Raw genomic sequence first — 41811 nt, 5'->3', positions numbered from 1 at the left:
ATCGATAACCGCTGAAAGCATCTAAGCGGGAAGCGAGCCCTGAGATGAGTCATCCCTGATACTTTAAGTATCCTRAAGGGTTGTTGGAGACTACGACGTAGATAGGCAGGGTGTGTAAGCGCTGTGAGGCGTTGAGCTAACCTGTACTAATTGCCCGTGAGGCTTAACCATACAACACCCAAGGGGTTTTATTACTGAAATCGTTCCAGACGATTATCAGTATTTCCTACATCCATGTAGGTCACGGACTCCACAKACGCTTGAATGTARGCGCGAGAACRACTAGTTAACTTTCCAAGATTGTATCTTCCGTCARCGACGTAAGATAAACGAATTTGCTTGGCGACCATAGCATTATGGACCCACCTGATCCCATGCCGAACTCAGYAGTGAAACGTAATAGCGCCGATGGTAGTGTGGGGTCTCCCCATGTGAGAGTAGGACATCGCCAGGCTTCCAATTTAGATTATCGCAGTGAACGTGCGGTGATTTGAGTGGAGCGGTAGTTCAGTTGGTTAGAATACCGGCCTGTCACGCCGGGGGTCGCGGGTTCGAGTCCCGTCCGCTCCGCCACTTATTAAGAAACCCTGTCGGTAACGGCAGGGTTTTTTTGTTATATATCGCTCCCAAGAGTCCTGCGGCCTCTAGGTCGCGGCACTGGCCGTGCGCGTTGAGTCCCGTCCGCTCCGCCACTTCTACTAAGCCCAAGCAGAAATGCTTGGGCTTTTTTACGTCTTTAAGATATGCTCGCCCATCGGGTGAACGAGTCCCGTTGGATTTTTCCTCTCAATATAAGCAGTCTCCACGACATTATCCTTTACCACCTTGGTACAGCTGGCTCTTCTACCGGGATGAACAAAATACTGTCTATACCGGAAGGAACGTCTTTTAATTTGTTACCAATCGGCGACTTGAGATCGATAAAGCTGTCAGGATATCCGAAACTATAAAGTTGGTGCTCCAATGAGTCATCTGGATGCTTGAAGGCAGTTTTCTCTGGATGCCACTTGGATGTATCTGGAGTGTCTGCTGCGAGGTAACCTGTGTAGCTAAGTTGTAGCACGCTGTAGGTCGAGACATCGGGGTACTTATTATGTGTCGCATCAATTACAGATGAGCCGTAGAAAGGGGTTGCGTGCATATTGTGAGCAAAGACCACGATTTGACCGGGAGTTTTGAACCATTCTTCTTTAAGCCAGCGAAGGTTTTCTGCGGACTGGGCATCGGTAATATCGTATGCAAAATCATGATGAATAAACTGAACGTGGGCCTTTAAGCTCTTGGCTATTTGTAGCCAAAATGACGCGTATTGACGGAACGGACGTGGTTGGTTTGGATTATACGGCGGTATAGTTTCCAGTTGCTTTTGTGCTGCGATCACTTCCTGCAATTCCCCAAGCAATGGGAGCAGGTTGGTGTGATCCTGATTGTTGTATGGGTCGTTCTGGTAGAGCCAAGAGCACATTGCCTTCGGGGCCAGATTTTTAATACTTTCAAAGTCGCTGACATGAAGATTATTGCTACTGAGATAGTGCGCCAACTCGTCAAACATGACACTGCAGCCAGGGTTGCTGTTGATGCGTGCATCGTAGCCTGTGAGGATTAGTGGGTCGCTTCCCAATTGATCGACATCATTCACATAGTCAAATAGGGCAGCCATTTCCAAACTTAGGCGATGTACATACATGTAGTTTGCATCTGGGCCTGTCACAGCATCCAACAGCGTTTGTTTTTTGGTCAGATAATTTTGCCAAGCTGCCAAGCCATCATAGAGACCGGCTTCAACTGCAACCAGATCTAAATTACTTTCCTGGTGCATTGCTTTTATCATTCGCGCCCGCAGGCTGAACGCTTTGGAGCCGGAGTGGCTCATCTCGCCCAACCCTACTATGTCATAACCTTTGGTGGCCGCGACAACCTCGGTTAAGTCAGAGTTGCCATAGTCAATGTTGGTGCTTTCTAGTTGGTGAACACCTAGGTTGTTATTTGAATCTGACGAATTACACCCAACCAGCAGGGGTAATAAAAGCCAACTGAGTTTTTTCATTACACGTAATCCTTAACTCACCCTATTAATGTTTAACTATTTGTATCAAAAGGGAATTAATACTGTTTCGAGAATTGTGAGTGAAGGCGAAAAAATGCGATGAGGTTTGGATTCAAAAGATGAGAAGCAAGGGAGTTTACATAAGCGGTGATATCACCGCTTTCTTTCGTGATAGATAACAGCCACCGTTTAATCATTGAGGGGCTGGACATTGGAGTAAGAGGTGCCTATTTAGGTGTAGGGTGATCGGTAACGATATCCCACAGAGCTTTGATCAGCGGGTTGTCAAGTTGGGTGCGCAGGCAACAAATCCCGAGACAAAGAGGAGCGATTGGCGCTAACCTGAGGCGTTCAACTTTGTCTTTCACTGGGCTATTGTCAATGACCACATCAGGAGCTATACCCACACCACAACCCAGCGCTACCATACTGACTATTGCCTCATGGCCGCCAACCTGGGCATAAATATTTGGTTTTATTTTATTTCGTTTAAACCATTTATCAGCACCTTCCCTCGCCGATCCAGACTCTGGCAGGATGAAAGGGATATGTGCCCAGTCTGGTGTGTCCGAGAGAAGTTTTTGCAAGCCTGATGGAGCGATTAGCGGTGCAATGACAGACAGGCTAACCTTATCAATCTCAATAAAAGTAAGCTTGCCTGGCATTTGCTCTGGAAGGGCTGTAATGGCGATATCTGCTTCATCCTGTAATACTTTATCAACTGCCTGAGCAGGATCGCCTGTGATGAGTTGAATTTCGATTTGTGGATAGAGCTGGCGGAACTCATTGAGAATAGCTGGGAGGTGGCTATAGCTTGCTGTTACAGAGCAAAATAGTTTGAGCTTTCCCTGTAGCTGCTGCTGTTGGTCGCTGAGCTGTGTTTTGAGTTCTAGCCAGCTAGACACAATTTGGGCTGCGACTGGCAATAGTTTTTTTCCGGCAGAGGTTAATTCCACACTGCGGTTGTCACGGATAAATAATGTTTGCCCGGTATCATCTTCCAGTCGCTGGATAATGCGGCTAAGCGCAGACGGGCTTATATGCATAGCCTGCGCGGTCTGACTAAAGCTTTTTGAATCACACAGGTGCAGGAAAAATTGCAGGTTCTTGATGTTCATCGTCCATGTTGCACTTTTTGCAATGAGTTGTTGTGAATATATCACTTTGCGCAACAAAGTACCTGTTCTACTATCAGGTTATTCGACAGGAAGATGTCGACCCAAGGAACAGAATTCACGGAGTTTGTAGTTATGGCTAATTATTTCAATACCCTAAATCTGCGCCAGCAGTTAGATCAGCTAGGCCGTTGTCGTTTTATGGATCGTGCTGAGTTTGCAACAGAAGCCGATTTCCTGAAAGGCAAGAAAGTGGTTATCGTTGGTTGTGGTGCGCAGGGCTTGAACCAAGGTCTGAATATGCGAGATTCAGGTCTGGATGTTGCCTATGCATTACGTCAGGCGGCAATTGATGAGCAGCGCCAGTCGTATAAGAATGCCAAAGAAAACGGTTTTGAAGTCGATAGCTACGAAAAACTGATCCCGCAAGCTGATCTTGTGGTTAATCTAACGCCAGACAAACAGCACTCAAATGTTGTTGAAACAGTTATGCCACTGATGAAGCAAGGTGCGGCGTTGGGTTATTCGCATGGCTTCAACATTGTTGAAGAAGGCATGCAGGTTCGTGATGATCTGACTGTTGTAATGGTTGCTCCTAAATGCCCAGGTACCGAAGTTCGCGAAGAGTACAAGCGTGGCTTTGGTGTTCCGACACTGATTGCTGTTCACCCTGAAAACGATCCGAAAGGTGAGGGCCTGGATATTGCCAAAGCATGGGCTGCGGCAACAGGCGGTCACCGTGCCGGTGTGCTTGAGTCTTCGTTTGTGGCTGAAGTGAAGTCAGATCTAATGGGTGAGCAAACTATTCTTTGCGGTATGTTGCAGGCTGGCTCCATTGTTTGCTACGAGAAGATGATTGCTGAAGGTATTGAGCCTGCTTATGCCGGTAAGTTGCTGCAGTTTGGTTGGGAAACGATTACTGAAGCTCTGAAGTTCGGCGGTGTTACCCATATGATGGATCGCTTGTCTAACCCGGCCAAAGTAAAAGCCTATGAGCTATCTGAAGAACTGAAAGAGCTAATGCGTCCACTGTACAACAAGCATATGGATGACATCATTACCGGTCACTTCTCTAGTACTATGATGGCTGACTGGGCCAATGATGATGCAAACTTACTGGGTTGGCGCGCTGAAACGGCTGAAACGGCCTTTGAAAACTACCCAGACTCGGATCTGCAGATTGCGGAACAGGAGTACTTTGACAACGGTATCCTGATGGTTGCTATGGTTCGTGCCGGTGTTGAGCTTGCCTTTGAGGCGATGACAGCTTCAGGCATTATCGAAGAGTCGGCCTACTATGAATCTCTGCATGAGTTGCCGCTGATTGCGAACACTATCGCACGTAAGCGCCTTTATGAGATGAATGTTGTTATTTCCGATACTGCAGAATACGGTAACTACCTGTTCGCCAATGTTGCCACTCCATTGCTACGCGAGAAGTTCATGCCTTCGGTAGGTACTGATGTGATTGGTAAAGGTCTGGGCGAAACTAGCAACCAGGTTGATAACCAGACACTGATTGATGTGAATGAAGCTGTTCGCAGTCACCCGGTTGAGTGGGTTGGACAGGAACTACGCGGTTACATGACTGACATGAAGCGCATTGCTGTAGGTGGTTAATTCCAGCTAGATAAATATAAAGCCCGGCAAACTTCAAATTGCCGGGCTTTTTGCTACGTGTTCTATACGGGTAGCGGATTAAGCGTCGCTATCTTGCTTGCTGTTAGCCAGCTTCGTTTCCAGCTCGCCCATTTTCTGTTCCAGCTCAGTTAGCTTCTGGCGGGTGCGCAAAAGAACCTGAGTCTGAACATCAAACTCCTCGCGGCTAACAACGTCTAGTTTACCAAGCTGCGCCTGAATCACCTGACGAACTTTCTGTTCTACATCGTTGCCTAGCTCTTTGACTGGCTGAGGCATTGACTCGTGGATCTGCTTGGCAACCTGCTCAAGCTTTTTTGGATCAAACATAGCTGAGTTAACTCCGTAACGGCTTTTAATCTGTTGCGGTTATTTTATTCAAATATGGTCGGGTTGTCGTCGTTCAATCATAAATTAAAAAAGGCCGCATAACGCGGCCTTGTTATTTACCTGATTGGCTTAGCAGTCACGAGCTTTCAAAGCATTGCGTGCTTCGTCTGCCCGCTTCAGCTTTTCCAGATCCTTGTCCTCGACAAAGATTGGTAGCGGCTTGTGAATACTTGCCAGGTAGGTGTAGATCACCGGCAGTACAAACAGGGTAAAGAGCGTACCGATGGCCAGGCCCGATACGATAACAATACCTATACTAAAGCGCTGAGCGGCACCTGCACCCGTTGCATAGAGTAATGGGATCAGACCTGCAATCATCGCAGCTGTTGTCATCAGGATTGGACGCAGACGAACTTTTGCCGCTTCCATCACTGCCGCCATGCGATCTTTCTGGTGATGAAGCTGCTCTTCTTTGGCAACCTCACAGATCAGAATACCGTGCTTGGTGATCAAACCAATCAGGGTGATCAGACCGACCTGTGAATAGATGTTCATCGAGGCAGCGCCCCAGGCCAGAGCAATCAACGCACCACAGATAGCCAGCGGTACCGATACCAGGATAACCAGCGGATCACGCAGTGATTCGAACTGGATTGCCAATACCAGGAAGATAATGGCCAGTGCCAAGGCAAAGGTCATGTACAGGGCATTGCCTTCGGTAACGAACTGACGGGCTTCACCCATGAAGTCATACTGGTAGCCTGACGGAAGCTGGCTGGCCGCATCTGTCTGGAACCAGTCAATCGCCGTACCCATCGCCGTACCTGGCGCAGGAACCGCACCAATGGTTGCCGAGTTCAGCTGATTGAAGTGCGGCAGAGAACGAGGTTCTGCAACGACATCAATGGTGATCAGGCTACCCAGCGGAATGGCATTACCGTCAGCAGCACGTACATAGTAACCTTTAATCGATTCAGGGTTCAGGCGGTACTTACGTTCAACCTGAGGGATCACCTCGTAAGAGCGGCCATTGAGGTCGATACGGTTAACATAACCATCGGCCATCATGGTACTCAGGGTAATACCGATATCCTGCATCGTCACACCGTAAGCGCCGGCTTTATCCTTGTCGATATGGATTTTCATCGTTGCCGAGTCGTAGTTCAGATCGAGATCGGAATAGACGAACATCGGGTTGGTATTCACATCGGCCAAGATATCAGTAGCAACCTGGAACAGGCTTTCGAACTGGTTTGGCGTTGTGATGACGAACTGAATAGGCAGACCAGAGCCCGCACCTGGCAGTTCCGGCATCTGGAATGCCGTGACAGCCATTTCAGGAATGTCCTTAACTAAGTTAGTGACACGATCAACAACTTCTGCCTGGCTTGCCTCACGCTCACTCCAAGGCACCATGGATGCAATACCAAAGGCCTGGTTGGAGCTTGGTACCCCGGAGAATACCTGGGCATAGGCCACTTCAGGCTGCTCAGACAGGAGCTGGTTGACCTTGGCCATGGTGTTGTCGATGTAATCGAGGTTGGCATTGGACGGTGATGTACCCATCATCATCAATACGCCCTTATCTTCCGATGGCGCCAGTTCACTTGGGATGAACTTAAACAACATCGGCAAGGAGCCAAATACGATAACCGCAAAGACAATCACGACAGGACGCATATTCATCACGCCGCCAAGCATTTTCTCGTAGCGGTTGGTCATGCGATCGAGGAAGTTATGCACAGACGTTTCAAATTTGCTCGGCTTCTCATTGGCCTTGAGCATTTTTGAACACATCATCGGCGATAGCGTCAATGCTACAATGCCGGAAACGAATACCGCGCCGGCCAGGGTCAGGGCAAACTCTTTGAACAGTGAGCCAGTGATCCCGCCCATCATCGCGATAGGTGCATATACCGCACCCAGCGTCAGAGTCATGGCGATAACCGGAACGGCAATTTCACGGGTACCGATAATTGCAGCCCTAAACGGTGATTCGCCTAGCTTGAGGTGACGATCGACGTTTTCCAGTACAACGATGGCATCATCAACAACCAGGCCGATGGCCAGTACCATTGCCAGCAGGGTCATCAGGTTCCAGGAGAAACCGAAGCTCTGCATAACCATGGCGACACCAATCAAAGACAATGGAATGGTCACGATCGGAATGATAACGGCACGGAACGACCCTAGGAACAGGGTGATTACCACTAATACGATCAGAGCCGCTTCTGCGATAGTCTTGATAACTTCGTTGATTGACTCATTGATAGCGATGGTGGAGTCGTACATCACGTTCATTGAGATATTTTCAGGCATGTTGCGTTTTAGCTCAGGCAACAGCTCAAGAATATCGGCGGCGATGTTGATTGGGTTGGCACTCGGTGCGGCGTTGATAGCGGCAACGACGGCTTCTTCACCGTTTGCCGATGCACGGTAGACATCATGGCTCTTTTCTAGAGTGACTTTGGCGATGTCACCCAGACGGATCACCTGGCCTTCCTTGGTTGATACCACCAATTTTTCCAGATCGTCGGTATTGGATACCTGGGTGTCTGCCGTACCGTTGTACAGGACAAACTCACCGACAGCCTGACCGGTTGCCGACTGGTAGTTGTTGGCATTCAACACGTTCATCACATCAGTTGCCGTCAGGTTGTATGCCGCCATTTTTGCCGGATCCAGCCAGACACGCAGGGCATATTTCATCCCGCCGTAAAGATCGACTTTAGAAACACCGTTTACCGTGAAGAACTGCGGGTTGATCACGCGCTCCAGGTAGTCGGTGATTTGGCTGGAAGCCAACTCATCACTGGTAAAGCCGATATACATTACCGCCGTCGTCGAACCTGTCGACATGGTTACTGTCGGGTCTTCGGCTTCTTTCGGTAACTGCGAACGCACCGAGTTGGTTTTGGCCAGAATATCCGCCAACGCCGCATTCGGATCGGTATTGAGCTTCATAGTCACCGTAATGGTGGACGAACCCAGCACCGATGATGAGGTCATGAAGTCGATATTGTCAGCCTGTGCAATGGCCTGTTCCAGAGGCTGGGTGATAAAGCCCTGGATCAGATCGGCACTGGCCCCGTAATAGCTGGTTGACACCGTTACCACGGTGTTGGTCATGTCTGGGTATTCTCGCACCTGCATCTTGAAGATGGCTTGCAGGCCGAGCAGGGCGATCAGAAAGCTGATTGATACCGCCAGAACAGGACGTTTAATAAAAACATCAGTAAAACGCATTAATCCTCCGGATTACAGCATTGGTGTTTCTGCTGGCGCTTCGAGTGCATTGCTTTCGACAATACGCACCTTCGCGTCATTACTCAGGCGAACCTGACCGGATGTGACAACAGTGTCACCGGCTTTGACGCCATCAAGGATATGTGCGACCTCGCCTTTGCGTTCACCGACTTTAACCACTGACTGACGGACACGTAGATCGCCCTTGTCATCTTTGCCTACCAAGTAGACGTTGTCACCGTATAGCGTAAAGGTGATGGCTGTCTGTGGCAGCGTGATTTGGTCTTCCAGTGTCGGCAAAATAATGTGGGCACGGGCAAACATACCGCTGCGTAGCTGGCCTTCATTGTTTGGAATATCAGCCTGAACCTGTACCAGGCCGCTCTGATAGTTAACGGCTGGCTCGATTGCACTAATCTTGCCGCTGAATGGTGTTTCAGGATAGGCGTCGACAAAAATCTCGATGTCCTGGCCTAGGTGGATATCCGAGATATCAGTTTGTGGCACAGTAAAGCGCAATTTCATCAGCGTGGTATCTTCCAGGCGGACAATGTCATCACCTGGCTGGATGTACTGGCCAAGGAAAACATTACGCAGGCCGACGACACCATCAAATGGTGCTTTAATCGTGCGGCGGTCAATGGTCGCCTTCAGACTTTCAATGTCAGCTGATAGCGAGAAGTAAGACGCTTCGGCATCATCATAGGCTTCTTTGGAGATTGAGCCTTTTTTGTATAGCCCTTGGTAACGAGCATACTTGGCTTTTGCTGCTGGTAGGCGAGCCTCAGAGCTTTTCAGGTTGGCAATTTCAACATCTGAGTCAAGACTGACCAGAGGCTGGTCTGTTTTGACTGTCGAGCCTGATTCGAAATCAATCTTGTTAATTACGCCCGAGGTTTCAGTCGTAATTGTGACCCCTTGGTTTGGTTCGATGAAGCCGATGGCTTCAATCGCCGGTATCCAGTTGGTTGATTGAGTTTCTACAATGGTTACAGGAAATTCAGGCTCAGGCATGTTAGCCATGTACTCTGCTATCATCTTCTGCTTGTACAGATTGAAACCAATCACACTACCGAACAGCAGAAGTGCGAGAAGTAGCATCACTATCCATTTTTTCATTTTATGGTGTGCTCCGGAATTGCTAATGTTAATGCTGTGTTATGGCATCCCAACACGCTTCGAGTGCAGCATCTCGTGCATCGTCGCTAACGTTGAAAACACCGTTTACATGTTTGCGAGCCAGGCAAGCGCTTGGCTCAAGGCTTAAAACACTTAAAATTTCATTATCGAGTTGCTTAAATTGACCGCAGGCTTTTCCTTCATCAAACAGCTGGTTGACCTTGGCAAAGAGCTTTTGTTCCAACTGATGCTGTTCCTGTCCCTGACGCCTTGGCAGATTTTCAAACTGACCACGGTTTATCAGTGGGGCATCCCCCTGATTAGCCATGTTCCAAATATTCAACCACATGGTACGGAAGCGATTTTTCAGAGGCATTTCATCTGACACGTTCTGAGTAATTTTGTTCGCCACGTGAGTTAAAATATGGTCATGAAGCTGGTGGAGTAAGTCGTCTTTATCCTCGAAGTAGCGATAAATGGTCCCCGCCGCGACACCTGCTTCCTTGGCGACCATCTGCATGGATATACCGTGAAAGCCATATATTGCCAGCAACTTCTCAGTGGCCTGCAATATGCGTGTTTTCTTATCACTCATAAAAGTCACAAATGTAAAAAAAGGTAATGAATGAATGTTCATTCATTATTTTATGGAGCAAAGTTTTTTGTGCAAGTGTTTTCTTAATAGAAGACGGTATCAGCGATGAATATTCGGGGGCGAATAGACATGTGACAGGAACCCGCTACAATGCGCCTGCTGACCTCTAGATGATCAAAAACGACATAGGATACGCTGATGAAACTGAACCCAAGGCAAACCGAAGCAGTAAATTACGTCGCTGGGCCGTGTTTAGTGCTGGCAGGCGCCGGATCAGGCAAAACCCGGGTGATTACCAACAAAATCGCGTACCTAGTCCAGCACTGTGACTATAAGGCCAGAAATATCGCGGCCTTGACGTTCACCAACAAGGCCGCTCGCGAAATGAAAGAGCGTGTCGGGCAGACATTAGGGCGTCAGGAGGCCAAAGGGTTGATGGTTTCTACCTTCCATACCCTTGGTCTTAATATTATTCGCCGTGAATACAAAGTTCTGGGCCTGAAAGCCAGTTTTTCTTTGTTTGACGATCAGGACCAGATGGCGTTGCTCAAAGAACTGACCGAGGCCGAAATTGATGGTGACAAAGACTTGCTCAAGCAGTTGATGTCGACGATTTCTAACTGGAAGAATGACATGCTGTCGCCGGGCGAAGCCATGGCGTATGCGAAATCAGAAAAAGATCAGTTATTTGCTCATTGTTATGACATGTACCAGAAGCAGATGAAGGCCTATAACGCCCTCGATTTCGATGATCTGATCCTGATGCCGGTACTATTGCTGAGGGATAACCAGGACGTTCGTCAGCGTTGGCAGAACCGTATTCGCTACCTGCTGGTGGATGAATACCAAGATACCAATACCAGCCAATACCTGTTTGTGAAACTGCTGGTGGGCGAGCGCTCACGTTTTACCGTTGTCGGTGATGATGATCAGTCGATATATTCCTGGCGCGGCGCTCAGCCGGAAAACCTCGGCTTGCTAAATAAAGATTTTCCGTCACTTCGGGTGATCAAGCTGGAGCAGAACTACCGCTCGACCAGCCGTATCTTGCGCACGGCCAATATTTTGATTGCCAATAATCCTCACTTATTTGAGAAGGCGCTGTTTTCAGAGATCCCCGATGGGGAAATGCTCAAGGTGATCACGGCCAAGAACGAAGAGCACGAGGCAGAGAAGGTGGTGGGAGAGCTGATTGCCCATCGCTTTCTGAATAATACCGGGTACAAAGATTATGCGATTTTGTACCGGGGTAACCATCAGTCACGGTTGTTTGAAAAAGCCCTGATGCAAAACAGGATCCCCTATAAAATTTCCGGGGGGACATCTTTCTTCTCGCGGGCCGAAATCAAAGACATCATGGCGTACCTGCGTTTATTGACCAATCTGGATGATGACAATGCCTTTTTGCGGATTGTTAATACGCCGCGACGTGAAATTGGCCCGGTAACGCTGGAGAAGTTGGGGACCTATGCCAACATGCGAGGGAAAAGCCTGTTTGCTGCCAGCTTTGAGCTGGGATTGGAACAGCATTTAAGTGGCCGGGGGCTGGAATCGTTGCAGCGCTTTACCCGCTGGGTGGTTGAGCTGTCCGATAATGCCGAGCGTGGTGATACCGTTGCGGCAGTCCGCCAGCTGGTTCGTGATATCAACTATGAAGACTGGCTGTATGAGACGTCGGCGAGTCCGAAGGCGGCCGAGATGCGGATGAAGAACGTCTCTGATCTCTATAGCTGGATCACTGCTGATCTGGAAGGCGACAATTACGATCAGGAAGTGAAAACCCTGAAAGAGGTGGTGCAGAGGCTGACCCTGCGCGACATGATGGAGCGCGGCGAAGATGACGATGATGCCGACCAGGTCCAGCTGATGACCTTGCATGCCTCAAAGGGGCTTGAGTTTCCGTATGTTTACCTGATTGGTACTGAAGAAGGAATATTGCCGCACCAGAGCAGTATTGACGAAGACAATGTCGAGGAAGAACGCCGCTTGGCCTATGTCGGTATTACCCGTGCCCAGAAAGAGCTGACCTTTACCTTATGTAAAGAGCGCCGACAATTTGGTGAGTTGCTAAAACCGGAGCCAAGTCGCTTCTTATATGAATTGCCTCAGGATGACTTGGAGTGGGAGGCCGATAAGAAGCCGGTGACTCAGCAAGAGCGGATGCAGAAAGGGCAGGCGCATATTGCCAACATCCGGTCAATGTTCAAGAAATAGTTAATTAATAGATACCTAAAAAAGGGTTGGTGCAATAGCACCAACCCTTTTTGCTCTCTAGCTTCTAGCTTATAGGCCTTCAATCATGTGGTCGATGGCGGCAATGATTTCGTCATCGCTACAATCCATACATGAGCCTTTGGCCGGCATTGCATTGAAGCCGTTGATGGCGTGATCGGCCAGTACATCGTTGCCCTTGGCAAGACGGGCTTCCCAGTCGGCAGCATCACCTTTCTTCGGTGCGCCCATAATGCCGGCACCATGGCAGGCAACACAAAACGTGCCATAAACGGTATCGCCGCTGCGCGGACCGGCTGCAACCGAAGGTCCTGCGGGGGCATCACCTTCAAGATATACTGAGCCAACTGGCTGAATTCGTTCCGCAATAGCTTCGTCTGACATATCAGCTGCCACGGCAGAGCCGGCTAAAGTTATTGCTGCTACTGCGGCTACTATTAGTTGTCGAAGAGATAATTCCATTGAGCTCACCTTACACTTCCAGATTTTTATGTGCGATTGCCACAGTCGTATTGCATGAGTTGTTTTAGTCGTACTGTTGAGACAAGGCAGTGATTATTTACAGATTGTTTAAAATGTAACAACCACGTGATTATATCTCCTAAATTTACAGTGATAAACCGGGTGGCTGTTTTTGTATGATACGAATCAACAGTTATTTGTTTATATTTACAGCGAACGGAAAAAAAATCTTAAAAAAGACTAGACGAGGGGCAGTGTGATCCGTAATATTCACCTCCGCCGATAGGGCAAGGCGCCCGTAGCTCAGCTGGATAGAGCGTTGGCCTCCGGAGCCAAAGGTCGAAGGTTCGAATCCTTTCGGGCGCGCCATTCCGGATTGAAATATTGGCAAAAAATAGTGGTGGCTATAGCTCAGTTGGTAGAGCCCTGGATTGTGATTCCGGTGGTCGCGAGTTCGAATCTCGTTAGCCACCCCATTATTTGGTAACTCCGGTTCCCAGTTTTGATTTAGTTCGAAACGAAACGTTCTTATAATAGAACATTGTCGGTGAATAGCGCAGCTTGGTAGCGCATCTGGTTTGGGACCAGAGGGTCGGGGGTTCGAATCCCTCTTCACCGACCACTATTTCAATAATTGCCAAGGCAGTTATATAAAAAGTTAGTGGTGGCTATAGCTCAGTTGGTAGAGCCCTGGATTGTGATTCCGGTGGTCGCGAGTTCGAATCTCGTTAGCCACCCCATTAACTCGGTAACCCAGTTTACTTAGTAGATAAGGTTCCCCATTTTGATGATTCAAAATAAAACAATGTCGGTGAATAGCGCAGCTTGGTAGCGCATCTGGTTTGGGACCAGAGGGTCGGGGGTTCGAATCCCTCTTCACCGACCACCATTCAAAAGCCTCGTCAGTAATGACGGGGCTTTTTTGCATTTGAGCTCCGGTTGTGGGAAACCGCATATGGGTCGGGGGCTGGCCGCCCCGCCGGAAGCCCAGCCGCGTCGAATCCCTCTTCACCGACCACCATTCGAAACCCCAGTCGTCAGACTGGTTTTTTTTATGTCTGTAGATCTCTGTCTGTGGATGGAGCGCAGTAGCCAGTCCGATTTTCTCTTCATCAGTCATCCATCGAGTGACACATCACCGATCTTTGTTCGCTTTCAGTCGAATCTGGCAAGCCGTATAGCTCATAACTATAAGCTGGGTGAATGAGTCGGCTGCTCCTTGCTGTCTATTAGTAAAGCTATCTTGACGTTTTAATAAAAAACGCACTTAGCTGACGATCAAATCCCCCAATTCTTCTTAGTGTGATCTGCTGCAAAGTTTATCTATATGCAGTTATCTGTTTTGCAAATTATTACCTAACCCACCATTACCACCAAAAAGGTAGGGTTTTATAGTTTTTTGTTTATATTTTGTTAAGGGTGCGGGTTTTTGTGTGTGAGAAATTATTCATCATGCTCTGTGGTGATGGTATAGCTTATAACGATAATTCCAGCGTGATGTGCTGATAAACAAAGCGCTAATTGGCTGTGAGGATGATGGCTTAAACTTGCTTTGTTTGCTTTTTGAACGTGATATAATGATTAATTATTCGAAAATTATTCATTTCTGCAGTTTTTCAGCTTGTTTTGTTGATTTTCTGTGAAATTTTTGCCAAATTGACTGCTTAACATGTATTCAGCAATTTGTGCTGGAAATGAAAGGATTCAATTTTTCAGACAGGGCAGAACGCTGCCAAGCAGTTGGGGTCTGGTAATGGCATTATTAGAAGTTAAAAATCTCCGCATTGAATATCCATCTCGTCATGGTGTTCATGCCGCAGTGAAATCACTGTCGTTCTCGATTGAGCGCGGTGAAATCGTCGGTGTGGTGGGAGAATCAGGCGCAGGTAAATCCACAGTCGGTAATGCTGTGATTGATCTGCTGAGCCCGCCGGGACAAATCGCCAGTGGCGATGTGTATCTTGACGGTGAAAAAGTGTCAGGTTTAACGCCTGAGCAGATGAGAAAAGTGCGTGGGTCGAAAATTGGTTTTATCTTCCAGGATCCGATGACATCACTGAATCCTCTGTTTACGGTCGAACAGCAACTGATAGAAACCATCATCACCAATTTACAGGTGAGTCAGGAAGAAGCCTATACTCGCGCTCTGGGTTTAATGGAGCAGGTGGGTATTCCTCAGCCTGAACTGCGGATCAAGCAGTATCCCCATCAGTTTTCCGGCGGCATGCGTCAGCGAGTGGTGATTGCGATTGCACTGGCGGGTGAACCTGATCTGATTATTGCCGATGAGCCTACCACGGCGCTGGATGTTTCGATTCAGGACCAAATTCTGAACCTTATCCGTGAGCTCTGTGTTAAGAAAAACGTCGGCTGTATGCTGGTTACCCATGATATGGGGGTTGTTTCCAATGTGACGGATCGGGTTGCGGTAATGTACCGTGGCGATCTGGTCGAAATTGGTGCCACCGAGCAGGTATTAGGCCGTCCGAATCATCCCTATACCCAGAGCCTCATCTCTGCGGTACCGCGCTCTGATGTTAAGCTGAAGCGCTTCCCGCTGGTCAGCTACATTGAAGAAGCGCAGGAAATGACCCAGCTGGACGTCAAGAACCACTGGCTGGGCCAGAGTGAAGATCAGCGCAGCTATAACGGTGCCTTGCTGCAAGTTGAAAATGTCAATTTGCGCTTTATCACCAAGAACTCTTTCTTTGAAAGCCGCCGTGAATACGTTCAGGCGTCTAATAATGTCAGCTTTGAAATCTTCGAAGGTGAAACATTTGGTCTGGTTGGTGAGTCCGGCTCCGGTAAATCGACCATTGCTCGGGTGATCGCTGGCCTGTATCCGCCAAACTCCGGCAAGGTGGTGTTCGAAGGGATTGACCTTACCGCTCTGAAGAGCGAGGCCGAGCGCCGTCCGCTGCGTCGCCAGATGCAGATGGTATTCCAGAATCCGTATACCTCGATGAACCCGCGGATGAAAATTTTCGACATCATTGCCGAGCCGATTCGTTTCCATAAACTGACTGACAACGAAGCGCAGACCCGTCAAATCGTAAATGATTTGCTGGATCATGTGGGTTTGGGCCGTGCTTCGGGAGTGAAATATCCGCACGAATTCTCCGGAGGGCAGCGCCAGCGTATTTCTATCGCTCGTGCACTGGCAACCCGCCCGCGTCTGCTTATTTGTGATGAGCCGACTTCGGCACTGGATGTGTCGGTACAGGCACAGATTCTGAACCTGCTAAAAGATCTGCAGGACGAGCTGAACCTCACCATGCTGTTTATCAGCCACGATTTGCCTGTGATCCGCCAGATGTGTGACCGCATCGGTGTGATGCAAATGGGCACACTGCTGGAAGTCTCACCGACCGAGCAGCTGTTTACCGCGCCACAGCATGAATACAGCAAACAACTTATCTCGCTGATGCCAGAGTTTAAAGGCATGAGCCAAGAAGGATTGAAGTTAGCTTAACCTCTGCCTCCATCGCCTGAGACGCGGTGGCAGGGGCTGGTATATGCAAGAACCAATAACAAGCAAACACAACGGCAAGGGAGTTCTCTCCCCCGCATAAAGGAGCTATGCAATGAAAACCATCAAGACCAAGCTGGCAGTCGCTTTAATGGCCGCAGGCCTGAGTTTTAGTGCAGCAGCAGCTGACATCAAAGTTGGCTATAGTGCTGACCCTGTATCACTGGATCCGCATGAGCAGCTTTCCGGTGGCACACTGCAACTGTCCCATATGGTATTTGATCCCTTGGTACGTTTTACCCAAGAGATGGATTTTGAGCCGCGTCTGGCTGAAAGCTGGGAGCGTATCGATGACACCACTTTCCGTTTTAAGCTTCGTGAAGGTGTGAAGTTCCATTCTGGCAACGTCATGACCGCAGATGATGTGGTATGGACATTCAATCGTCTAAAGAGCTCGCCAGACTTTAAAGCGATCTTCGAACCGTATACAGAGCTTAAGAAAGTTAACGATTACACGATCGATTTGATATCTTCCGGTCCTTACCCGCTGGTACTGCAGACTGCAACTTACATTTTCCCGATGGACAGCAAGTTCTATAGCGGTAAAACAAAAGACGGTAAAGATAAAGCAGAGCTTGTTAAGCACGGTAACTCTTTTGCCTCAACCAACCTATCTGGTACCGGTCCTTTCATCGTGACTGCCCGTGAGCAGGGTGTGAAGGTCGACTTTGAGCGCTTTGCGGATTACTGGGACAAAGAGTCCAAAGGTAACGTTGATAAGCTGACCTTGCTACCAATCAAAGAAGATGCCACCCGTGTTGCCGCGTTGCTTTCTGGCGGTGTAGATATGATTCATCCGGTTGCCCCGAATGATCATAAACGTGTTAAGAGTGCAGACGGTATCGATTTGGTGACCTTGCCTGGTACTCGTATTATCACCTTCCAGATGAACCAGAGCAGCAATGAAGCACTGAAAGATGTACGTGTCCGCCAGGCGATTGTGCATGCGATCAATAACGAAGGCATCGTGAAGAAAATCATGAAAGGCTTTGCGACAGCGGCTGGTCAACAGGGGCCTTCTGGTTACGCGGGCTACAGTGAAGAGCTAGTTCCACGCTACGATCTGAAAAAAGCCAAGCAGCTAATGAAGGAAGCCGGTTATGAGAAAGGCTTCAAGCTAACCATGATGGCACCGAATAACCGTTACGTGAATGACGCCAAGGTAGCTCAGGCTGCTGCGGCGATGCTGTCGAAAATTGGCATCAAGGTTGATCTGAAGACGTTGCCAAAAGCGCAATACTGGCCTGAGTTCGATGTCTGTGCGGCTGACATGATGATGATCGGCTGGCACTCGGATACAGAGGACTCAGCGAACTTCTCTGAGTTCCTGACCATGACGCGTAATGAGGAAACCGGTAAAGGTCAGTACAACTGTGGCCACTATTCAAATGCCGAGGTTGATAAGCTGGTTACAGCATCAAACGTAGAAACTGATCCGGCCAAGCGTGCTGCGATCCTGCAGAAAGTGGAAGCAACCCTGTACAACGAGGCGGCGTTTGTCCCTCTACACTGGCAGAGTGAAGCATGGGGTGCTAAGTCGAACGTTCATGCTGCTGACATCGTTAACCCGATGGTAATGCCATATTTTGGTGATCTTGTTGTCGACTAACGACTTGTTATAAGACGTTATGTCACCAAGAAATCAAGCAATAAAGTAAGCTGAGTGCCGGAAAGGGTTTTCCGGCACTGATTTTCAGGATGATAAAAGGGGCAAGGAATGTTTACGTTTCTGGTCAAGCGCCTGTTTCAGGCACTGATAGTGATGTTTGTGATCAGTCTGGTGGCGTTTGCCATTCAGGATAACCTTGGCGACCCATTGCGCGAGCTGGTGGGGCAGTCGGTATCAGAAGCTGAACGTCAACAACTACGTGATGAGTTGGGTTTGAACGACCCGTTTGTAGCCAAATACAGCCGTTTTCTCGGCAATGCCGTTCAGGGAGATTTAGGAACATCCTACTTCTTTAAGCGTCCGGCAGTCGACGTTATTCTCGACAAGCTGGTAGCCACATTGGAGCTGGTGTTCGGGGCAACGTTAATTATTATAGTGGTGTCGATACCACTCGGGGTTTATTCCGCTATCCACCCCAATAGCCTGTTTACCAAAGTGGTGATGGCTTTCAGTAGTATCGGGATCTCGATCCCTGTGTTCCTGACAGCGATCATGCTGATGTATGTATTTTCGATTGAACTTGGCTGGCTGCCTTCTTTCGGTCGGGGGGACACCTACAACCTGCTTGGCTGGGAGTCAGGCTTCTTTACCCTCGACGGACTTCGCCATCTCGTGTTGCCTTGTGTGGCTCTTGCATCAATCATGCTGCCGCTGTTTATCCGTCTGGTTCGCTCTGAGATGCTGGAAGTCCTGAGCTCGGAATACATCAAGTTTGCCAAGGCCAAGGGCCTGGCGATGAATAAAATTTATTATCAGCACGCACTGAAAAATACCATGCTACCGGTGCTGACGGTAGGCGGCGTGCAGATAGGTACCATGGTGGCTTATACCATTTTGACCGAAACGGTGTTCCAGTGGCCGGGTACCGGCTTCTTGTTCCTCGAAGCGATTAACCGTGTTGATACCCCGCTGATCACCGCATACGTTATTTTTGTTGGTCTGATCTTCGTCGTCACCAACACCATTGTTGACCTGCTGTATGGTTTGGTTAACCCGACTGTCAACCTGACTGGCAAAGGAGAGTAAGTCATGAGTAGTACGACAGTAGCAGCGCCGAGCCGTTGGGAACGATTTAAGCAATCGGACATTCTGTATTATTTCCTCAAAGACAAAGTGGCAATGTTCAGCTTTGCAGTCTTTATGGTTTTTGTGGTCTCGGCGGTGCTGGCACCTTGGGTAGCACCGACTAACCCGTACGATCTGTCTACCATTGATATCATGGACTCCGAATTGCCGCCTTCATGGATGGAGGAGGGTGATAGCCGTTTCTTGCTGGGTACCGATGATCAGGGACGAGATATTTTCTCGACCATGCTTTACGGCTCACGTCTATCGCTGACGATTGGTCTTCTGGCCGTTGGTTTGCAGTTGATACTTGGCGTGGTTATCGGCTTGAGTGCCGGTTATTACGGCGGCCGTGTCGATAGTTTCCTGATGCGCTTTGCTGATGTTCAGCTGTCTTTTTCGACCATGATGGTAGCTATCATTGTTTCGGCTATCTTCCGTACTGCACTGGGTGCCGAGTTATTTGCCCAGTATGCGGTAGTGATGCTGGTGGTGATCATCGGGGTGGCGGAATGGCCGCAGTATGCGCGGACAGTGCGTGCCTCGGTACTGGCCGAGAAGAAGAAAGAGTATGTTGAGGCTGCACGGGTGATGGGCTTTAAGGCGCCTCGTATCATGTTCCGTCATATTCTGCCAAACTGCCTGTCTCCAATTCTGGTTATTTCGACTGTACAGGTGGCGAATGCGATTATGTCCGAAGCCGCCCTCTCTTTCCTCGGGTTAGGTCTGCCGGTTGATCAGCCGTCACTCGGCTCGCTGATTAGTATCGGCTTTAACTACATCTTCTCGGGTTCATGGTGGATCACTGCCTTCCCAGGTTTGGTACTGGTTACCCTGGTGCTGGTTATCAACTTGCTGGGTGACTGGCTACGTGATGTCTTTAATCCGAAGATCTACAAAGGTTAACCGACAGATGTATGAGAAAGCGGCCAGCAGGCCGCTTTTTTTATGTCTGGCGATATCGTTATGGGTCAGTTAACCACCATTCATTGTTTCTGTGCGCATATAGCCTTTGCCAAGGCTAAGCTTCTCGTTCTATATGAATGAGCACCCAGCAGGATGATATCAGTGGGAAAGGCATAAATGTGAAGAGAGATGGATGTTATTACCGACTTAGAGAAGACGCTTCTTATAGAGTAACTGATGACGTCATGAAGGCTAGTGAACATCAGCTCTCGTGAAGGGGTTATCGCTTAATGAGGTTAAGGTTTTGAGAATGGTGTTTTGATATTGATGAAACGGTGCTGAGGGGCATGCAGGGGCTTGTAAGGAGGCAATAAAAAACCAGCTGCGGACAGCTGGTTTTTTTGTATGGAGGATAACTATCGGTTAAAAGAACAGGTGTCCCATCAGAGCGATGACCGGTAGGGTAACGATAGTACGCAGGATGAAGATCATGAACAGCTCCCATGGCTTAACCGGGATTTTACTGCCGATCAGCAGGGCACCGATTTCCGACATATAAATCAGCTGGGTAACCGACATCGCTGCAATGACGAAGCGAGTCAGATCGCTTTCAATGCCGGATGCCAGAATTGACGGCAGGAACATATCGGCAAAACCGACCACAATGGTCTCGGATGCCGCAGTCGCTTCAGGAATCTGCAGTAGCTCCAGGAACGGAATAAATGGCAGTCCGAGGATGCTGAATACCGGCGTGTTTTCAGCGATCACCAGTGCGACAGTACCGATTGCCATCACCACAGGCAGTACACCAAAAATCATATCGACGGCATTTTTCACCCCTTCCGTGACGACATGACGGAGACTTTTTACTTCAGCGGCTTTGCTGAGTGCCTGTTCCAGGCCAAAACTAACAACTGTTTTTCCTGCCGGTACGGCTTCGTAGTCTTCGGTAAGATCGGTACCGTCGATGTACTTATCTTTTTTCCAGGATAGCGGCGGTAGGCGAGGCACAATGACAGCCGCTGCCAGGCCTGCCAGACAAACCGTCATATAGAACGGGGCGAACATGTGTTCCAGGTTAACCTGAGCGATAACCACCAGGCTGAACGTGATGGAGACGGCGGTAAATGTGGTACCAATTACTGCAGCTTCACGTTCCGTGTAGATTTTGCTCTCGTATTGCTTGCTGGTCATCAGTACGCCGACGCTACCGTCACCTAGCCATGAGGCGATACAGTTAACGGCAGAACGTCCCGGCAGGTTGAAGAGCGGGCGCATGATACGGGTAAACAGGGCGCCGACGAACTCAAGCAGGCCAAAGTTCAGCAGAAGCGGCAGCAGTAGGCCAGCGAACAGAAATACCGAAAACAGGACAGGCAGCAAGTCATTGAGTACCAGTCCGCCTGTGGCACCATCATGGATCATCTCTGGACCAATGCCAAAGAAGGTCATCAGGACGAACACGGCGCCCATTTGCTGGACAACAAACCATGGCAGCGTCGGGTTGAGCAGGCCGCTCAAAAAGCTATTTTCGGTGATCGCTCGAGGCTTGAAGAGTTTTGTCAAAATGGCTGCCCCTGCGGTCAGGGAGATCACGAATGTCACAATGGCTGTCAGCATACCGTCAAACAGCGTCTGAACGGACTTGGCCAGCACTGCAATAGGAATGGTTAGGGTGTCCTGGTATTCGATAGGTGCCATGAACAGAAACACACCTAACAGTGAAGGAAGAAGAAACATAAGCCACGTGGCTTTGTTTCTGGATGATGTTGCTATCGCCTGATCCTGCATACTCGACCTTTAACTAACTGTATTGACTGGGAGTAAATAACTGCTCTATGCCTTTCGGAATAAATATTCACTGATCTTCCATAATCAGGTGGTGAAAGGTTACAGTTTTTAGTTTGGAAATGGAATACTTTGCGGTGTTTAATGTGTATTTATTCACTTTTATTCTGTCAAATGTCCTATTTGCAGTTACTTGCAATCAGGGTGTGATGACGAGATATGCATTCGGTTAACTAATAAAAAACACAAACTATTGCCGCTTTCTGACGACCGAGAAAGGAAAAACAAAAAGGTATGAATGAAAAGGAGGCGGCTCCCTCCTGATTGTCTTTTATAGCTTGAAAACCTTGTTGCATTGCTTGCAGCGATAGATGGATTTATAGAGCAAACGTTGCCAGAAGTTCCTTTTAATTCTAATCACTTGAGTACAGCGACATTCCATTGGTGGTTTTCCTTTAGTGGATCAATATGTCTCGATCTTCTCATTTGGGGTTTGAATGAATGGTGAGGGTTATATTCATCAGAGGTTAATAATGGTGGCGAGGGTTATGTACTAAAGCGGTTGAGCTGATTAAGAGAGGTGTAGCGTGTAGTGAAAAACCGTATAACAAAAAGCTGGTTAGACGCGCCGCAGTGAGGCATCTAACCAGCTTGGTAGGTTGTCTAGAGAAGACTTATATCTAGGCTGGTGGAAACTGCCACTAGCCTATTGTTACTTAGCGCATAGTATCAATATACCAACACAGGTAGGTTCTGCAATAAATCTGGAAAGGTACATACGAAGAGGCTTTTTGTAGTGGTCTAATAAAGCCGGACACCATTTTAGGTGGTAAAGTTACCATTCATTAAGAGGTGTTCAATGACCAAGAAACGTCGATCATTTAGTCCAGAGTTCAAGCGTGATGCAGTAAGTCTAGTGCTTGACCAAAACTATACAATTCCAGAAGCAAGTCGTGCTGTTGATGTTGGAGATACAGCATTGCGGCGCTGGGTCGAGCAACTAAAAGAGGAACGGAATGGGTCAACACCAAACTCTAAAGCGTTGACGCCAGAGCAGCAGAAGATCCAAGAACTAGAGGCTCGTATTAATCGCCTAGAGCGAGAAAAAGCCATTCTAAAAAAGGCCACTGCTCTCTTAATGTCGGACGAACTCGAACGTACACGCTGATAGACCAGTTGAGGGAGCATGATACGGTTGAAATGGTCTGTTCCGTGTTCGAAGTCGCCTCATCAAGCTACTACGAGTACAAACAAAGGCAACAACACGTTAATGTTGAGCGCTTGGCTTTACGCAGTGAAGTGAAGCGTTTATTTACTCTTGGTCGTAGTTCGGCTGGCAGCCGCTCTATCGTTGCAATGATGCGCGAGCGTGGTTACACCATCGGTCGTTTCAAAGTGAGGCGCTTGATGAAAGAAGCCAAGCTCATGAGTAAGCAACCTGGCTCTCATGCATATAGAAGTGCGACCATTGAGCGTCCAGATATCCCGAACCGCCTGAACAGAGAGTTCGATGTCAGCGTGCCAAACCAAGTGTGGTGACATTACATATATCTGGGTTGGAAGTCGATGGTGCTATCTCGCCGTCGTTATTGATTTGTTCAGCCGTCGAGTTGTTGGTTGGGCACTATCTGACAAGCCCGATGCAGCATTAGTAACAAAGGCATTAGCGATAGCTTACGAACAAAGAGGCCGTCCTGAGGGCGTACTGTTTCACTCTGACCAAGGGTGCCAGTACGCCAGCCGTAAGTTCCGACAGTACTTGTGGCGCTACCGCATGGAGCAGAGCATGAGTCGCCGAGGTAACTGTTGGGATAATGCGCCTATGGAAAGGCTGTTCCGAAGCTTGAAGTCAGAATGGGTGCCCAAAGCGGGTTACCGCTCTGTGTCCGAAGCAATGAAGGATATCAGTTTTTATCTGATGGACTATTACAACTGGCAACGACCACACAGCTATAGTGGTAGTATCGCACCAGCTGAAGTAGAAAATCGACTTAACTTACTGTCCGGAATTAGTTGACCACTACATTTGAGCCTTTTCCAGAAGAAAAGTGTTTTTCCGCTACTTTTCCTAAAATTTGATTATTAATAGTACCAGTTTCCAGAAAAAGTAGCACTACCGAAACTCTAACACTTAGCTTCCACTGTTATGTGTTGTGGTGAAACTTTGAATAGCCTATCAAATCGAAAATACCCTATTTTCCTCGGATATACATAGCATCTCTTTAAATGTAGCCATTTGGCAGGCTATACGATAGTTGGTAGATATATCGATACACCAGTTAAAGTGATTGTGTTAGATTGGCTTGTTGGTGGTGATCATTAGAAAAAAAACAGAGGCTTAGATATGGAATTTGATGCAACTTCCGTTAAAACTGTTCAGCCAAACTATGATATTGAGAAGATCCTAACTTCAATAAATAGCGGAAAAGCAATCATGTTTACTGGGGCTGGTTTTTCATTTGGAGCTGAAACAGTTTCAGGAAAGGAGCCATTAGGAGCAAAGCGCCTTTCACACGCTTTATGTGAAAGCATGGGAATTAAGCAGAATGATAATCTCATGTTTACATCAGATTACTTCATGTCAAAAAAGCCCAAGTCAGAGTTAGTCGCACTGCTAAAAGAAAATTACACCTTACGATCTACTTCGGAAGCTCATCAAACAATTTGTAGTTTGCCTTGGCGTCGGTTTTACACCACAAACTATGACTTATCAATTGAACTGGCATCTCAGAAGTCTGGCAAGATAATTGAGACCGTTGACTTACTTCATCCCGTAAGTGAGTATTATCAACGAAGTGGTTTTTGTGTGCATCTCAATGGGTCAATTAACAGCCTGACAGAAGATTCACTTGAAGACTCATTTAAACTCTCGTCTTCCTCATACATCTCTTCTGACTCCTTTGTGACTTCAGATTGGTTCTATCCATTCAAACGAGATTTGGACAGAGCAAGTGCCATCATTTTTGTTGGATACTCAATGTATGACATTGATATCCAGAAAATCATGTTTAAAGATGAACATTTAGTCGCAAAAACTTACTTCATCACTCTACCAGAACCTGATATGGAGCTTGAGTTCACGTTATCCAAGTTTGGTACTGTTGTTCCTATCGGTACTGATGGATTTGCTGCAGAGATTGCCAAGTTCATTGCTGACAATCCTACAGAACATGAAGAGCATTCACTTGAGTCTCTAAGACTTTATGAACTAGGCAATGCAGCACCAAATGTTAGAGATGATCAGATTGAAACTATGCTGATGTATGGTGATGTTAATGATGATTCAATTGATTCTTGCATGCTCGGCCATATAGAGGTTCCGTTCCTAATTCTTAGAAACCAAATTGAAGAAATTTGTACAAACCTAGACAAAGAAAAAAATATTGTTCTTTATAGTGCGTTAGGCAATGGTAAATCGATCTTGCTCAAAGAGCTGAGGTGTCAACTAACTTCTAGTGGGCACAATGTATACGAAATTGATGACTTAGATGGTGACTATATTGGTGACTTAGACTACCTGGCTCAACAATCTAGTAAATCAATCCTATTGATAGATGACTATGAGCAATACATCGATGTTATCCAACATGTATCAGCAACCAGCTCTGGAAAGATTCAAGTCGTGGCAACAGCGAGAATTGCTGATCATGAATTCTTTCGTGAACGATTGTTAGAATGGAACTTCAATTTTTCTGAGATTAACGTTGACCTGTTATATGAAGAAGAACGAAATAGCTTTATAGATATTATTGACAACTTAGGTCTTTGGGGGGAAAACGCCGGCTTCACTCACAACCAGAAGCTTCGTTACCTGCAATTCAACAATGATAATCAAATCTCTACAGCTTTATTGTCATTGTTAGATTCTCCAAATATCAAAAGTAAAATCACCGTATTGGTTTCTAAGTTTAAAGCTAATAAAAACTATGAATCTACGTTGTTTACTATTTGTTTGTGCAGAATTATTGGTGTTAGTGCAAATCGTGCGCTTATCTCGGAGCTAGCTGGTAATGATGCCATCTACGACCCAGCATTTACCTCCATGAAAGAATTTAGGCAGATTTTTACGATCATTAATGGAGAAGTTCAAAGCGCTTCGAGTTTGTTTTGTATCTGCTTGGTTAAAGAGCATTTCTCAGCCTCTTACATAACGGCTAGCTTGCTGTCAATTGCCGGTAAACTTAACAAGGTATCAGGCCGTGATGCTACACAAACGCGAGTGTTTAAATCAATGCTTAAATTCTCCTTTGTGGAGCGTATTCTTCCAAAATCGACAAAGGTTGGTAACCTGATTCGCTACTATTCTGATCTTAAGCTAGAAGTTAGATGGTTAAACAAAGACCCGCATTTCTGGCTACAATATGCTATGTCTGTTATCGTCTTTAAAAACTATGGCAAAGCACAACAGTTCTTAGATCAAGCATATGCACTTGCCCAAAATAAGAAAGATTACCACACAGATAACATTGACACACAGCAAGCTCGCTTGTGGTTAATGGAATGCAATGACATTTCAGACGGCCAGAAGGTTTACGGTAAATTTTCACAAGCACATAAGCTATTGAGTTATTTGAAAAACGATATTTTCAAGTTTAGGCAGCTTGCTCGCTATCGTGAATTTTATGAAAATAATTTTGATAAGTTGTCGAAAAAGAACAAAGGTCTTTTCTTAGAGAGTTGCAAACAGGTTTTAGCTTCAATTCAAGAGGCTGATGACGAACAAAGTTACAGTATTCAACAATTGGAACGTACACAGTCTATTTTGAAATCAATCATCGAACGATAAGCTATATAAGTTTATTAATCATTAACTTGTATAGACATCGAGTAATGCGTACGAGAAAGTGCTAAAGGTCCCTGGAAGCTTTCCTTGGCCTTCGACTAGTCACACTGAAACATAATACCCTGAGAAGGGTTGGCGAATAACCCGCTTGAGCATGACTCAAGCGGGTACATGCTGTTTTACTTGATAGGAGCAACCTTGCTTCGCTTAAGTTCTGCTAGTTCAGATCTAAGATTTGCGTTTTCAAATTCTAAATTATCAATACGAGCCAATGCCTGAACCAGCTTATCGTTTAGATGATGCTGCGCAGCCGCAAACAGGGCTAACTTCTCTCGCTCGGCCTCATACTTGGCCTTGTAGTTATCCTTGATGCGCTTTTGCTCTTTTAGCTTTGTGCGTACCGTCTGGATCTCTGGTTGGATGATTTCGCCTTTACCTGCGGCGATTTCAGCTTTGGTCAGCTTAACCTTCTCAACAAATTCAGGGTAGTAATAACCACTGCCGTTACCCAAACTTGCTTCTTCTTCGACTGCTCTAACACTGAGGTTACGACCTACAGGAATACGCTTGGGGTTGCCTTCAGCTATACGCTTTAAAGCTGCTTCAAGGGCGAGAAGGGTGTTTTCACTCTTTCCCATGACTTAAACTCCCCCAACTATCAAGCCAGCTTCAAACGGCGTAAAATCCATATCAAAGTCCTCCATGACCTTTTCAGCGGCCCTTACCTGAGTGACATAGTGGTTATGCTCACTCACCGAAATTTCTTCCCCGGACCCCATGTAAGTAGCCAAGCTGCGGTGCTTTTTCTGCCACCACTTCGCCTGCTGTTCATCAATGATGCTACTGCCAGAGCCACAATCCACACAGAACTGGGGGACGACCACACCGTCCATATCGCATTGGTAGCCGGATTTGCAATAACTGTGAATTGAACCATGAAGCGTAAGCTTGCCATCCTTGACGGCCTTGTATATCACATCCCAAGAGCTATAGATGGTCGGTACATCACCTCGCATTTTCACTATCGCCTTACCATGAGTCCCTGATAGCTTCTCATCCGAGTGCCATTGCTTAAAGATTTTATTAGCTGTGGTTTCAGCATTGATCTCATCAAGTGCTTTTTGAACTTTCTTATCCACTTTCAGGTATCGTAGCCGTGCTAGTTTGCCACCGTTGGTATGGTAGTAGGAACGTAGAGCTTGGGCGCAAGGGGATAGGTCTTCAGCTTTCTTTACTGCCTTGAGATAAAACAGATAGTTGTTGGCTTCGTGATTGAATACGCCATCTTGCGAAAAGAGTGTCGGTAGCGAGCAGATATTGTCATTGGTGGGTTGGCAATGGAATGAACCATCATCAAGTTTTTGTAGCTCAGTCTCCTTAGAAACATCGCTGGAGTGTATAAGGTATGTCATAAATCCACCTGAAAAATACCACTGTCCATATATACAGAATGGACAGTGGTGGATTATTTCCCAGATTTATTTACGTGTGTAAGATGCTTTTCCTACACTAACCCCTCATGGTAACAAACTCTTCCGACCCTGTTGGGTGGATAGCCACGACGCTGTCGAAATCTGCCTTGGTAGCCCCCATCTTCATCGCCACACCAAAGCCCTGGATCATTTCATCCACCGTATAGCCGATGCCGTGAAGGCCGATCACTTTCTCGTCAGGACCGGCGCACACTAGCTTCATTTTGCATGGCTGGCGGTGGGTGGTTACGGCGGTATACATTGCAGTGAATCCGGACTGGTAGACTTTCACATTTTCTTCGCCGTATTCGGCAATGGCTTCCGGCTCGGTCAGGCCGATGGTGCCGATTGGCGGGTGGCTAAAGACCACGGTCGGGACCAGCTTATAGTCCATCTTGGCGTCGGTTTTGCCGTTGAACAAGCGCTCAGAAAGCTGACGGCCGGCCTTGACTGCGACAGGTGTCAGTTCGATACCGCCTTCCATGATATCGCCGACGCAGTAAATACCGTCGACGTTGGTCTGCTGGTACTCATCAACTTTGATGTAGCCGCGGCTGTTGGTCTCAACACCGGTAGCGGCCAGGTTGATTTTGTCCGTGGTCGGGTTACGGCCGATAGCCCAGATCAGCACATCGGTATTGTGAGATTCACCGTTTTCGAAGTGCAGCGTGACAGAGCCGTCTGCTTCTTTCACCACTTCTTTCGGAATTGAGTGGGTGTGCAGGGTCGGGCCTTCCGCATCCATCACTTCGACCAGTGTATTGATGATCATCGGGTCGAAGCTGCGTAGCGGAGACTCCTTACGGACGAACAGGTGGGTGTCGGTACCCAGTGCGCTCAGTACGCCGGCGATTTCAACGGCGATGTAGCCTGCGCCGATCACAGCACTACGCTTTGGTTGCTCGTTCAGCTCAAAGAAGCCGTTGGAATCGATGCCGTGCTCGGCACCCGGTACGTTAGGAATGGTTGGTTCGCCGCCGACGGCAATCAGGATGTGATCGGCCGTATAGTGCTCACCGTTTACCTCGATGGTCTTCTGATCAACAAAGCGGGCAAAACCATTGATCACTTCAATCTTGTTGTTGCCAAGCACATTATCGTACGCGGTATGAATGCGGCTGATGTACGCCTCGCGGCTCTCTACCAGCTTGCTCCAGTCGAATTTTTTGACATCGACATCAAAGCCGTAATCTTTGGCATACAGGTGCATGGCTTCGGCAATTTGTGCGCCGTGCCACATAACTTTCTTCGGAACACAGCCGACGTTTACACAGGTACCGCCTAACGCTTTGGCTTCGATCAGAGCAACCTTGGCACCATACATTGCTGCACGGTTTGCTGATGCAATACCGCCGCTGCCGCCGCCGATACAAATGTAATCAAAATGCTTTGCCATGACTTTCTCCGCTTAATTCTACGATTTATTAGCTAAACCTAGTGTAATCAAGAACGCAGGGAGTTACGAGAGGGGAGGATCGAGAAAGTCGGGCTGGATAGTAATAACTGATGGCAAGAAAGAATAAAGGCGGGCTGGAACCCGCCTTGGTTAATTATGCTCGAGCCGGTTATTCCGGTACGACCCACTGCACGGTGTGATGACCATGGGTTGGAGCGATAGCCTGCTGTAACCAGGGCAGAATGACCTGCATCTGGCTTTCCAGTTTCCACGGTGGGTTGATGACAATCATCCCGGAAGCGGTCATGCCTCGCTCGGCGGTATCCGGTTCGACGCCCAGCTCGATTTGCAGGATTTTGCGTATTCCCAACTTTTCAAGGCCTTTCAGCATCTTGTCGATATTCTCGCGATAGACAACCGGATACCAGATCGCATAGGTACCGGTGGCCCAGCGCTTGTAGCTTTCCGCGATGGCGTTAACGACATCCATGTACTCATGTTTCAGCTCATAGGGCGGGTCGATCAACACGACGCCACGGCGCTCTTTCGGTGGCAGGCTGCCTTTTAGTCGCAGGAAGGCATCTTCCTTGTAGATTTTTACCTGGCGGTCACTACGGAACTCCTGCAGCAACAGGGGAAAGTCCGTCGGGTGCAGCTCGGTCAGAACCATACGGTCCTGCTCGCGGATCTGGGCGCGGGCGACACGCGGCGAGCCCGGGTAATAGCGCAAGTCATCGCTGTCGTTTAGTGCCTTGATCGCATCAATGTATGAGGTGATGTCAGCGGGAATATCATCACGCGACCATAGGCGGGCAATGCCTTGCTTGAACTCGCCGGTTTTCTCGCTGCGTTCATCCTGCAGATCATAGCGGCCGACGCCCGAGTGGGTATCGTGATAGACAAATGGCTTATCCTTTTGCTTCAGGGCATCGAGGATCAGACTTTGTACGATGTGTTTAACCACGTCGGCATGGTTGCCAGCATGGAAACTGTGGCGATAGCTCAGCATGAATGAGATCTCTACAGGTAGTCAGTGTTGGGATAGGGGGCATATTATGGCGGATTGTTGGCGAATATCCAGAAAGCGGTCAGATCTTTAGTCGTACAGGCTGTTAATTACACGTTAAAATGAAAGGATAAGCGCGATCACAAACCGCGATTAAGGGATTGAATTTACAAGCCCGAAGACACATCTAATAAGGGATAGAAGAATTAAGGATTAGCGCATGTCGAACCCATTATTAACCATGACGGATCTGCCTCCGTTCTCCCAAATCAAGCCTGAACATATCAAGCCCGCTGTTGAACAGGCTATCGCCGACTGCCGTGCCCATGTCGAGTCGGTATTGGCAAATGAAGCCGCGCCAAGCTGGGAGACGATTTGCGCCCCGCTGGCCGAGACCGATGATCGCCTGAGCCGGATCTGGTCGCCAATTGGCCACCTGAATGCGGTGAAAAATAGCAACGAGCTGCGCGAAGCGTATGAGAGTTGTCTGCCGATTCTTTCCGACTACGGAACCTGGGTGGGTCAGCACAAAGGTCTATACGAAGCCTATAAGGCGATTAAGGCCGATGAGAGTTTCGAGCAACTGACCCCGGCGCAGCAAAAATCCATCACCGATGCCCTGAAAGAATTCGAACTGTCGGGCATCGGCCTGCCAGCGGCCGATCAGCACCGCTATGGCGAGATCAGCAAGCGTCTGTCGGAGCTGGCCTCGACGTTCAGCAACAACGTGCTTGATGCCACGATGGGCTGGAGCAAGCTGGTGAGCAACGCTGACGAGCTGGGCGGTTTGCCGGAATCAGCACTGCAGGCGGCTCAGGCGGCCGCTGAGGCGAAAGATCAGAGCGGTTATTTGTTTACCCTGGAAATTCCGTCTTACCTGCCAGTGATGACATACTGTGATAACCGCGAGCTGCGTCAGGAAATGTACGAGGCGTTTGTGACCCGTGCCTCCGATCGCGGCCCGAATGCCGGCAAGTGGGATAACACCGATATCATTGCAGAAAAGCTGAAGTTGAGCCATGAACTGGCCCGACTGCTGGGCTTTAGCACTTATAGCGAGAAATCTTTGGCGACCAAGATGGCTGAAACGCCGGATCAGGTACTGGGCTTTTTGAATGATCTGGCAACCCGCGCCAAGCCGCAGGGCGAGCGTGAAGTTGCCGAGCTGCGTGACTATGCGGCCTCTGAATTCGGTGCCGAGTCGCTGGAGCCTTGGGATTTTGCCTATTATGCCGAGAAGCTGAAGCAGCACCGTTACAGTATTTCTGACGAGCAGCTGCGTCCGTACTTTCCTGAGCACAAGGTGGTCTCGGGTCTGTTCGAAGTGCTGAAGCGTGTCTTCGGTATGGATGTGAAGCCGCGTGACGGCGTCGATGTCTGGGATGACAGCGTGACCTTCTATGATATCTTCGATGCGTCGGGCGAGCTGCGTGGCAGCTTCTATCTGGATCTCTATGCCCGCGAACACAAGCGCGGCGGGGCGTGGATGGATGAGTGTATGGTACGCCGTACCCGCACTGACGGGAGCCTGCAACAGCCGGTGGCCTACCTGACCTGTAATTTCAACAAACCACTTGGTGATAAGCCTGCCATGTTTACCCATGACGAGGTGGTCACCCTGTTCCACGAGACAGGCCACGGTATCCATCATATGCTGACTCAGGTCGATGCACCTGCCGTATCCGGTATCAATGGTGTGCCGTGGGATGCAGTCGAGTTACCGAGCCAGTTCCTGGAAAACTGGTGCTGGGAAGAAGAGGCGCTGGCGTTTATCTCCGGCCACTATGAGAGCGGTGAACCGCTGCCGAAAGAAATGCTGGACAAGATGCTGGACGCCAAGAACTTCCAGTCGGCGATGGGCATCCTGCGCCAGCTGGAATTCGGCCTGTTCGATTTTACCCTGTACACCAACTACGATCCGGAAGTCGGTGCTCAGGTACTCGATACCCTGGCGGATATCAAATCTCGCGTCTCGGTTGTGCCAAGTCCTGAATGGGGCCGCTTCCCGAACAGCTTCAGCCATATCTTTGCCGGTGGCTACAGCGCCGGATACTACAGCTACCTGTGGGCAGAAGTGCTGTCGTCTGATGCCTATTCGCGCTTCGAAGAAGAGGGGATCTTCAATACCGAGACCGGTGCCGATTTCCTTGACTGCATTCTCGAGCGTGGCGGCAGCGAAGAACCGATGGCATTGTTCAAGCGCTTCCGTGGCCGGGAGCCGAAGATAGATGCTTTACTCCGTCATTCTGGCATCACTGGCTAATTGAATTTCAAACTGGTTATTTAGCCCAACTTCTGTATCGAAAGTGCTCATTGATAGTTATCAACTCTGCGCTTTCTCTTTGAATTTGGGCTAAATTCCGGCGTTTGATTAACCAATTAGATGATGGCGATAGGTGGTCATCGGACATGCTCATTGATAGTTATCAACTCCGCGTGTCCTCTTTGCCCTGAGGTGAAATTCCTGCGCCGAATCAGACGCACGTTAAGTGAATAAAAAAGGCTCCCTGGGGAGCCTTTTTTGATCGAACGGTTTGTTGCTGTGGTTTTACTCGCTTTCGTCAATAACCAGCGGCCAGCCCATGTCTGTCTGGCGAACCGCTTCTTGCTGTAACTCTGCCTTGGTCAGCGGGTTGGTGCTGAGCCAACATGCTGGCAGAGTCAGGGTCAATGTGTTGTCATCGACGGCCAGGGTAAACGGTGGCTGGTGGTTATGGTCGCGACGGTGACACAGGATCACGGCCAGACGTAGCAGGCGCAGGATCCGTGCAGCACTTTGGGCCGAGAGTGCATGCTGTTCCGGTAAACTGGTAAGTTGTTCACGGAAGCGGCGTAGCAGCTCGGCTATCAGGTGTTTTTGGGCGCGAGTAAAACCGGGTAGATCGATGTTGTTGATGAGGTAGGCGGCGTGGTCACCACTTTTCTTGAACTCGATACTGGTACCAATCTCGTGCAGGGTGGCACTGGCATTGAGCAGGTATTTGGCCTGCGGCTCTAGCTGCCATGCCTGCTCGCAACTGCCAAGGAGCGACAGGGCTGTGTGAGCAACGGCATCGGCATGCTGGCTGTCGAGCTGGAAGCGTGACTGCAGGCTCAATAAGGTACGCTCACGAACATCATGATGGCGCATCTGGCTCATCATCTCGTAAACCATACCTTCACGCAGGGCACCACCGGCCAGGGTCATCGATTGGATATTCAGTGACTCGAAAATCGCAATCAGGATTGACAGACCGCTCGGGAACACCAGGGCGCGTTCCAGGGTCAGCCCTTCGATATCCAGATCTTCCAGGCGTTCGTACTGCATGGCCTGACGCTGCATGCGCTTGAGTTTCTGCAGGGTGATGATTTCATCCATCCCCTGGGCCAGCATGATTTCCTGCAGCGCCTGAACGGTACCGCTGGCACCGACACAGGTGTCCCAGCCCAGCTCGTGGTAGGACTCGACGATTGGCTCTATTGCATGTTTTGCCGCGTTGATTGCCGCGTCGAAGTTTTCTGCCGTCAGGTAACGATCTTTGAAGTAGCGCTCGAGCCAGGTGACACAGCCGATCTTCAGGCTGGTCAGGGCTCTGGCGTCAAAACCTTCACCGATAATAACTTCGGTGCTGGCGCCGCCTATATCAACTACCAGGCGTTTGCCGCACCCGCCTGAGGTGTGGGCGACCCCCTGGTAGATAATCCTGGCTTCTTCCTCACCGGGAATGATTTCGATGCTATGGCCAAGAATATCTTTGGCCTTAGAAAGAAAAGTATCTGAGTTTACGGCCGTACGCAGCGCAGCTGTGCCGACGATGCGGATGTTGTCGTTGGGGATGTCCTGCAGTCTTTCTGCAAACAGGCTCAGGCAGTCCCATCCGCGCTGCATGGCTTCTTCACTCAGCTCATTCTGGCTGTTGAGGCCTGCAGCGAGGCGGACCTTGCGCTTGATCTTGGCCAGTGTTTGCACACTGCCGGCGACTTCCCGCACAATCCACATATGAAAACTGTTCGACCCCAAATCTATCGCGGCGTACAGAGGTGATACTGTTCTTTCCATAGACATATCTTACTGTTGTTTTTGGTGCTGCGGGCGGCGACGGTTACGTTGGCGCGACTGACCCTGACGAGATGAATTATTGCGACGGTTTCCGCCCTGGCGTGGTGAACGCGGGATACTTACCGGCGCAGGCAGATCGTCTAGCAGTGCTTCACCATCGTATTTGGATAGCGGGATCGCATGTTCAATATAGGTCTCGATAGCCGGCAGGTTAATCGCATATTGTTCACAGGCAAAACTGATTGAGTGACCGCTGGCACCAGCACGACCGGTACGGCCAATACGGTGGACGTAATCTTCTGCATCGTCAGGCAGATCGTAGTTGAATACGTGCGTTACCTGAGGAATATGAAGGCCTCGGGCTGCAACATCGGTGGCAACCAGGATATCCACTTCACCCTGGGTGAACTGCTCCAGAATACGGACACGTTTTTTCTGCGGTACATCGCCGGTCAGCAGGCCCACGCGGTGCTTGTCGGCTGCCAGGTGCGCCCAGATGTCTTCACAGCGGTGTTTGGTGTTAGCAAAAATGATGGCGCGATCTGGCCACTCTTCTTCAATCAGGGTCTGCAGCAGACACATTTTGTCCTGGTTCGACGGGTAGAACAGTTCTTCCTGAATTCGGTGTCCCGTCTTTTGCTCTGGCTCGACAATCACGCTTTCAGGATTGTTCATATGCTCAAACGCCAGCTCTTTTACCCGGTATGACAAGGTAGCCGAGAACAGCATGTTCAGGCGTGCCTTTGGTGCCGGCATACGACGGAACAAGAAGCGAATGTCTTTGATAAAGCCCAGATCGAACATGCGATCGGCTTCGTCAAGCACAACAGCCTGAATCGAGCGCAGGTCGATAACACGCTGCTTGTAGAAATCGATGATACGGCCACAGGTACCGATCAGGATATCAACACCGGCTTCCAGTGTTTTTTGCTGTTTCTCGTACGCTTCGCCGCCATAGGCAAGGCCGGCTTTCAGGCCAGTGCTTTCAAGCAACGGTTTGGCATCGTTGTAAATCTGGATTGCCAGTTCGCGTGTAGGTGCCATAATGATGGCACGAGGGTGGTTGGTTTTACGGTCCTCCGCAGCCGGGTTGAGTAGCAAATAGTTAAAAGTCGCCGTCAGGAAGGCCAGGGTTTTCCCTGTACCTGTTTGAGCCTGACCTGCAATGTCTCGGCCGGTGAGCAATACCGGCAATGCCAACGCCTGGATAGGCGTACAATTATGGAAACCTTTGGTTTCCAATCCTTGTAAAACCTTAGGGTCTAAACCCAGGTCGGCAAATTTCTGCTCTGTGATGTGAGTCGTCTTCATTCGTATAGAATATCAGCTTAGGGTTGCAATACGAAACGGATTCCATTCAAATAGAGCATCGATTTGCTGGTTAAAATGAAATCAGCCAACAAAATCAACCATTGGAGTGGAAGATGAGCGACAAGATTGTGCAGCTGACAGACGCAAGTTTTGATAACGACGTGATTAACGCTGCGGGCCCTGTATTAGTCGATTTTTGGGCAGAATGGTGTGGCCCTTGTAAAATGATTGCCCCAATTCTTGACGAAATCGCGGACGAATACGAAGGCAAGCTGACGATCGGTAAACTGAATATCGATCAGAATGCTGGTACGCCGCCTAAATTTGGTATCCGTGGTATTCCGACACTGCTGCTGTTTAAAGACGGCGGTGTGGCAGCTACCAAGGTAGGTGCGCTATCTAAAAGCCAGCTTAAAGAGTTCCTGGACGCGAACCTATAAGCCGCTTCTTGCCCGAACCGTGCGCAATTTCTCAGTTGTGCATGGTTTGACTTCCGACTATGCTAGACGGATGGCGTGTTTAGTGCTAACTTATTGCACGTAAATTGTACATTTGTTCATTCCTTGACCAGCCCCATTGGTCAACACTATCTCAACTAACATAGAACCCCGATTTTGACTGACAAGAAACCCACCACTATGAATCTTACAGAACTGAAAAACCAACCTATTTCGAAGTTGGTTGCGCTTGGCGAAAGCTTAGGGTTAGAAAACCTGGCGCGTTTGAGAAAACAAGACATCATCTTTTCTATTCTCAAGCAGCACGCAAAAAGTGGTGAGGACATTTTTGGCGATGGTGTTCTAGAGATCCTTCAAGATGGCTTCGGCTTCCTCCGCTCTGCAGACAGCTCTTACCTTGCCGGCCCTGACGACATCTACGTATCTCCTAGCCAAATCCGCCGATTCAACCTACGTACTGGTGATACCATTGCCGGGAAGATCCGTCCTCCGAAAGATGGCGAGCGTTATTTTGCCCTGCTGAAAGTCAACGAAGTTAACCACGACAAGCCTGACAATGCCCGTAACAAGATCCTGTTTGAAAACCTGACTCCGCTGCATGCCAATGATCGCATGCGTATGGAACGTGGTAACGGTTCGACGGAAGACATTACGGCCCGTGTTCTTGATCTGGCATCACCAATCGGTAAAGGTCAGCGTGGTCTAATCGTGGCACCGCCGAAAGCGGGTAAAACCATGTTGTTGCAGAATATTGCCCAGAGCATTGCCTACAACCACCCTGAGTGTGAGCTGATGGTACTGCTGATCGACGAACGTCCGGAAGAAGTGACCGAGATGCAGCGTCTGGTTAAGGGTGAAGTGGTTGCCTCGACGTTCGATGAGCCGGCATCTCGCCACGTACAAGTGGCAGAAATGGTTATCGAGAAGGCGAAGCGTCTGGTTGAACACAAGAAAGACGTGGTTATTCTGCTTGACTCGATCACTCGTCTGGCGCGAGCCTACAACACCGTGGTGCCTTCATCTGGTAAGGTACTGACAGGTGGTGTTGATGCCAATGCCCTGCACCGTCCTAAGCGTTTCTTCGGTGCTGCACGTAACGTTGAGGAAGGCGGCAGCCTGACTATCATCGCTACCGCGCTAGTCGATACTGGTTCAAAGATGGACGAAGTTATCTACGAAGAGTTCAAGGGTACAGGTAACATGGAACTGCACCTGTCACGTAAGATTGCCGAGAAGCGTGTCTTCCCTGCGATTGACTTCAACCGCTCTGGTACCCGTCGTGAAGAGCTACTGGCGAAAGCGGATGAGCTACAGAAGATGTGGATCCTGCGTAAGATTGTTCACCCGATGAGTGAAACAGACAGCATGGAATTCTTGATCGATAAACTGTCGATGACCAAGACCAACGACGAGTTCTTTGACGCGATGCGCCGTCAGAAGTAATAATTTAGCTGCCTAACTCACAGTTTTCTGAAACGCCACCTTGTGTGGCGTTTTTTATTGGGCAGAGATCCTGCATAATCCTATCAAACAGTATTCGATTACATTTCATTGTAGATGCTGATCACTGTATTGAGGTACTGTAGGCGCTGGCTTCGCAGCTGATTGTGCACCAGGAAGGTGAGCAGGCTGCAGCGCTTAGCAAGGAATGCGTTTTTCACCGTGAGGAGGTGACATGCGACAAGGATGGTGCATGCTGTTGTTACTTCTGGCGGGCGGCCTGAAACCAGCCGTCGCCGTTGAAGTCTCGAAGCAGGAAGTGAAACAGGTGGCGGCTTCGCCCCAGGTACAAACCCGGGTTGCGGCCCTGACAACCCTCTATGACCGGAGTGACTTCCGCGCTCTGGAATTTAATCTTTCCCAACTGGCCCTGTTGCAGCAGGAAGCGGTGCGCGCCCAGCTGGTGCAGCATGCGCTCAATAGCGGCGAGCTGGATCAGGCCAAAGCGACCTGGCTTCAGGCGCAGGCTGAGCGAAAGCCTGCCTTTACCGTGGTCGAGCAGGGTGATGGCTACCTTGTTACCCAGTCAGCCTTTCATTACGGCGCCCAGGCTCGTAGCCTGGTGATGGAGTGGCAGCAGATTTTGCTGGCACAGGAGATGGTCCGCGATGCCGAGTCCGGCGACTTGGTATTGTCTGGCTGGCTGGCCGGGGATTTGCGCAGCCAGAAGAAACGTCGGGATCTCTTTCTTAAACACCTTCCGGAACTTTCTGAGCAGGCGGTCGCGCGGCTGGTGAGTCAGTTTACCTCTGATAGCAAGCTGATGTGGCTGCCGGATAACGGGGTCATTGCCCGGTTGGCAGCGGTTTCCGGTGATGAGCAAATGTATCACCTGTTATGGCTCCGCCGAACGGACCGATACAGCCTGGCTGAGGTGAACCGTCTGGCCGGTTTGGCTCCGGCCCCGGCCGCGGTTAAACAATTGATGGCCGCCACGATTAACCCTTCCCTGAAACCTGTCGCCTACAAAGCCCTGGTGACTCTCAAGCCCTTGCCGGTTGAGGCCAGAGAGTTTCTGCGAGAGAAGCTGGATGAAGTGGATGACGGCGAGATGGTGGCCTATGAGCTGGCCCAGCAAGGCTACGTTCAGTGGTTGGAAAAACTAGCCTCCGACAGCCGCAACCAGGTGGTCAAAAACAACTTCAAGGCAGCGATGGCGAAATTGCCTTGATACCCCAGTTCACTGATTTTCCAGTGTGTTCAAGTTAACAACTCGTTATAATGTTACCACTTTAATTGCAGATCCCGGCTGGTAAGGTGACCAGATCGGGATTTGATGCCTTTTGGATAGTGGATAGCATTGAGCCTATGAAATTCAAAGATCTGCGAGACTATATTGCGTATCTGGAGCAAATCGGCCAGCTGAAGCGAATTAAGCAGCCTGTCGATCCGGATCAGGAAATCACAGAAATTTGTGACCGTACGCTACGTGCCGGCGGTCCGGCCTTGCTGTTTGAAAACCCTGTTGGCTATAGCATGCCGGTATTGGGCAACCTGTTCGGCACCCCTGAGCGGGTGGCGATGGGAATGGGCCGGCAGGATGTCAAAGAGCTGCGTGAAGTCGGCAAGTTGCTGGCCTACCTGAAAGAGCCTGAGCCGCCACGCGGATTTCGTGATGCCATCGATAAGCTGCCTGTGTTCAGGCAAGTATTGAATATGCCTGCCAAACGGCTGCGCAAAGCGCCTTGCCAGCAGGTGGTTTGGGAAGGCGATGCGGTGGATCTGGATAAAATTCCGGTGATGAGCTGCTGGCCGGGTGACGTTGCCCCGTTACTGACCTGGGGGTTGACGGTGACTAGGGGGCCGAACAAGAAACGCCAGAATCTGGGGATTTACCGCCAGCAAAAGCTGGGCAAGAACAAGATCATCATGCGCTGGCTGGCCCACCGTGGCGGAGCGCTGGATCTGCGTGACTGGATGGAAGCGCACCCCGGTAAGCCTTTCCCGGTTTCCGTGGCCTTCGGTGCCGATCCGGCTACCATTCTGGGCGCGGTGACCCCGGTGCCGGATACCTTGTCTGAATATGCCTTTGCCGGCTTGCTGCGAGGAAGCAAAACGGAAGTGGTGAAAAGCATCAGCAATGATCTGGAAGTGCCGGCCAGTGCCGAGATTGTGCTGGAAGGCTACATCGATCCCGACGAGTTTGCCGATGAGGGGCCGTATGGCGATCACACCGGCTACTACAACGAGGTCGAGCGTCACCACGTGTTCACGATTACGCATGTCACGATGCGCAATGATCCGATTTACCACAGTACTTACACCGGCCGCCCGCCCGATGAGCCGGCGGTACTGGGGGTGGCATTGAACGAAGTGTTTGTGCCTATCTTGCAAAAGCAGTTCCCGGAAATTGTTGATTTCTACCTGCCGCCGGAAGGGTGTTCGTATCGGATGGCGGTCGTTACCATGAAGAAGCAGTACCCGGGCCATGCCAAGCGGGTGATGATGGGTGTGTGGTCGTTCCTGCGCCAGTTTATGTATACCAAGTTTGTGATTGTCTGTGACGAGGATGTCAACGCCCGGGACTGGAACAGCGTGATCCAGGCGATGACGACCCGTATGGAGCCGGCGCGTGATACGGTGATGATCGAGCATACTCCGATCGACTCGCTGGACTTTGCCTCGCCGGTGGTCGGTCTCGGCTCGAAAATGGGACTGGATGCCACCATTAAGTGGGAGGCTGAAACCGCTAATTCGTCAGCAGAACAGCGTCCGTTTGATGACAGTTTCGATATCAAGGCGGGTATCGCTGCTTTGATGCAGGAGTACCCTGAGATCGTCGATTTTTATCTGCCGCCGGAAGCCGATGCCAGCAAAATGGCCATAGTGAGTCTTCGCAAAGAGACAGCCGGCCAGGCCCTGCGAGTCATGGATGGTGTCTGGACATTATTGGATAAGTTTACCGATCCCCGCTTCGTGATAGCCTGTGATGATGATGTCAATGTTCGTGATTGGAATGATGTCATCTGGGCGGTCACGACCCGGATGGATCCAAGCCGTGATACTTTGCTTATCGACAGCTTGCCTTCAGGTTCGAGAATGGGGATGGATGCTACCAACAAGCTGCCGGGCGAGACGGATCGCGAGTGGGGAACCCCTATCAGCAAAGACCCGGAAATCGTTGCCAGAGTCGATGCTATCTGGGATGAGCTGGGTATTCTGAAATAACCCAAAAAAAATGAGTGGCTAGCGGGAGTTAGCCGCTTTGAGAGAAATCATATGCACCAAGTACGCCTGTTGCCTCATGATATTACGTTTACTGCCGATGAGCGGGAAACTGTTTTGCAGGCTGCGCTCAACGCAGGTGTCGCTTTTCCTAACCGGTGTCAGGTCGGGGCATGTGCCATGTGTCTGTGTCGCAAGCTATCTGGCGAGATAAGTTACCAGCTTGAGCCTATGCTTACTGAGAAAGAGCAAGCCGAAGGTTGGATCTTTACCTGTCAGGCCACCGCCAAAAGTGACTTGGTATTAGAGTTAGACTAGAGGAAAACAATGTCTATTAAATGTGAAGTAAAGTCAGTTGAATCGCTCGCGTGCAATACCTACCGTATTCTGCTTCAGCCAGAGCAAAAACTAGATTTCAAAGCGGGTCAGTATTTGCTGGCTGTGATGGGCGAGAAAGACAAGCGTCCGTTTTCTATTGCCAGCAGCCCGTGCCGTGAGGGCGAACTGGAGCTGCATATCGGCGCTGCCGAGCATAACCCGTATGCGATTGAAGTGGTTGATGCGATGAAGGCTGCGCTTGAAAATGGCCAGCCCTTCGAGATTGAAGCCCCGCATGGCGAGGCCTGGGTGCGAGAAGACAGCGACAAGCCGTTGTTGATGATTGCCGGTGGTACCGGATTCTCTTACGTGCGCAGTATTCTGGATAACTGCCTGAGCCGTGGTGTGAGTCAGCCAATTTTCGTCTACTGGGGCGGCCGTGATGCCTGCCAGCTGTATGCACATGATGAGCTTGAGGCGCTGGCTAAGGAACACAGTAACCTGACCTATGTGCCTGTGGTCGAAACCGCCCCGGAGAACTGGCAGGGCAAGGTCGGCAATGTGCTGGAAGCGGTCGACAATGACTTTATCAGCCTGTCGGCTTACGACATCTACCTGTGTG

Annotated in this window: 28 protein-coding genes, 6 tRNA genes, 2 rRNA genes and 3 pseudogenes (1 of these 39 running past the window's edge); 24 read left to right on the top strand and 15 right to left on the bottom strand. The window is 49.4% G+C overall.

Annotated elements, in window-relative coordinates:
* From L4D19_RS14770 to L4D19_RS14760, 3 genes are all read left to right on the top strand, one after another.
* Positions 1-171: ribosomal RNA gene (locus tag L4D19_RS14770) — 23S ribosomal RNA — on the top strand; the annotation flags it as partial.
* A gap of 167 nt (positions 172-338) precedes the next feature.
* Positions 339-454 (top strand): 5S ribosomal RNA (rrf, locus tag L4D19_RS14765).
* Between the two features lie 42 nt (positions 455-496).
* Positions 497-573: transfer RNA gene (locus tag L4D19_RS14760), tRNA-Asp, on the top strand.
* A gap of 244 nt (positions 574-817) precedes the next feature.
* Here the strand turns inward: L4D19_RS14760 and L4D19_RS14755 are convergent.
* Both L4D19_RS14755 and ilvY read right to left on the bottom strand, forming a co-directional pair.
* Positions 818-2047, bottom strand: a complete 1230-nt coding sequence (locus L4D19_RS14755) for an erythromycin esterase family protein (protein WP_428453065.1) — start codon at positions 2045-2047, stop codon at positions 818-820.
* A 227-nt stretch (positions 2048-2274) separates the two neighbouring features.
* On the bottom strand, positions 2275-3165 hold the full coding sequence (gene ilvY / locus L4D19_RS14750) for an HTH-type transcriptional activator IlvY (RefSeq protein WP_428453077.1): 891 nt from the start codon (positions 3163-3165) through the stop codon (positions 2275-2277).
* Between the two features lie 132 nt (positions 3166-3297).
* On the opposite strand from ilvY, the gene ilvC reads away from it, so the two are divergent.
* A complete protein-coding gene (gene ilvC / locus L4D19_RS14745; RefSeq protein ID WP_428453064.1) occupies positions 3298-4782 on the top strand; it encodes a ketol-acid reductoisomerase in 1485 nt (494 codons plus the stop codon).
* A 78-nt stretch (positions 4783-4860) separates the two neighbouring features.
* On the opposite strand, the gene ubiK is transcribed toward ilvC, so the two are convergent.
* The 4 genes from ubiK to L4D19_RS14725 form a co-directional block, all read right to left on the bottom strand.
* Positions 4861-5130, bottom strand: coding sequence for a ubiquinone biosynthesis accessory factor UbiK (gene ubiK / locus L4D19_RS14740; RefSeq protein WP_428453063.1), 270 nt, complete (start codon positions 5128-5130; stop codon positions 4861-4863).
* Between the two features lie 129 nt (positions 5131-5259).
* Positions 5260-8376, bottom strand: coding sequence for a multidrug efflux RND transporter permease subunit (locus L4D19_RS14735; RefSeq protein ID WP_428453062.1), 3117 nt, complete (start codon positions 8374-8376; stop codon positions 5260-5262).
* Positions 8377-8388: 12 nt separating this feature from the next.
* Entirely contained in the window at positions 8389-9495 is a 1107-nt protein-coding gene (locus L4D19_RS14730; protein WP_428453061.1) for an efflux RND transporter periplasmic adaptor subunit, read from the bottom strand.
* 28 nt (positions 9496-9523) lie between these two features.
* Positions 9524-10090: a TetR/AcrR family transcriptional regulator gene (locus tag L4D19_RS14725; RefSeq protein WP_428453060.1), complete on the bottom strand. Its 567-nt coding sequence runs from the start codon at positions 10088-10090 to the stop codon at positions 9524-9526.
* 198 nt (positions 10091-10288) lie between these two features.
* Here L4D19_RS14725 and rep point away from each other — a divergent pair, with 198 nt between their 5' ends.
* A complete protein-coding gene (gene rep, locus L4D19_RS14720; RefSeq protein ID WP_428453059.1) occupies positions 10289-12304 on the top strand; it encodes a DNA helicase Rep in 2016 nt (671 codons plus the stop codon).
* Between the two features lie 69 nt (positions 12305-12373).
* Here rep and L4D19_RS14715 read toward each other — a convergent pair whose 3' ends face one another.
* Positions 12374-12784, bottom strand: coding sequence for a c-type cytochrome (locus tag L4D19_RS14715; protein ID WP_428453058.1), 411 nt, complete (start codon positions 12782-12784; stop codon positions 12374-12376).
* 292 nt (positions 12785-13076) lie between these two features.
* On the opposite strand from L4D19_RS14715, the gene L4D19_RS14710 reads away from it, so the two are divergent.
* From L4D19_RS14710 to L4D19_RS14665, 10 genes are all read left to right on the top strand, one after another.
* Positions 13077-13153, top strand: a tRNA-Arg gene (locus tag L4D19_RS14710).
* Positions 13154-13184: 31 nt separating this feature from the next.
* A tRNA-His gene (locus L4D19_RS14705) sits at positions 13185-13260 on the top strand.
* Positions 13261-13329: 69 nt separating this feature from the next.
* A tRNA-Pro gene (locus L4D19_RS14700) sits at positions 13330-13406 on the top strand.
* Positions 13407-13448: 42 nt separating this feature from the next.
* Positions 13449-13524: transfer RNA gene (locus L4D19_RS14695), tRNA-His, on the top strand.
* 69 nt (positions 13525-13593) lie between these two features.
* Positions 13594-13670 (top strand) — tRNA-Pro (locus L4D19_RS14690).
* Between the two features lie 69 nt (positions 13671-13739).
* Positions 13740-13991, top strand: coding sequence for a hypothetical protein (locus tag L4D19_RS14685; RefSeq protein ID WP_428453057.1), 252 nt, complete (start codon positions 13740-13742; stop codon positions 13989-13991).
* A gap of 546 nt (positions 13992-14537) precedes the next feature.
* Positions 14538-16256, top strand: coding sequence for a dipeptide ABC transporter ATP-binding protein (locus L4D19_RS14680; RefSeq protein ID WP_428453056.1), 1719 nt, complete (start codon positions 14538-14540; stop codon positions 16254-16256).
* 112 nt (positions 16257-16368) lie between these two features.
* Positions 16369-17922, top strand: coding sequence for an ABC transporter substrate-binding protein (locus L4D19_RS14675; RefSeq protein ID WP_428453055.1), 1554 nt, complete (start codon positions 16369-16371; stop codon positions 17920-17922).
* Between the two features lie 108 nt (positions 17923-18030).
* On the top strand, positions 18031-19008 hold the full coding sequence (locus tag L4D19_RS14670; protein WP_160658047.1) for an ABC transporter permease: 978 nt from the start codon (positions 18031-18033) through the stop codon (positions 19006-19008).
* Positions 19009-19011: 3 nt separating this feature from the next.
* Positions 19012-19953 carry an ABC transporter permease gene (locus L4D19_RS14665; protein WP_160658049.1) on the top strand — a complete coding sequence of 314 codons (942 nt, stop codon included), beginning with the start codon at positions 19012-19014 and terminating at the stop codon, positions 19951-19953.
* Between the two features lie 423 nt (positions 19954-20376).
* Here L4D19_RS14665 and L4D19_RS14660 read toward each other — a convergent pair whose 3' ends face one another.
* On the bottom strand, positions 20377-21744 hold the full coding sequence (locus tag L4D19_RS14660) for a YjiH family protein (RefSeq protein WP_428453054.1): 1368 nt from the start codon (positions 21742-21744) through the stop codon (positions 20377-20379).
* A gap of 856 nt (positions 21745-22600) precedes the next feature.
* On the opposite strand from L4D19_RS14660, the pseudogene L4D19_RS14655 reads away from it, so the two are divergent.
* Together L4D19_RS14655 and L4D19_RS14650 are read left to right on the top strand one after the other, a co-directional pair.
* Positions 22601-23758, top strand: a pseudogene (locus tag L4D19_RS14655) (IS3 family transposase).
* A 327-nt stretch (positions 23759-24085) separates the two neighbouring features.
* Positions 24086-26527 (top strand): SIR2 family protein, encoded by a 2442-nt coding sequence (locus tag L4D19_RS14650; protein ID WP_428453053.1) that lies wholly within the window; start codon positions 24086-24088, stop codon positions 26525-26527.
* Between the two features lie 176 nt (positions 26528-26703).
* Here L4D19_RS14650 and L4D19_RS14645 read toward each other — a convergent pair whose 3' ends face one another.
* The 5 genes and pseudogenes from L4D19_RS14645 to L4D19_RS14625 form a co-directional block, all read right to left on the bottom strand.
* A complete protein-coding gene (locus L4D19_RS14645) occupies positions 26704-27162 on the bottom strand; it encodes a hypothetical protein (protein ID WP_428453052.1) in 459 nt (152 codons plus the stop codon).
* A gap of 3 nt (positions 27163-27165) precedes the next feature.
* Positions 27166-27708, bottom strand: a pseudogene (locus L4D19_RS14640) (hypothetical protein); the annotation flags it as partial.
* Positions 27706-27936 (bottom strand): annotated as a pseudogene (locus L4D19_RS14635) (site-specific integrase); the annotation flags it as partial. The pseudogenes L4D19_RS14640 and L4D19_RS14635, both read right to left, overlap by 3 nt.
* A gap of 97 nt (positions 27937-28033) precedes the next feature.
* Positions 28034-29392 (bottom strand): glutathione-disulfide reductase, encoded by a 1359-nt coding sequence (gene gorA, locus L4D19_RS14630; protein ID WP_428453051.1) that lies wholly within the window; start codon positions 29390-29392, stop codon positions 28034-28036.
* Positions 29393-29561: 169 nt separating this feature from the next.
* The gene (locus tag L4D19_RS14625; protein ID WP_428453050.1) at positions 29562-30401 is read right to left on the bottom strand and encodes a 23S rRNA (adenine(2030)-N(6))-methyltransferase RlmJ; all 840 of its coding nucleotides are present in this window, start codon (positions 30399-30401) and stop codon (positions 29562-29564) included.
* Positions 30402-30618: 217 nt separating this feature from the next.
* Here L4D19_RS14625 and prlC point away from each other — a divergent pair, with 217 nt between their 5' ends.
* Positions 30619-32661 (top strand): oligopeptidase A, encoded by a 2043-nt coding sequence (gene prlC, locus L4D19_RS14620; RefSeq protein WP_428453049.1) that lies wholly within the window; start codon positions 30619-30621, stop codon positions 32659-32661.
* Positions 32662-32946: 285 nt separating this feature from the next.
* Here prlC and gppA read toward each other — a convergent pair whose 3' ends face one another.
* Entirely contained in the window at positions 32947-34437 is a 1491-nt protein-coding gene (gene gppA, locus L4D19_RS14615) for a guanosine-5'-triphosphate,3'-diphosphate diphosphatase (protein WP_428453048.1), read from the bottom strand.
* A gap of 9 nt (positions 34438-34446) precedes the next feature.
* Positions 34447-35748, bottom strand: coding sequence for an ATP-dependent RNA helicase RhlB (gene rhlB, locus L4D19_RS14610; RefSeq protein WP_428453047.1), 1302 nt, complete (start codon positions 35746-35748; stop codon positions 34447-34449).
* 113 nt (positions 35749-35861) lie between these two features.
* On the opposite strand from rhlB, the gene trxA reads away from it, so the two are divergent.
* From trxA to fre, 6 genes are all read left to right on the top strand, one after another.
* Entirely contained in the window at positions 35862-36188 is a 327-nt protein-coding gene (gene trxA, locus L4D19_RS14605) for a thioredoxin TrxA (RefSeq protein WP_075763279.1), read from the top strand.
* 198 nt (positions 36189-36386) lie between these two features.
* Positions 36387-37649, top strand: a complete 1263-nt coding sequence (gene rho, locus L4D19_RS14600) for a transcription termination factor Rho (protein WP_075763278.1) — start codon at positions 36387-36389, stop codon at positions 37647-37649.
* 232 nt (positions 37650-37881) lie between these two features.
* On the top strand, positions 37882-38877 hold the full coding sequence (locus L4D19_RS14595) for a hypothetical protein (RefSeq protein WP_428453046.1): 996 nt from the start codon (positions 37882-37884) through the stop codon (positions 38875-38877).
* 137 nt (positions 38878-39014) lie between these two features.
* Positions 39015-40874 (top strand): 4-hydroxy-3-polyprenylbenzoate decarboxylase, encoded by a 1860-nt coding sequence (ubiD, locus tag L4D19_RS14590; protein ID WP_428453045.1) that lies wholly within the window; start codon positions 39015-39017, stop codon positions 40872-40874.
* A gap of 51 nt (positions 40875-40925) precedes the next feature.
* The gene (locus L4D19_RS14585; RefSeq protein ID WP_075763276.1) at positions 40926-41189 is read left to right on the top strand and encodes a 2Fe-2S iron-sulfur cluster-binding protein; all 264 of its coding nucleotides are present in this window, start codon (positions 40926-40928) and stop codon (positions 41187-41189) included.
* 9 nt (positions 41190-41198) lie between these two features.
* Positions 41199-41811 carry the 5' portion of an NAD(P)H-flavin reductase gene (gene fre, locus L4D19_RS14580; RefSeq protein WP_428453044.1) on the top strand. Its footprint extends 98 nt past the window's final position, so the window shows 613 of its 711 coding nt (coding positions 1-613); its start codon is at positions 41199-41201; its stop codon lies off the right edge, out of view.

This window comes from Photobacterium kasasachensis (genome assembly GCF_050336885.1).
GTDB lineage: Bacteria > Pseudomonadota > Gammaproteobacteria > Enterobacterales > Vibrionaceae > Photobacterium > Photobacterium kasasachensis.
Note: the sequence above shows the minus strand (reverse complement) of the source record. Positions and strands in the feature narration are given on the sequence as shown.

What these genes read in the sequence shown, in the direction of transcription:
- L4D19_RS14755 (WP_428453065.1), bottom strand. Translation starts at nt 2,047, where the DNA reads ATGAAAAAACTCAGTTGGCTTTTATTACCCCTGCTGGTTGGGTGTAAT.
- ilvY (WP_428453077.1), bottom strand. Translation starts at nt 3,165, where the DNA reads ATGAACATCAAGAACCTGCAATTTTTCCTGCACCTGTGTGATTCAAAA.
- ilvC (WP_428453064.1), top strand. Translation starts at nt 3,298, where the DNA reads ATGGCTAATTATTTCAATACCCTAAATCTGCGCCAGCAGTTAGATCAG.
- ubiK (WP_428453063.1), bottom strand. Translation starts at nt 5,130, where the DNA reads ATGTTTGATCCAAAAAAGCTTGAGCAGGTTGCCAAGCAGATCCACGAG.
- L4D19_RS14735 (WP_428453062.1), bottom strand. Translation starts at nt 8,376, where the DNA reads ATGCGTTTTACTGATGTTTTTATTAAACGTCCTGTTCTGGCGGTATCA.
- L4D19_RS14730 (WP_428453061.1), bottom strand. Translation starts at nt 9,495, where the DNA reads ATGAAAAAATGGATAGTGATGCTACTTCTCGCACTTCTGCTGTTCGGT.
- L4D19_RS14725 (WP_428453060.1), bottom strand. Translation starts at nt 10,090, where the DNA reads ATGAGTGATAAGAAAACACGCATATTGCAGGCCACTGAGAAGTTGCTG.
- rep (WP_428453059.1), top strand. Translation starts at nt 10,289, where the DNA reads ATGAAACTGAACCCAAGGCAAACCGAAGCAGTAAATTACGTCGCTGGG.
- L4D19_RS14715 (WP_428453058.1), bottom strand. Translation starts at nt 12,784, where the DNA reads ATGGAATTATCTCTTCGACAACTAATAGTAGCCGCAGTAGCAGCAATA.
- L4D19_RS14685 (WP_428453057.1), top strand. Translation starts at nt 13,740, where the DNA reads ATGGGTCGGGGGCTGGCCGCCCCGCCGGAAGCCCAGCCGCGTCGAATC.
- L4D19_RS14680 (WP_428453056.1), top strand. Translation starts at nt 14,538, where the DNA reads ATGGCATTATTAGAAGTTAAAAATCTCCGCATTGAATATCCATCTCGT.
- L4D19_RS14675 (WP_428453055.1), top strand. Translation starts at nt 16,369, where the DNA reads ATGAAAACCATCAAGACCAAGCTGGCAGTCGCTTTAATGGCCGCAGGC.
- L4D19_RS14670 (WP_160658047.1), top strand. Translation starts at nt 18,031, where the DNA reads ATGTTTACGTTTCTGGTCAAGCGCCTGTTTCAGGCACTGATAGTGATG.
- L4D19_RS14665 (WP_160658049.1), top strand. Translation starts at nt 19,012, where the DNA reads ATGAGTAGTACGACAGTAGCAGCGCCGAGCCGTTGGGAACGATTTAAG.
- L4D19_RS14660 (WP_428453054.1), bottom strand. Translation starts at nt 21,744, where the DNA reads ATGCAGGATCAGGCGATAGCAACATCATCCAGAAACAAAGCCACGTGG.
- L4D19_RS14650 (WP_428453053.1), top strand. Translation starts at nt 24,086, where the DNA reads ATGGAATTTGATGCAACTTCCGTTAAAACTGTTCAGCCAAACTATGAT.
- L4D19_RS14645 (WP_428453052.1), bottom strand. Translation starts at nt 27,162, where the DNA reads ATGGGAAAGAGTGAAAACACCCTTCTCGCCCTTGAAGCAGCTTTAAAG.
- gorA (WP_428453051.1), bottom strand. Translation starts at nt 29,392, where the DNA reads ATGGCAAAGCATTTTGATTACATTTGTATCGGCGGCGGCAGCGGCGGT.
- L4D19_RS14625 (WP_428453050.1), bottom strand. Translation starts at nt 30,401, where the DNA reads ATGCTGAGCTATCGCCACAGTTTCCATGCTGGCAACCATGCCGACGTG.
- prlC (WP_428453049.1), top strand. Translation starts at nt 30,619, where the DNA reads ATGTCGAACCCATTATTAACCATGACGGATCTGCCTCCGTTCTCCCAA.
- gppA (WP_428453048.1), bottom strand. Translation starts at nt 34,437, where the DNA reads ATGGAAAGAACAGTATCACCTCTGTACGCCGCGATAGATTTGGGGTCG.
- rhlB (WP_428453047.1), bottom strand. Translation starts at nt 35,748, where the DNA reads ATGAAGACGACTCACATCACAGAGCAGAAATTTGCCGACCTGGGTTTA.
- trxA (WP_075763279.1), top strand. Translation starts at nt 35,862, where the DNA reads ATGAGCGACAAGATTGTGCAGCTGACAGACGCAAGTTTTGATAACGAC.
- rho (WP_075763278.1), top strand. Translation starts at nt 36,387, where the DNA reads ATGAATCTTACAGAACTGAAAAACCAACCTATTTCGAAGTTGGTTGCG.
- L4D19_RS14595 (WP_428453046.1), top strand. Translation starts at nt 37,882, where the DNA reads ATGCGACAAGGATGGTGCATGCTGTTGTTACTTCTGGCGGGCGGCCTG.
- ubiD (WP_428453045.1), top strand. Translation starts at nt 39,015, where the DNA reads ATGAAATTCAAAGATCTGCGAGACTATATTGCGTATCTGGAGCAAATC.
- L4D19_RS14585 (WP_075763276.1), top strand. Translation starts at nt 40,926, where the DNA reads ATGCACCAAGTACGCCTGTTGCCTCATGATATTACGTTTACTGCCGAT.